Origin of the sequence: Candidatus Mycobacterium methanotrophicum (assembly GCF_023515995.1) — a bacterium.
Taxonomy (GTDB): domain Bacteria; phylum Actinomycetota; class Actinomycetes; order Mycobacteriales; family Mycobacteriaceae; genus Mycobacterium; species Mycobacterium methanotrophicum.
This window is the reverse complement of the sequence record NZ_CP097320.1, coordinates 2,272,098-2,329,768: the sequence shown is the minus strand read 5'-3', so window position 1 is coordinate 2,329,768 and position 57,671 is coordinate 2,272,098. Positions and strand designations below refer to the sequence as shown.

Below are 57,671 nucleotides of genomic sequence, written 5' to 3'. Positions count from 1 at the left end.
TCGACCTCACTGGACCACACCGGGAACCCAGCGGGGTCGGCCAGTATCTGCACATTGCCACCCTGAGTCTTGTGCTTGCCCGAATACCACCGGTGATGGCCGACCTCGGTGCGCTCGTTCACCCGGTCGATCTCGACCAGCGTCCCGTCCAGCATCACGTGCGACCAGCCTTCCCGTTTCGCCTGGTCGAGCACGTCGTGCAGGTCAGGAGCCTGGTCGGCGATCACGTCGATCGCCTCGTGCAGATACCGGTAGGAGGTGGAGATCGGCAGCCCGGCCTCCAACGCGAGCAGTCGGATCGGGGCATCGTCGCGGAACCAGCGCAACACCAGCTTGGCTTGCGTGCGTGCCGTGCCCGAGCGTCGCCCGACGCGGGTGCCGATCTCGCGCCGGTGCGCGTGCAGCGACGCGGTCACATACCGCAGGGTTTCCTCAGGGACGTCGCAGATGCAATCGGCCGATGCCCCTGGCCGGCGGCAGCGGCGCTCAGCGCCGCGCCGATGGTGCTGGCATCGTCGGCCCGACCCGGCACACACCAGGCCGGCAGCAGCACGTGCGTGCGCCCGCACGCCGGGTTCGTACAGCGCACCCGAGCCAGACGTAGGTGGCGACGCCCGCCGCCGCAGGTACGCACCCGCCGCGGCCGCGAGAATCCATGCTTGTAGGAACCGCCCACCACAGGCCGGGCACACCAGCCGGCCCTCGCGTAGCCCAGCCTGGGCCTCGTGGGGGTCGGCAACGATGATCACCGCGTTGGGCTCCTGGCATAGGGTCCACCGCCTCGCCGCCCATCGTCATCGGCAAGGGGCGATCGGTGTTGCACCCTTCCGCACCAGCCCCGGCCCCCGCAACTATCGGCACTCCGCTTGCCCCACAAGGCATCATCACTGCCCCGACCCACGACCGCGACACCTTGCACACCGCCGCAGCTCAACAACACTGACGCGCCGCCCCACCGTGGTCGTCATAGAAAGAGACGCTCAACACCGGGCAGACAGAAGGTCTACCTAGAGCTGCTCACCAGGCTCGACGGACCCCGCACTTGACACCGATCACCCGCATGAGCGTGCAGTTTTGCCTGGACAGCCACCACGGCGCGGGTCTTAGCCAACTGCTGCTCCAGTCGAGGCTTTTCGGCCTCTAAGCGGGCGATGCGCTCGGCTTGTGGGTTGCGCCGCTTGCGCCCGCGCGGGGCAGCCAGCCCCGCCAGCGCGCCGACGTCGCGGGATTTGCGCCACTAGGCGATGTGGCTGGAATACAGCCCCTCACGGCGCAGCACCGCACCCTTCTCACCATCGGGCGCCGCGTCGTATTCGGCCAGCACCTCCAGCTTGTACTTCGCAGTGAACGGTCGCCGCTGGGCCCGTTCAGGCAGCTCAGGATCGGGGCGTTGCGTTGCATCGTCAGCCAGCCGACCAGGATCTTCGATCCCGGTCGCTTGTACCAATGTCGTCACTTTGTTCGTCATACCGGTGAGTCTCTCCATCCCGCCCTCGGGTCACTAATTGTCAGGGGCGGGTGCCTCAACCCAGGTTGGCAGAGAGGGCTGCGCAAATCACGCAACAGGCGATCAGCGGCCTCTTCCAGGTTAAGCGCAAGCGGCGCGACCCTGACGACGCTCGTAGCAATCTGACAGAAGCCGACGGAAGCAAACTCAGGACCTTTGGCCCCACTACCGAAGGACTTACGCATATTGTTGGCGCCTCCCGTCCCACGCAGTCGACGATGAGAGCCACGCGTGGAAGCGCTCCGCTCGTCATCCTCAGCGACGGCCAACACACGGCTCCCGCAGCTACGCGGTGTCGGTCTGCGCCGGCGGCTCCGGGCGCTGATGCTGATGGCGCTGCTGTTGCCGGCGGTGACGATCCTGTTTGGACTGGCCCGGTCGCGGCTGAGCCTGCCGAGTGATCTGCTGGTGTATCTGCTCGTGATCGTCCTGATAGCCGTCGCGGGTGGGTGGTATTCCGCGCTGATAGCCGCGGTGGTTTCCGTGACGGCCGCGGATATCTTTTTGACCCGGCCGCTGTATTCGCTCCGGGTCGCGCTGTTCAACGATGCGCTGGCACTGGTCGTGTATGTCGCGGTGGCGCTGCTGGTGAGCTGGACAGTAGAAGTCAGCGCTCGGCGCCGGCGCTTGGCAACCCGTTCGATCGCGGAGGCCGCGGTGCTGACGTCGATGGCCGAGTCGCTATTGCGCGGCGAAGGCGGGCTCCCCCAATTGTTGGAGTTGGTGCGTGAGACGTTCGGGTTGAAGGGGTTGAGCGTGCTGCAACGTCGCACCGAAGGAACGCATGACGACACCTGGATCGTCAGCGCCAGCTGCGGGACTGATTTCCCGGAGCTGCCCGAGCAGGCCACCGTACAGGCTGAGTTGGATCCTTCGTCGATGCTGGGCGCGCGCGGTCCGGCCCTATCGGCGGCCGACCTGGAGATTTTCACCGCATGCGCGGCGCAGATCGCCGAGTACTTAAGCCAGCGCAAGCTCAGCGAGCGGGCCGCGGGCGCCGAACAGCAGGCCCAGAGTGAGCGTATGCGAACCGCAATGGCAGCCGCCGCCGGCCGTGCCCTTGTCGACGGCGTCGACTCTGCGAAGCGGGCCGTCGTGGCGCTACGTGCCACACCGGCTGCGGCGCGGGAGGGTGAGCCGATCGACACGCTGGAGCGCGCGGTGGACCGGATCGGCGTGCTAGCGAACCAACTGGAAGATGTGGCCAGGGCACGGGCTGGTGCGCTCGATGTGCGGATACGTCAGGTCGACGTGGCCGAAGTCGTGGCCGCGGCGCTCGACGAACTCGGGACCGGTCGGCATGCCGTGAATGTTGAAGTGCCGGAAGACATTCCCGACGTGATTTCCGATGCCGCGGTGCTGACCCGCGTCATAACAGCGCTGGCCGCCAACGCGATTCGGCTCAGCTCCTCAGATGGTACCCCGAAGATCACCGCGAGCCTGCGCGGCGACCGAGTCGAAATCCGATTCCAGATAACATGTCTCGAGCAAGTGCCGGCCAAGGGTCGTGGTGACTACTTTACTGTCGAGGCCGCGCGCGACCTGCTCGAGGCAATCGACGCGTCGCTGCGCACAGAAGGCCCGGACAGTGCACCGACGGTAATCATCAGCGTGGCTGCCGCTGATCTAGCGCAAGGTTTGAGTACGACGACGTTGACTACGGTCTCCCCCAGGAAGCCCAATGCGCGACCGGCGGTGTGGTCACGCACCAGTGCCGCAACCGTTTCGGGTGCCAGACGCCGAGCAGCGGCGATCCGCGCCGACTGCAGGGCGGCGTTGGCCACCGAGATGTCCGGATCGAGGCCCGACCCCGAGGCGGTAACCGCATCGATGGGCACCGCGGCGTTGCCGGGCGATGGCAGTGATGATTCGAACCCCAGTGCAGGTGCTGGCACGACCGCGGTGGCCGACGCGGCCGCAACTACTTCAAGAGCCATTACGGCCCGACGATCAACGCCTACCGCACCATCGGCAACAATTCGGTGCTCGCCGCCACGCTCGACGCCCAGCTCGTCGAACTCGCCGAGAGGCACCTCCGTGACGGCCTCGTGGGCTGGGAATACCTGCTCGTCACCGCGCGGAAGCGGTGAGCCGCGCCTCTGTGATGATCGGCGCGTGTTCGTCGATAATTCGGCAGTGCAGGGCGGGTGGTCCGGCTGGAGATTTATGACGCGCTGCGCCAGCTCCAAGTGAACCGTTACCGACGCGCGCTCCTAGCCGATGTGTAGCGGGTCGATCTGCACCCGGACCGGCTCGTCGGTTTGCCGGGCACTGGTGACGGCGACGCCGCGCCGCAGCTCGGCCGCCAGCGCCAGGCCCTGCTCACGACGGACCCGCACCAGCATCCGGATCACCGCAACGTCGGCCGGAGTCCCCGGCGGTCGGCGCGCGCCCGCCGGCAGCTCCACCGGGCCGAGCAGCTCGGCGCTATCGGGCAAGCCGATTTCGTCGAGCAGCGCCGCGACCGCATCGGCGGCGCCGTCGAGAGCGGCCATGTGCACACTCGGCGGCAGGGCGACCTCGGTGCGGGCCGCCAGCTCCGCCTCTGCGTGGCCGACCGGATCCCAGCGGATCAGCGATTGCACTGTGGGAACCGATGATTCGGCGATCACCGTCACCACCCCCCCGTCATTGCGAGATCGGACCAACGCCGCCGCGGCCATCCAGCGCCGCAACGTGTCCTCGGCCGCGCGTAGATCCTGACGGCCCAGCAGCGCCCAACTATCCAGCAGCAGCGCCGCCCCGTATCCGCCCGTCGCGCGCGGCTCCGCACCGGGCGTGGCCACCACCAGCGCCGGGTGACTGGCGACCTCGGACACCACCGCTTCGCCCGCCGAGGTGATCACCGCGACACCCGGGAACGCCCGGCCGAGCTCCTCGGCGGTGCGCCGCGCCCCGACCACGACAGCGCGCACCGCATCCGACCCGCATCGCGCACACCGCAGCGCGGCGTCTGAACGACCGCACCATCGGCACACCGGACCTGTCTCGTTGCGGCCGTCCAGTGACAGCGGGCCCGTGCAATGCCGACAGCGAGCGATCGCCCGGCAACGCCCGCAGGCCAGCGACGGAACGTAGCCGCGCCGCGGCACCTGCACCAGCACCGGCGCCCCCGCCTCCAGCGCCGAGCGAGCGGCGCGCAGCGCAACCGACGGCAGCCGCGCGGTGCGGGCGGCCGGATCCCGCGCCTCCGCGTAGCCACCGTCCTCGAGTGCGACCACCCGCGGGCTGCGAACGCGCACCACCGGGCGCGCAGCGACCACGTCATGCGCCCATCCACTGCGCACCAGCGCATGAGCTTCCGCGGTGCGGGCGTAGCCGCCGATGACCGCGGCGCACCGCAGCTGATGAGCGCGCAGCATCGCGACCTCGCGGGCGTGCGGATAGGGCGCCCGAGGCTCGACCAGGGTGTCGTCGCCGTCGTCCCACACCATGACCAGCCCGAGGTCGTTCACCGGCGCGAACACCGCACTGCGCGTGCCGATCACCAGCCGCGCGCTGCCCCGCAGCGCCGCCAGCCAGCGCCGGTAGCGCGCGGCGGGACCCAACCCCGCCGACAACGCCACCACGATGGATTCATCGAGCAGCGTGGTCGCCGCGCGCCACATCGCGTCCACGTCGCGCTGATCGGGCACGATCACCAGCGCCGCACGCCCGCTTTGCACCGTCAACGCGGCGGCCTCGGCGAATCGGCCCGCCCACTGCTCACCGGGCAACGCCTGCCATACCGCGCGGGCGGCGCGCGACTCGCTCAGCGCGGTCAGGAACTGTCCGCCGCGGCTATATGTCTCCCAAGCCGTCCGGTCGACGACGGCGACGACGGGAATCGCTGGCGGCGTCGGGTTTTCGCGTTCCACTTTGGCATGTCTCGGCGGTACTGCCAGCCGTAGCACGTCGGCACGGGTTCCCGCGTAGCGGGCCGTGACGGCGTCGACCAACCGACGGATCTCCGGAGTGAGCACCGTCTCGGCGGACACCACCCGGTCCAGCCAGGCCAGCTGGCCGACGTGATCGGTGTCGGTGAGGCGTTCCAGGACAAACCCGTCGACCAATCGGCCGTGGAATCGGATCCGCACCCGCACCCCGGGCTGGGCGTCGTCGGATTGATCGGCGGCCACCAGATAGTCGAACTCGCGGTCCAGGTGCGGTACCGACAACATCGGCAGCACCCGCGCGATCGGTTCGAAGGCGGCGGCCCGCCGGGTCCGCGTGGTCACCCCGCAGGTGTAGCAGAGCAGACCGACGCTGGATTGCTCTGCGTCGTCCGGCGGCCACCCAGCAACCGACCACCATCCGGGATGCGTACGGTGTGCCCATGCCCACCGTTGATCCCATCCTGCTGAAGGTACTGGACGCGGTCCCGTTCCGGTTATCCGCCGACGAGGGCGTCGAGGTGGTTCGGGCGAAACTGCGCCTGTGCAGATACCCGCGGAAATGCTGCCTGCCCTTCGCATCGAGAACCGCACTATCGCCAGCGAGGTCCCGAGAACGCCGACGCGCCTATCCTGGACCGCGACGTCATTGACGCGCTCCTGCTTTGGTACATCCCGGACGCCGACCTCAACGACCCGACCACGCTGCCGGTCACCTTGGCTGCCTGCAGTGACGCTGCCCTCGCCCAGATCGACGCCAGCGCGAAGATCGCCGAAGAATCTGGCTCCGGCGTCGATCTCGCCGTCGTACGTGTCGGGCGCGGCGCCGTCGGTAACGTGAGCGGCGCTCCTCCCGACTACCACACGCTGATCGTGGGCGCCGGTTTCTCGGGCATCGGCGCGGCGATCAAGTTCGACCAGGCCGGCTTCGGTGACTACCTGATCGTCGAGGCCGGCGACGACGTGGGCGGCACCTGGTACTGGAACACCTATCCCGGCGTCGCCGTGGACATTCCGTCGTTTTCCTACCAGTTCTCCTTCGAGCAGCGGCTGGACTGGTCGCGGACTTACGCGCCGGGCAAAGAGCTGAAGGCGTATGCCGAACACTGCGCCGACAAGTACGGGATCCGGCCGAAGATCCGGTTCAGCACCAAGGTTCTCGCCGTGGAGTTCGACGACGAGCGGTCGTTGTGGCGGGTGCACACCGATCCCGGCGGCGAGGTCACCGCCCGATTCCTGGTGAACGCCAGCGGTGTGCTCACGGTGCCCAAGCTGCCCGACATCCACGGCGTCGGCTCCTTCGGCGGTGCCGTCATGCACACCGCCCGCTGGGATCACAATCAGGACTTGGCCGGCAAGCGGGTCGCTGTCATCGGCACCGGCGCCTCGGCCGTGCAGGTGATCCCGGAGATCGCGCCAATCGTCTCGCGTCTCACGGTGTTTCAGCGCACACCGATCTGGTGTTTTCCGAAGTTCGACGTGCCGCTACCACGGCTGGCGCATGCGGCGATGCGCCTGCCCGGTGCCAAAGCGCTGCAGCGGCTGATCAGCCAGGCCTACGTCGAGGTGACGTTTCCCCTTCCCGCGCAGTACTTCACGGTATACCCGCTGGCCCGGTGGATGGAGTCGGTCGGCCGAGCGTATCTACGCCGCAAGGTCCGGGATCCGGTGGTGCGCAAGCAGCTCACCCCGCAATACGCGATCGGCTGCAAACGGCCCGGCTTCCACAACACCTACTTGTCGACGTTCAACCGCGACAACGTACGGCTGGTGACCGAGCCGATCGACAAGATCACGTCGTCCGCGGTGGCCACCACCGAGGGCGCCAGCCACGAGATCGACGTGCTCGTGCTGGCGACCGGGTTCCAGGTGCTGGACTCCGACAGCATGCCGACCTTTGCGGTCACCGGCAGCGGCGGCCTGTCGCTGACCAAGTTCTGGGACGAGCATCGGGTGCAGGCCTACGAGGGCGTCAGCGTTCCAGGCTTTCCCAACCTGTTCAGCGTGATGGGCCCGTATGGCTACGTCGGGTCGTCGTATTTCGCGCTGATCGAGGCGCAGACGCATCACATGCTGCGGTGCCTAGACCGGGCCCGTGAGCATGGCGCCAGTCGGGTCGAGGTCACCGAGGAGGCCAACGCCCGCTACTTCGCCGAGGTGATGCGCCGCCGGCACCGCCAGGTGTTCTGGCAGGAGAGCTGTCGACGCGCCAACAGCTACTACTTCGACAAGAACGGCGACGTGGCGCTGCGGCCCTCGACCACGTTCGAGGCCTACTGGCGCAGCCGGCGTTTCAACCTCGACGACTACCGGTTCAGTTAGCTGCGCGAGCAGACGCAGAATCGCACTCGGCGGTGCCCAATCGTGCGATTCTGCGTCTGCTCGGCCCAAATCAGATGGCGCGCTTGAGGTCGTCGACCTTGTCCAGCTGCTCCCACGGCAGGTCGATGTCGGTGCGGCCGAAGTGCCCGTACGCCGCGGTTTGGGCGTAGATGGGCCGCAGCAGGTCCAGGTCGCGGATGATCGCACCGGGCCGCAGGTCGAACACCTCGGGGATGACCTTCTCGATCTTGACCGGGTCGACGGCCTCGGTGCCAAACGTCTCGATGAACAGCCCGACCGGGGCCGCCTTGCCGATGGCGTAGGCCACCTGCACCTCGACCCGCTCGGCCAGGCCCGCGGCGACGACGTTCTTGGCCACCCAGCGCATCGCGTACGCCGCGGAACGGTCCACCTTGGACGGATCCTTGCCCGAGAACGCCCCGCCGCCGTGGCGGGCCCAGCCGCCGTAGGTGTCGACGATGATCTTGCGGCCGGTCAGGCCGGCGTCACCCATCGGGCCGCCGAGGACGAACTTCCCGGTCGGGTTGACCAGCACCCGCGTCGACGACGAGTCCAGCGTCTCGTGCGCCAGCTCCTCGAGCACGGTCTTGAGCACGTGCTGGCGGATGTCGGGATCCAGCGTCTTTTGCAGGTCGATCCCGTCGGCGTGCTGGGTGGAGATGACGACGGTGTCCAGCCGCACCGGAACGTTGTCCTCGTAGGCGATGGTGACCTGCGTCTTGCCGTCCGGCCGCAAGTAGGGCAGCGTGCCGTTCTTGCGGACTTCGGTCAGCCGCCGCGACAGCCGGTGCGCCAGCGCGATCGGCAGCGGCATCAGCTCGGGGGTGTCATTGATCGCGTAGCCGAACATCAGGCCCTGGTCGCCGGCGCCTTGCGAGTCCAGCGGGTCGGCCGCACCCTCGACCCGCGCCTCGTGGGCGGTGTTGACGCCCTGGGCGATGTCAGGCGATTGCGCGCCGATGCCGATGTTGACCCCGCACGTCAACCCGTCGAAGCCCTTGTCCGACGAGTCGTAGCCGATGTCGAGGATGCGCGCACGGACCGTGTTGGCGATGTCGGCGAAGGCCGCCGTGGCCGACGTCGTGACCTCGCCGACCACGTGCACCTGTCCGGTGGTCACCAACGTCTCAACCGCGACACGTGAGCGGGGATCCTCCGCCAGCAGTGCATCGAGGACGGAGTCGCTGATCGCGTCGCAGATCTTGTCGGGATGCCCTTCGGTCACCGACTCGCTGGTGAACAGCCGACCCTTTTCGCTCACACCCTCATCCTTCCGTAGTCACGGTGGAATTGTTAGCTAGACAAATTATATCGTCAAGCAGACCGCCGCTCTCGGCGGCCCTGGATGTTACGGGTGCTAGGTGGCGGAGCCGCCGTCACCGTGCAGGAACGCGACGATCGCATCCACGATACGGCTGGCCATCAGCGTCTTCGAAGCGTGCTGCAACGCCGACTCGGTGCCGTCGGAGGCCAGCAACCAGCCGTCGTTGTGATCCACCTCGAAAGCCTTGCCCTCACCAACGGCGTTGACCACCAATAGATCACAGCCCTTGCGCTGCAGCTTTGTCCGAGCATGAAACAGCACGTCGCCTTCTGCGTCACCGGTCTCGGCGGCGAAGCCGACGATCGCCCGCATGCTGGGCAGCTGCCCGGCGGCCCGGGCCTGGACCGCCGCGGCCAGCACGTCGCCGGTGCGGACCAAGTCGATGGTCGACGGCGCAGTGTCTTCTGTGGCGCCCTTTTTGATCTTGGCGGTTGCAACGTGCGCGGGCCGAAAGTCCGCGACGGCGGCCGCCATCACCAGCACATCGGAGTCGGGCGCGTGCTTGGAGACGGCGTCGGCGAGCTGCTGGGCGGAGCTGATCCGCACCACCTCCACACCGGCCGGGTCGATGAGCCCGGCGGTATGCCCGGCGATCAGCGTCACCTCGGCGCCGCGCTGAGCAGCGACCCGCGCCAGCGCATAGCCCTGCTTGCCGGAGCTGCGGTTGCCGATGAAACGGACCGGGTCGATCGGCTCGCGGGTGCCGCCCGCGGTAATCAGCAACTTGACCCCGGCCAGGTCGTAGGGCATCGCGTCGTGGCGTTCCAGCAGCAGCTGCGCGAACGTGGTGATCTCCTCGGCTTCGGGCAGCCGGCCGGCGCCGCTGTCCGCTCCGGTCAGCCGACCGGAGGCCGGCTCCAGCACCACGACGCCGCGCCGTCGCAGCGTGTCCACGTTTTCGACGGTGGCCGGATGCTGCCACATCTCGGTATGCATCGCCGGTGCGAACAGCACCGGGCAGCGCGCGGTCAGCAGCGTCGCGGTCAGCAGGTCGTCGGCGCGGCCGTGCGCAGCACGGGCCAGCAGGTCGGCGGTTGCCGGCGCCACCACGGCCAAGTCGGCGCCCTGGCCGAGGGCAACGTGCGGCACCTGCGCAACGTTGTCGAACACCCCGGTCTGTACCGGCTCCCCCGACAGCGCCTCGAAGGTGGCCGCGCCGACGAAGCGCAGGGCAGATTCGGTGGGGATGACGCGGACCTGGTGGCCTGCCCCGGCCAGCTGGCGAACGACGGCGCAGGCCTTGTATGCGGCGATGCCGCCCGAGACGCCGACGATGACCCGCTTGCGGTCCGTCCGGCTGTCGCCCGAGAGGCTCATCACAAGCCCGCCGCGGTCCGGCTACTCGCCTTCGGTGTGCTCGAGCAGGTCTGCGTGGATCTCCCGCAGGGCGATCGACAGCGGCTTCTCCTGAAGTCCCGGCTCGACCAGCGGGCCGACGTATTCGAGGATGCCCTCACCGAGCTGGTTGTAGTAGTCGTTGATCTGTCGAGCCCGCTTCGCCGCGTAGATCACCAGCGCGTACTTGCTGGAAACGCGCTCGAGCAGCTCGTCGATGGGCGGGTTGGTGATGCCCAACGGCGTGTCGTACGCGCCGATCCCACCCGCTGCCGGATCGAACTGATCGGGCAGGGCAGTTAATGGCGCGCCGGTCTGCGAGGTACTCACGTAAGACTTTCTCCTTGGTGGCATTGAACCTAGAAAGCAATGGGTGACTAAACGATGAATCGACTCTGATGACGGATCAGGCCCTACCCGGCGCTTTTTCCACCAGCAAGGATACCAATTCTGCGCATGCAGTCTCCAATTGACTGTTCACCACGACCTCGTCGAAGTCGTACTGAGCCGCAAGTTCGGTACGGGCGGTGGCGAGCCGGCGTTCGATCACCTCCGCTGTCTCGGTCCCCCGGCCGATCAGCCGGGACTCCAAGTCCTCCCAGCTCGGCGGGGCCAGAAACACGCTGATCGCCTCCGGCATCGCCCGCTTGATCGCCCGTGCGCCAGCCAAATCCACCTCGATCAGCACGAGGTGTCCGGCGGCAGTGGCGTCGCGGACCGGCTGGGCCAAGGTGCCGGACCGGTGTAGGCCACCGTGTATCTCGGCCCATTCCAGCAGGGCGCCTTCGTCGATCAGCTGCTGGAAGCGGGCCGGGGTCACGAAGTGATAGTCGACGCCGTCGACCTCACCTGGGCGCGGCGCGCGAGTAGTCGCGGAAACGCTGAAGACCAGATTTGGGATCCGCTCCCGCAAGCAGCGGACCAGCGTCGACTTTCCTACCGCGGACGGACCGGACAGCACCACCACGCGTCCTGCGACCTTAGCCCCAAGGCGTTCGTCGCAGCCACCGTCCGGTCCCCCGTCGGCGCTCACTGACTCTCCTAGCGGGCGATCAGGAAAAGTCGAACTTTTCCAGCAATGCCTTGCGCTGACGATCGCCGAGCCCGCGCAGGCGGCGAGTCGGGGCGATTTCGAGCTCGGTCATGATTTCCTGCGCCTTGACCTTGCCGACCTTCGGCAACGCCTCCAGCAGCGCGGAAACCTTCATCTTGCCCAAGACCTCGTTGGTCTCGGCGTCCTTCAGCACCTGCTTGAGATTGGTGCCGCCGCGCTTCAGCCGATCCTTGAGCTCAGCTCGCGCTCGACGTGCGGCGGCAGCCTTCTCCAACGCGGCCGCGCGCTGCTCGTCGGTCAACTGGGGAAGAGCCACGATTCCTCCGTCTCAATCACTCATCGACAGCTATTGATATTTGTTTTGTCTCAGCTGGGTAGTCCAGCCAGCGGAGACGACCGTACCCACGCTGCCAGACGAAATCTAATCCGCCCCTCTGCCGGAAGCCGCAAATCCCCAGCGTGCGGCACCGAGATTGCGACCTGCCAGCGCAGACCGTGTCGCACCCAATCGCTGCGCTTCCCACTGGGAAAGTACTCATGAGCTGGGCTTTTTTGAATCTACCCGGTCCGAGCCGGTGTCCGAGGAACGTTGCCCTGCCCTGTCTGGACGCCCACGCGAGCCGACATTCAACCAATTGCGCACCTCGCGGCGTGTCGCGCGCGTTGGACGGGACGTTCAGCGCAGCTCGCACGGTTCCTTGCGGATCTTCAGGCTGCCGGAAAAATCGCACCAGCCACACCAGCACCACCGACCGGGCACGCTGATTTGGAAAGAGCACCATATGCGATATCACCTCCGGTTAAGCAGGCGTCAGCGCTGATATCGCCCGCGCTTCAGTCCGAAACCGGGCATTACGCTCCAGCCAGCGACGGATGAGGCCCCTGAGAATACTGAGGTTCAAGCTAGATAGGCGACCGACTCACGCATCCGCTCAGCGGCCGCTCGCAGCGCCGCAGCGTCGGGCCCGGCCCGCAACACTTCGCGCGACACCGCCGGCAGGAGCTGGCCGGGCGCGGCCCCACCCAGGCCGCGCAGCGCATCGGCGTGCCCGCCCTGAACGCCGATACCGGGCACCAGCACCGGGCCCCCGAGACCGCTGACGTCGGGCGCCTCGGTGACCGTCGCCCCGACGACGACGCCGACCGAGCCGGGTCCGGCGCCCAGCGCGCGGTTGACCGCCGCCGCCTGGTCGACGATCGACTGGGCCACCGCGCGGCCGTTGAACTCGGCGCGCTGCACGCTCGCCCCCTCCGGGTTCGACGTCGCCGCCAGCACGAACACCCCTCGATCGTGCGCCGCAGCAGTGTCCAGCAGCGGCTGCAACGACCCGAAACCCAGATAGGGCGACGCGGTCACGGCGTCGGCGGCCAGCGGCGAGTCGCCGATCCAGGCGGCCGCGTAGGCCGCCATCGTCGATCCGATGTCGCCGCGCTTGGCATCAGCCAGGACCAGAACGCCGGCGGCGCGCAGCGCGGCGATGGTGTGCTCCAACACCGCGTAGCCCGCGGCGCCGTACGCCTCGAAAAACGCGACCTGAGGTTTGACGACGGCGAAGTCGCGGTAGGCGTCGACGCAGATGTCGCAGAACGCCGCCAGGCCGTCGGGGCTGATCGGCAGGCCCCACGCCCGCAGCAGTTCGGGATGCGGGTCGATGCCCAGGCATAGCGGCCCTCGACGCGATACCGCCTCGGCCAGCCGGGCGCCGAACCCGGGCATCGTCAGTGGCCGCCGTTGTTCAGCGTGCTGTGCAGTTCCTGCAGCGAGCGCACTCCGATGACGCCGCGGATCCCGGCCTCGATGCCCTGAACGGCCGCCGACGCGCCCTGCACCGTCGTCACGCAGGGGATGTTCATTTCCACTGCCGCCGAACGGATTTCGTAGCCGTCGATGCGGGGTCCGGAGTTGCCGTAGGGCGTGTTGATCACCATGTCGACCTCGCCGGCGCGAATGGCGTCGACCGCAGATATCGCTGGCCGGCCCGGCTGCGCGGGCTCGAAATGCTTACGGACCTCGTCGCACGGGATCCCGTTGCGCCGCAGCATTTCCGCGGTTCCCTCAGTGGCCAGAACCCGAAAGCCCAAGTCCGCCAGCCGTTTAACCGGGAACACCAGTGACCGCTTGTCCCGGTTGGCGACCGATACGAATATGGTGCCTTCGACCGGCAGCGATCCGTATGCGGCGGTCTGGCTCTTGGCGAAGGCGCTGCCGAAGTCGCGGTCGATTCCCATCACCTCGCCGGTGGATTTCATCTCCGGGCCGAGCAGTGAATCGATGGCGGCTCCGTCCGCGCGGCGGAAGCGGTGGAACGGCAACACCGCCTCCTTCACCGCGATCGGCGCGTCCTGGGCCGCGTTGCCGCCGTCACCCGACGCCGCCAGCATTCCCTCCGCACGTAGTTGAGAGATCTTGGCGCCCAACATGATACGGGCACAAGCCTTGGCCAGCGGTATCGCTGTGGCCTTGGAGACGAACGGCACGGTGCGGCTGGCGCGCGGGTTGGCCTCCAGCACGTAGAGCACGTCGTCCTTCAGCGCGTATTGCACGTTGAGCAAGCCCACCACTCCGATGCCGTGCGCGATCACCTCGGTTGCGCGGCGAACCTTCTCGATATCGCTGCGCCCCAGGGTTACCGGCGGCAGCGCACACGCCGAGTCGCCGGAGTGGATGCCGGCCTCTTCGATGTGCTCCATGATCCCGCCGACGTAGACCTCGTCGCCGTCGCAGAGCGCGTCGACGTCGATCTCGATCGCGTCCTCCAGGAAGCGGTCGACCAGCACCGGGTGTTCGGGTGAAAGTTCGGTCGCGCGGGCGATGTAGCCCTGCAGCGTGTCGTCGTCGTAGACGATTTCCATGCCCCGGCCACCCAACACGTACGACGGTCGCACCAGCACCGGGTAACCGATCTCGGCGGCGATCTGGCGGGCTTGCGCGAATGTCGTCGCCATGCCGTATCGCGGGGCCGGCAGCCCGGCGGCCGATAGCAGGTCGCCGAACGCGCCGCGGTCCTCGGCCAGATCGATGGCCTCCGGCGGGGTGCCGACGATCGGTACTCCCGCGTCGGCCAGCCGCTGCGCCAGCCCGAGCGGCGTCTGGCCACCGAGTTGCACGATCACACCGACCACCCCCGGGCCCCCGACGCCCGACAGCTGTTCGGCGTGGAACACCTCCAGCACGTCCTCGAAGGTCAACGGCTCGAAATACAGCCGGTCGGCGGTGTCGTAATCGGTGGACACCGTCTCCGGGTTGCAGTTGACCATCACGGTCTCAAAGCCCGCCTGCGACAACGTCGTTGCGGCATGTACACAGCTGTAGTCGAATTCGATGCCCTGGCCGATCCGGTTGGGTCCCGAGCCAAGGATCAGCACCTTGGGCCGCTCGTTCTGCGGCGCCACCTCGGTCTCGGCGGACGGGTCGAGCTCGTAGCTGCTGTAGTGATACGGCGTGTTGGCCTCGAACTCCGCGGCGCAGGTGTCCACGGTCTTGTACACCGGATGGATGCCGAGGCGTCCCCGCAACGACCGCACGCCATCCTCGCCGGCCAATTCCGGTCGCAGTGCCGCGATCTGACGATCCGATAAGCCGGCGTGCTTACATCGGCGCAGCAGATCACCGTCGAGCACGGCGGCATCGACCACCTCACGGCGCAACTCCACGAGTTCGGCGATCTGCGCGACGAACCACGGGTCGACGCCGGAGGCCTCGGCAGCCTCCTCCACCGAAGCGCCCAGTCGCACGGCCAGTTCAATGTCGTAGAGCCGGCCCTCGGCTGGAGTCCGCAGGCGTTCCAGCACCGTGTCAGCGTCGATTGCGGGGTCCGGCGCGGTCCAGAACCCGGCCCGACTGGTCTCCAGCGACCTCATCGCCTTGCCGAGCGCTTCGACGAAGTTGCGGCCCAACGACATTGCCTCGCCGACAGATTTCATCGTGGTGGTCAGCGTGGGGTCGGCGCCGGGGAACTTTTCGAAGGCGAACCGCGGCGCCTTGACCACCACGTAATCCAGGGTGGGCTCGAAACAGGCCGGGGTTTGCATCGTGATGTCGTTGAGGATCTCGTCGAGGGTGTAGCCGACAGCCAGTTTGGCGGCGATCTTGGCGATCGGGAAGCCGGTTGCCTTGGAGGCCAGGGCACTTGACCGTGACACCCGCGGGTTCATTTCGATGACGATCAGCCGGCCATCACTCGGGTCGACGGCGAACTGGATGTTGCACCCGCCGGTGTCGACGCCGACCTCGCGCAGGATCGCAATGCCCAAATCGCGCATCCGCTGGTATTCCCGATCGGTCAACGTCATCGCCGGCGCCACGGTCACCGAGTCGCCGGTGTGCACGCCCATCGGGTCGACGTTTTCTATCGAGCACACCACGACGACGTTGTCTTTACCGTCGCGCATCAGCTCGAGCTCGAATTCCTTCCAGCCGCCGACCGATTCCTCGATCAGCACGTTGGCGCTCGGCGACGCGGCCAACCCCGCGCCGGCCATCCGGTCGACCTCCTCGGCGCTGCGCGCCAGGCCCGAGCCCAGACCGCCCATGGTGAACGACGGGCGAACTACCACCGGAAGCCCGAGTTCGGCGACCGTCTCGTGAACTTCTTCCATGGCGAAACACACCCGGCTGCGTGCTGATTCGCCGCCTACCTTGGCGACGATGTCTTTGAACCGCTGGCGGTCTTCACCGCGCTGGATGGCGTCGAAGTCGGCGCCGATCAGCTCGACACCGTAGCGTTCCAGCACCCCGCTCTCGTACAGCGCGACGGCCGTGTTGAGCGCGGTCTGCCCGCCCAGGGTTGCCAGCAGCGCATCGATCTTGTTACCCCGCTCGGCCTGCTGCGCGATCACCCGTTCGACGAAACCCGGGGTGATCGGCTCGATGTAGGTGTGGTCGGCGTATTCGGGGTCGGTCATGATGGTGGCCGGGTTGGAGTTGACCAGGCTGACCTCTAGGCCCTCGGCCCGCAGCACGCGGCAGGCCTGGGTACCCGAGTAGTCGAATTCGCAGGCCTGCCCGATCACGATCGGCCCCGAGCCGATGACCAGGACATGGCGCAGGTCGGTACGACGCGGCACTAGAGGTCCTCCCCCGTTATGGCGCGAGCGTGCGCAGTTGTACACCCGTTACGGCGTGTCGGCGTACAAACACGCACGCTCGCGGGGGTGGCGCTGCTCGCCATCATTGGCCGCCCATCAGGTCGAGGAACCGGTCGAACAGGTATTCCGCGTCGTGCGGTCCGGCTGCGGCCTCCGGGTGATACTGCACCGAAAACGCTTTTCCATCCGCGAGTTTGACGCCTTCGACAACGCCGTCGTTGGCGCAGGTGTGGCTGACTACCGCCGTGCCGAACGGAGTGTCGAACCGCTGGCCGGCTTCGCCCTCTAAGGCGAAGCCGTGATTCTGCGCGGTCACCGCGACCCGCCCCGTGGCGCGGTCCATCACCGGAATGTTGATACCCCGGTGGCCGAACACCATCTTGTAGGTGGACAGGCCCAGCGCGCGGCCCAGGATCTGGTTGCCGAAACAGATGCCGAACAAGGGGATGCCGGCCCCAAGCACGTCACGGGTCACCTCGACGATATGGTCGGCGGTGGCCGGGTCGCCGGGACCGTTGGACAAAAACACCCCGTCCGGATGGATCTCGGCGATCTGCTCGAAGGCCACCGACGACGGCAGCACGAGGCTGCGGACTCCGCGCCTGGCGAAGTTGCGCGGGGTATTGGTCTTGATCCCGAGGTCGATGGCCGCGACCGTGAACCGGTGCGGCCCTTCGGCTTCGACGACGTACTGGCCCTCGGTGCTGACCTGGCCGGCAAGGTCTGCGCCCAGCATCGACTGCTGGCCGCGCACCCGGGCCAGCAGCTCGTCCGGATCGGCCAGCGCAGCACCGGAAAACAGGCCCGCCTTCATCGACCCGCGGCTGCGCAGATGGCGAACGACCGCGCGGGTGTCGATGCCGGAGATCCCGACAACGCGCTGGCGGACCAGCTCATCCTCCAGCGTTCCGGTGGCCCGCCAGTTCGACGCGCGCGGCGACGGGTCGCGCACCGCGTAGCCGGCGACCCAGATCCGCTCGCCGCGACTTTCGGAGTCCTCGCCGTTCCACCCGGTGTTGCCGATCTGCGGGGCGGTGGCCACCACGATCTGGCGGTGATAGCTCGGGTCGGTCAAGGTCTCCTGATAGCCGGACATGCCCGTGGAAAAGACCGCTTCGCCAAGCGTTTCGCCGACCGCACCGAACGGCGTCCCGGTGAACGTCCGGCCGTCTTCCAAGACCAGCACCGCTTTCATCGGGTGTGCTCCGCGAGCCAGCGGGTGTAGTCGCTGCGGTCGTTCCCGCGGAACCCGAGGTCGATCTCGGTGCCCGACGGCAGCTGCCAGCGAATGGCCAGAATGCCGTTGTTAGTCATGGCGTTGCCGAATTCATGCGGGGCTCTTCCCGTCGCGGGCGGTGATCTTGCCGCGCAGCAGCGTGGCGGTCACGGTGGCGGGCAGCGTCATCGCTTCGTAGGGCGTGTTGGCCGAGCGGCTGGCCAGCTGAAGACCGGCGACCGTCCAGGTGGCGTCGGGGTCCACCACGGTCAGGTTGGCCGGCTCGCCGATTTCCAGGGGTCGGCCGTGGTCGGGCAGCCGGGCGATACGTGCCGGGTTCTCGCTCATCACCCGCGCGACGTCACGCCAGCTCAGCAGATCTGGGATCACCATCGCCTGCACCACCGCGGACAGCGCGGTCTGCAACCCCAGCATGCCGGGCAACGCCGCCGCGAACTCGACGCATTTCTCGTGTTCGGCGTGCGGGGCGTGATCGGTGGCCACACAGTCGATTACCCGAGAGGCCAGCGCTTGACGCAACGCCTGCGCGTCGGCGGCTTCCCGTAGCGGCGGATTCACCCGGTTCACCCCGTCGTAGCTGGCCAGCCGGCTGTCGTCGAGCAGCAGGTGATGCGGCGTGACCTCGGCGGTGATCGAAATGCCTTGAGACTTAGCCCATCTGATGATCTCAACGGTGCCCGCCGTCGACGCGTGGCAGATGTGCACCCGGGCGCCGGCGTCGCGGGCCAGCAACGCGTCACGAGCAACGATCGACTCTTCGGCGGCCCGCGGCCAGCCCGAGAGCCCCAGCCTGGCGGCGTTGGGCCCTTCGTGCGCCACTGCCCCGGCCGTCAGCCTCGGCTCTTCGGCGTGCTGGGCGATCAGCACGCCCAAACCGGTCGCGTATTCCAGCGCTCGGCGCATCACCAGCGGGTCGTACACGCACTTGCCGTCGTCGGAGAACATCCGCACCTGCGCGGCACCGGCGGCCATCATGCCCATTTCGGTGAGCTCGGTACCGGCCAGCCCCACGGTGACCGCGCCGACCGGATGCACGTCGACCAGACCGACCTGCTGGCCGCGGTGCCAGACATGATCGGTCACCACCGGGCTATCGGCGACCGGGTTGGTGTTGGCCATCGCGAACACCGCGGTGTAGCCGCCGAGAGCCGCAGCGGCCGAACCGGTTTCGATGTCCTCGGCATATTCCCGGCCGGGCTCGCGCAAATGGGTGTGCAGATCGACGAAGCCGGGCAGCAGGATCTGTCCGGTCGCGTCGATGACGTCGGCGTCGTCCGGAATGGCAAGCGTGGCGCCGATCTCCGCGATCTGGCCGTCGTCGACCAGCACGTCGACCCGCTCGCCCTCGCCGTATCGGCGCACCCCGCGCAGCAGCACGCTCATGCCGCGCCTTCTTTTCCGCCGAGCCCGTGGTCGGCGGTCTCTGTCCCTACCAGCAGATGGAACAGCACCGCCATCCGCACGTGAACACCGTTGGAAACCTGTTGCAGCACCGCCGATTGCGTAGAGTCGGCGACCGAGGAGGAGATCTCCATGCCGCGCAGCATCGGACCGGGGTGCAGCACCACCGCGTGACCGGGAAGCATCGCCTGGCGCCGCTCGGATAGCCCGTAGCGCACCGAATACTCACGCGCGGACGGGAAGAAGCCGCCGTTCATCCGCTCGGCCTGTACCCGCAACATCAGCACCGCATCGGCGGCGGGCAGCTCGGCGTCCAGATCGTAGGAGACGGTGACCGGCCAGTCGCAAACCCCGACCGGCAGCAGGGTCGGCGGCGCCACCAGCACCACCTCGGCACCCAGCGTGGCCAGCAGATGGGTGTTGGAGCGGGCAACGCGGCTGTGCACGATGTCGCCGACGATGACCACGCGCCGGCCGTCGATGTCGCCGAGCCGTTGGCGGATGGTCAGCGCGTCCAGCAACGCCTGGGTCGGGTGTTCGTGGGTGCCGTCGCCGGCGTTGATCACCGACGGGCCTCCCTGAGCTGTAGCCGTCCAGTCGGCAAGCCGGTGCGCCGCACCCGAGGCTGGGTGCCGGATGATCAGCGCGTCGGCGCCGGCCGCCCGCAATGTCAGCGCGGTGTCGCGCAGCGATTCTCCTTTGCCCACCGATGATCCGGTCGAGCTGACGTTGATCACGTCGGCGCTCATCCACTTGCCGGCGACTTCGAACGACACCCGGGTGCGGGTGGAGTTCTCGTAGAACATCGTGATCACGGTCCGGCCCCGCAGCGTCGGCAGTTTACGGACCTCGCGGCCCATCAGGGCCTGCGCAAACCGGTCGGCGTCGTCGAGGATGGCGATGGCGTCGGCGCGGGACAGATCAGCGGCGGCCAGCAGGTGCCTGCTCATGACGCATCCTCCCGGGAGATGACCACACCGTCGCGGCCGTCGTGCTCGGCCAGCAGCACGTGCACGCTCTCCCGGCGCGAGGTGGGCACGTTCTTGCCGGCGTAGTCGGCGCGCAGCGGCAGCTCGCGGTGGCCGCGGTCGAGCAGGACGGCCAACTGGACGGCTCGCGGACGGCCCTGGTCGCGCAGCGCATCCAGCGCCGAGCGCACCGAGCGTCCGGAATAGAGCACGTCGTCGACGAGGATCACCAGGGCGTCGTCGATGCCGCCCGCCGGAATCGAAGTGGCCTCCAGCGGCCGGGGCGGCTTTTGCATCAAATCGTCGCGGTACAAGGTGATGTCGAGCGCACCGTGGCCGACCTCGACACCGCTGTATTCGCCGATGTTGGCGGCCAGGCGGTTGGCCAGGGTGACGCCGCGGGTCGGGATGCCCAGCAGCACGACGCGCGGCGCCCCGGCACTGTCCAGCGCGGTCTTTTCGATGATCTGATGTGCGATACGGGAAATGGTGCGACCGACGTCGGCCGCCGACATCAGCTCCCTGGCTTCGCGGCCTACTGCGGCGTCACCCGCGCCACCCATGCGAGATCTTGACCTCCTTCTCCGCCTCTCTGGACGGATCGTTAAAGGATGTCGACTGCCGCGCAGCGTAACACCTCGCGGCGCCACGGCGGAAACGACGGGCTTCTACCAATCCGTGCCGCGCGAGCAGTGGATCGCGCTGATCCCCACGCCCACCCTGCCGCCGTCAGCTGGGCAGCGGCCGAGCAAATCGTCGACCTTGACCGCCGTCAGATCCTGGTCGACCCAGTCGACGATCTGCGCGTGCTCGCCCTCCAACACCTCCCAGTCGAACTCAGGCGAGGACCGTTGCCTCGAATTCCGCGAAGACCGGACGACCTTTTGTTTACTGGGAAGGCCACCGGGTAGAGCCCGATGGACAGCCCGATAGATAAAGCGATAGAGAGGGAGATGAAGCGATGACAGTCACAATGGATTACGGGGCGCTGCCGCCGGAAGTCAACTCCGGGCGCATCTACGCCGGTCCCGGGTCGGGAGGGATCCTGGTCGCCGCGTCGGCTTGGGATGGGCTAGCCGCCGAGCTGGATTCGTCGGCGACTGCTTATCAGTCCGTAATCTCCAACCTGGCCGGCGAGGAGTGGGTGGGATCGGCGTCGGAATCGATGGCCGGCGCGGTCACACCCTACATCGAGTGGATGTACACGACGGCCGCACAGGCGCAACGGCTGGCCAATCAGGCCAAGTCTGCCGCGGCCGCCTACGAGGCCGCGTTCGCCGGGCACGTGCCGCCGCCGGTGATCGCGGCCAACCGCACTCAACTTGCGTCGCTGATCGCAACCAATGTTTTGGGCCAAAATACCCCGGCGATCGCGGCCACCGAAGCTCAGTACGGCGAAATGTGGGCCCAAGATGCGGCCGCGATGTACCAGTATGCCGGCTCATCGGCAGCAGCCTCCGAGCCGAAGCCGTTCAGCCAGCCGCCGCAAACCACCGACCCCGGCGGGCTTGCCGGACAGGGTGCCGCCACCTCTCAGGCGGCTGGCCATGCTGCTGGTGGCGCAGGTAACGCGCTATCCCGGGTGGGTGCGGCGCTGCGCCAACTCGCGTCACCGCTGGGGTCGTCGGCGCAGACGTCGTCGGGGTCATCGAGCATCTTCACGCCGGGATCCGACTCTGCCACCAAAGGGCTGTCCGGGCTGTTGAACGCGCTGGACGGGTCGACCCGTGACTCCTTCGGGACCGCATTGGTCGACGCCGGAGACACCGGATTCCCGGCCGCGGGCATGAGCGGGTTCGTGTCGGCCGGCGACGTGGGACTCGTCGGCCCGGTCGGCGCCGCTGCGGTTTCCGCGGCCGGCAAACCGCTAGGCCTCACCGGGGCCATCCCGGCCGGGGCCGTCCCGGGAGCGTCCTCCCTGGTGGGATCGACGGTGGCGCCCGCTCCAGCAGGCGGCCTCGGAGGGTCGGCGGTGTCGGCGGGGATGGGCCGAGCCAATTTGGTCGGGGCGTTGTCGACGCCGCAGAACTGGCCCGCGATCACCCCGGCGGATTCGGCGAGTCGGTTCGGCGCCGCGATGCCCGGCGCGGTTGCGGGTTCCGGCCCGGAAGTCCCCGGCGGGATGCCCGGCATGCCCGGCATGCCGGCGGTCAGTGCGGGCGAACGCAGCGCTGTCTTCAATTTCGCCATGCCCCGATACGGGTTCCGGCCCACCGTGATGCCGAAAACCGTCGTCGGGTAACGCCAGGCGCGCGGCGCCGGCTACAGCCCCAGTGCCCGTACGGCACGACATTGTTGTTTGGGTTGCCAGGAGCCCCGCTGGCAGCCCGATTGGGGCCGCCGTCAAGCGTGGAGCCGACCAAAAGACCCGGCCCAGCCGAGCAGGTGGCGACGAAGCGGGGAAGGGTACCGGCCACCCGGCCGGGGAACAACCCCGAGACGGGGTGCGAGGCGCGTGACCGCTGAAGATCACTCGCCCGCAGCGGATACCGGATCACCAGACTCGCCGTCGTCATCGTTGTCCGGCCAACCTCGGCACGACCGCCGGGGTTGGCCGGACTCGCATAGCCGCCGTAGCGTCACGCGCTACCCTGGCGGAAATGACAGCCCCGAATTCCTCTGCCCGATCTTCTGGCGGTGTCCCCTTCGACTTCGATGCGTTGTATCGAGGCGAAAGTCCGGCCGAAGGCATCCCCGCGGTGGCAACCCCGCCTTGGGACACGAGGGCGCCCAAGGAGAATGTCGTCGCTTGGCAGGAAGGCGGCTGGGTGCGCGGCGATGTTCTTGATATCGGCTGCGGGCTCGGCGACAACGCCGTCTACCTGGCCCAGCAAGGCTTCAACGTCACCGGCCTGGACATCTCGCCGACCGCGCTTTCCATTGCCGAGCGACGAGCCAACGACGCCGGCGTGCGAGTGACGTTCGCGGTGTCCGACTCCACCAAGCTGGAGGGCTACACCGAGACGTTCGACACCATCGTCGACAGCGGCATGTTCCATTGCCTGGACGACGCCGGCAAGCGCAGCTACGCGGCCGCGGCGCACCGGGCGACCAGACCGGGCGCCACCCTGCTGCTCAGCTGCTTCTCGGACGCCAATCCAGCCGACGAGGACTGGCCGCGGCCAGCGGTGTCCGAACAGACGCTGCGCGACGTCCTCGGCGGCGCGGGCTGGGATATCGAAGCGCTGGAGCCCGCCAGCTGGCGCCGCGAAATCGACGGCACGCAAGTCGAGATGGCGTTCTGGTACGTCCGCGCGCGACGGCGCGCATTACCCTGATCCGAGTGAACCTCGAAGGCAATCAGGCCTCCATCCGCGAGGCCTGCGACGCCGGTTTGCTCGCCGGGGCGGTGACCGTGGTCTGGCAGCACGGAAAACTGTTGCAGGTCAACGAGATCGGCTACCGCGACATCGACGCCGGACTGCCGATGCGGCGCGGCACGCTGTTTCGCGTCGCCTCGATGACCAAGCCGGTCACGGTCGCCGCGGCGATGAGCCTGGTCGACGAGGGCAAGCTGGCCCTGCGTGACCCGATCGTGCGCTGGCTGCCGGAGTTCGCCGACATGCGGGTGCTGGACGATCCGAGCGGGCCGCTGGATCGCACGCACCCGGTGCAGCGGGCGATCCTGGTCGAGGATCTGCTCACCCACACCAGCGGCCTGGCTTACGGGTTCTCGGTGGCCGGACCGATATCCCGGGCGTACGTCCGACTGCCGTTCGGCCGCGGTCCGGACGCCTGGCTCGCCGCCCTCGCCGAGCTGCCGCTGGTGCATCAGCCGGGCGAGCGGCTGACCTACAGCCACGCCATCGACGTCATCGGCGTGCTGGTGTCCCGCATCGAGGGCAAGCCGTTCCATGAGGTGCTCGACGAGCGGATCCTGCAGCCGCTGGGCATGGTTGACACCGGGTTCTTCGTCTCGGTCGAGGGCCGCCGCCGCGCGGCGACCATGTACCGGTTGGACGACACCGACCGGCTGCAACACGACGCGATGGGCCAACCGCATATCTCACCGCCGGCGTTCTGCAACGCCGGCGGAGGGCTGTGGTCGACCGCCGACGACTACCTGCGGTTTGCCGAAATGCTCTTGCGCGACGGGACTTTGGATGGTGTGCGGGTACTGTCACCGGAGTCGGCGCGGCTGATGCGCACCGATCGCCTCACCGACGAGCAAAAGCAGCACCCCTTTCTCGGTGCGCCGTTCTGGATCGGCCGCGGGTTCGGGCTGAACCTGTCGGTGGTGACCGATCCGGCGAAGTCGGCGCCGTTGTTCGGCCCGGGCGGCCTTGGCACGTTCAGCTGGCCCGGCGCATACGGGACGTGGTGGCAGGCCGATCCGGCTGCGGATCTGATCCTGCTGTATCTGATTCAGAACTTGCCGACACTGTCGGGCGACGCCGCCGCCGCGGTCGCGGGCAACACGTCACGGGCGAAGCTGCAGGCGGTGCAACCGAAATTCGTGCACCGCACCTATCGCGCCTTGGGACTGTAACGGCGGATTCACCTGATGGCCGATCACCCACCTGAGCGCATCGCAGGCTCCCGGCTGCTGCTGCGTCGGCCGGCACTCGAAGACACCGGCCCGCTTTTCCAGCCGGTTGCCCGCGACCCTCGCGGTGATTCAATCGCGCGGGGACTTCCGTACTACGCGGAATGCCGGCGCGTGCATCGCCATGGTTTCACGTTCGGCGCGAGGGTGCCGCTGCGGCAATCCGTTTCAGCGCCCCCTCGGTGAACACCGACAACCCGAGATCACGGTTGTATCCGTGGATTTCCTTGACGTCGAGTTGAGCGAGGAAATAAACGATTTCCTTGGAGACGACCTGCCCGGGAACAAGAACCGGGAAGCCGGGCGGATAGGGCACGACGAAGGTGGTCGACACCAGCACCTTACCCTCGGCAAGCCGTCGGCCGGCCTCGCCAATCAGGACATGCTCGCGGTCGGATTCCTCGTATCCGGCGTAGAACGCAGAGCGCATATCGCCGAACGAGCTGACCCCATCGGGGCGGAACGCGGCGTCGAATTCACTGAAGTCCGGCAGCGGCGGCAGATCCTCGGTGATCTCTTCCACCCGGCGTCGGTGCAGAGCACGATCGTCGCGGCTGGCCGCGGCCTGGCCGCGATCGAAATCAGTGGCCACTCGGCGCAGCACGTCGAGCAGATAGTGCACGCTTGACCAGGTGACGCCGATGGTGAAGATCAACAGCACGCTGTTGATCGAGGTCTTGTTGATCTGGATGCCGAACCGGTCCATCAGGATTTTCTCGCGGAAGTCGTATCCGTTCATGCCGGTCTGACCCAAGTACAGCGTGACCCGCGTCGGGTCGAGCACGAATTGGTCGGAGCGCCAGGCCTCGTTCCATTCGGCCAGTGCGCCTTGGCGCACCTGGCGGTAGGAGCTGACGGCCGATAGCCGGAACTCGTCGGGCACCAGTTCGGACTCGTCGAGGATGCGGAACCACTTGCTGATCAACCGGTCTTTGCGGACGCGGTGACGGAAGACCAGCGCCATGTCGTAGACGCTTCGGACCAGCTGGAATCCTTCGATATCGACTTGCCGGCGAGCCAAGTCCAGCGACGCCAACAGCTGCTGGTTCGGGGACGTCGAGGTATGAGTCAAAAACGCCTCACCGAACGCATCCCGGGTGAGCGCCTTGAAATCCTGGTCGCGGATATGAATCATCGACGCCTGCCGCAGCGCCGACAGCGACTTGTGGGTGGAGTGGGTGGCGTAAACTCGCACGCGTGCCCGGCTCGGGTCGGGCAGCAACCGGCGCTCGATCCACTCCGCGCGGGCCTCACCTGGTTCAAACCCGGCCATCTCCTTGCGCCACGTTTGGTACTCCCGCGCATAGGCCGGAGACGACAACATCGACTCGAGTTGCTCGGCGGCGATCATCGCCGTGCGCTGCCGCGCCCATGGCACCGCGGTGGCGAACGCATACCACGCCTCGTCCCATAGGAAGCAGATGTCCGGCTTGATCGCCAGCACCTCTTCCATCACCCGCCGTGGGTTGTAGACCACACCGTCGAACGTGCAGTTGGTGAGCAGCAGCATGCGCACTCGGCCAAGCTGGCCGGCGGCCTCCAGGTCGAGCAGCGCCTTTTTGATGATCTGCAGCGGTACCGCACCGTAGATCGCGTACGGCTGCAGCTCGTAGGCATCCAGATACAGCGGATATGCGCCGGCCAGCACCAGGCCGTAGTGGTGCGACTTGTGGCAATTGCGGTCGATCAGCACGATGTCGCCAGGTCGGGTGAGCGCCTGCACGACGATCTTGTTTGCCGTCGACGTCCCGTTGGTGACGAAATAAGTCTCGTCGCTGTTCCAGGTTTTTGCGGCTTTGTCCATCGCCGCCCTGATGGTGCCGTGCGGGTCCAGCAGGGAGTCCAGCCCGCCCGACGTCGACGACGTCTCGGCCATGAAGATGTTGCGACCGTAGAACTCGCCCATGTCATGCAGCGATTTGGAGTTGAAGATACTGGCCCCACGTGCGACCGGAAGGGCGTGGAATTGGCCGGCCGGCCGCGCCGCGTAGGCCCGCAGCGCGTCGAAAAACGGTGTGGCGTAACGGTTCCTGATACCGGCGATGACCGTGCTGTACAGGTCGGTGACATCGTTGAGTCGGTAGAAGGTGCGGTCGTAGACGTCGGGCTCATCCTCGGTCTCGGCAGCAATCGATTCGTCGGTGAGCAGGTACAGGTCGATACTTGGCCGCAGTTCGCGGATCCACTCGCCGCATTCGACCCAGTCGTAGGTCCGGTCGGTGGCTACCACGCCGTCGTTGACCCCGACCAACGAATTCATCAGCGGGACCCGGTCGCGCGCGCGCAGCGGAATGTCGTGCCGGATGATCGCCGCCTGAATCTCCCCGTTCAACGCGACGGCGGTGATCGCGTCTTCGACGCTGTTGACGATCAAGAGCTCGAACTGCACGTCGTCGCTGGGATCGCGAAGCGCCCGCAAGCTTTCCGCCAGGCCCTCGTGCGCCGTGGGGGGCGAATCATCGGCGAGCAGAACCGTGTAGAACTGCTGTTCTTTGGCCCGGGCCACCAGCTCCTGGTCGGCCAGCGACGTCGAGGTGTCGAACAGCGCTGCGCGATCGCCGTATTCGGACAGTAGCCGCACCGCGAGCGACACCTTCTCCTCGACGCTCACCGTGGCAAGGTTGTCGAGATACTCCCGGAAGATCGCCAAATTCTCCGCGCCGGGATAAATCCAGTAGCGCTCGTAAGCACTCAAACGGTTGATCAGGCGCTTGGCCCGGGCCGCTTCGTGGCTGGTGCCCATTCCGGTTCGGTCGACCACCGCCAGCTGATGGCACGCGTCGTCGAGCAGGTTCCACGTGTCGATGCGCGAGTACGAGGGGTTCGCGACCGCCGCCAACGCGAAAACGTGAAGCCGCCTCGGGTGTCTGCCGTCTCGGTCCATATCGCCAGTGTGTCCCTCGATCAGGCCACATGAAAACATTTTGTGTCGATGCCGCATCTGCCACCGCAGACTCGGCGCTGAGGCAACAGACGATGTGACTGACCGATCTGCTAACTCAGTCGTCGAGGTCGTCGAGGTCGTCGTTGCCATCTTTGACCCGGCGATCGCCGCGGGTGATCTCCATCCACCGCCGAACCGGAAGATCCCACCGGCGCGGCGCCGCGTCGGTGACGTCGGAGAGCGATCTCACCACAGCCTGCGTCAAGCCCATGATCGCGGCCATCAACGGAAGCAACGGCCGGAGTGGCTGCGCCGCCGACCGAACCGTGTCAATACGCCGGGCCAGCACGTAGCGCTCGATCGAGTGATAGAGCCACGCCCCGACGCCCAACGCATAGATCGCCAGCGCCGCCGCGATCGCCGCCTGCCCGTAGGCCGCGCAGAAAACCGCGCCCAGCACGACCGTCGCCGCCAGCACGACGGCGATGACGACACGCAGCTCAAGCCGAGTCATGACCTGTGTTCGCGAACCGCCTCAGCGGCCGCCCGGATCTGCGGCGTCACCAGCATCACTTGGCCGAGCACGCCGTTGACGAAGCCCGGCGAATCGTCGGTGGACAGCTCCTTGGCCAGCTGAACCGCCTCGTCGACGGCGACCGGAGCGGGGACGTCGTCGGCGTGCAGCAACTCCCAGACCGCGACCCGCAGGATGGCCCGGTCCACGGCGGGCAGCCGTTCTAGCGTCCAGCCCTGTAGATGCGAGGCGATCAAATCGTCGATGTGTGCCGCGTGCTCGGTGACACCACGGGCCGCCGTCGCCGTGTACGGGTGCAGCGGCGCAACGTCAGGCTTCGCCTGCGCCAGCGCGGTGCGGGCGTCGGCCGCCTCGGCCGGTGTCAGCCCGCGGGCTTCGGCTTCGAACAACAAGTCGACCGCGCGTTTGCGGGCCTGATGTCGCCCCTTGACGGCCCTCGCCGGCTTGGCCTGATCAGGCACGGCCCAGATAGCTACCGTCGCGGGAATCGACCTTGAGCTTGTCGCCGGTGTTGACGAACAACGGCACATTGATCTGCGCTCCGGTTTCCAGCGTGGCCGGCTTGGTGCCGGCGCTGGACCGATCGCCCTGCAGACCCGGCTCGGTGTGCGTGACTTCCAGTTCGACGGTCACCGGCAGCTCGAGGTACAGCGGCGCGCCGTTGTGGAAGGCAATCTGCACCGGCATCCCCTCCAGCAAAAACCGGGACGCGTTGCCAACCAGGGACTCCGGCAGCGGGTGCTGCTCGTAATCCTGGCTGTCCATGAACACGAAATCGGACCCGTCGCGGTAGAGGTAGGTGGTGTCGCGCCGGTCCACGGTGGCGGTCTCCACCTTCACGCCCGCGTTGTAGGTCTTGTCGACCACCTTGCCCGAGACCACGTTCTTGAGCTTGGTCCGCACGAACGCCGGTCCTTTGCCGGGTTTGACGTGCTGGAATTCGACGATTTGCCATAGCTGGCCGTCGATCGCCAGCACCAGTCCGTTCTTGAAATCGGCAGTGCTTGCCACAGTCGCGCAATCTCCTACAGGATGGCCAATTCCTTGGGGAACTGGGTCAGTAATTCTGGGGTCTGCCCGTTCGCTACGACGAGCGTGTCCTCGATGCGGACACCGCCGCGGTCGGGTAAGTAGACACCGGGCTCCACGGTGACCACGGAGCCCGCCAGTAGTGTACCGGCGGCCGTCGCGTTGATCCCTGGCGCTTCGTGGATCTGCAGCCCCACCCCGTGGCCCAGGCCGTGGCCGAAGAGCTCGCCGTACCCGGCGTCGGTGATCACGCGGCGCGATGCTGCATCGATGTCGGCCAGGTTCGCGCCGGCCTGCAACGCATCACGACCGGCTCGCTGCGCGGCGCTGACCAGCTCGTAGATCTCCCGCTGCCAATCGGCGGGCTTATCCAGCACAAACGTGCGGGTCATATCCGAGTGGTAGCCGCCGACCAGGGCACCGAAGTCGATCTTGACGAAGTCGCCGGCGGCCAGCACCGCATCGGTGGGCCGGTGATGAGGGATCGCCGAATTCGCCCCGCTGGCCACGATCGTCTCGAATGAGACGCCGTCGGCGCCGTGATCGAGCAGCAACGCCTCCAGCTCGCGTGCCACCTCGCGTTCGGTCCGGCCGGGCCGCAGCCCGCCGCCGGCCACCAGGTCGGTGAGCGCCGCGTCGGCGGCTTCGCAGGCCAACCGCAGCAGCGCCACTTCCCCGGCGTCCTTGACTTCGCGCAGCGCTTCCACCGTCCGCGAGGCGCGGACCAGCTCAGTTCCGGCCTGCGCCAATTCGCCGGCCAGCGCGTCGAACCCGTCCACGGTGACCACATGGCTCTCGAAGCCCAGCCGCCGCACGCCGGCGGACGCGGCCCGCCCGGCCAGGTGACGCCCGCAGGCCCGCTCGATGGCCACCTCCACGTCGGGTGCCTGCTGGGCGGCCTGGGTGCGGTAGCGGCCGTCGGTGGCCAGCACCGGCGGCCGATCGTCGGCGAACACCAGGAAAGCCGCGTTGGACCCGGTGAAACCGCACAGGTAGCGCACGTTGATCAGGTCGCTGACCAGCATTGCGTCCAATTCGGCCGCACGAAGCCGCGCCCCGAGCGCGGCTCGCCGCTGGGAACGTGTCACGCACGACAACGGTACTCGCTACGCTGTGGCCCCATGACCAACTGGATGCTGCGCGGCTTGATCTTCGGCGGTGCGATGGTCGTCGTCCGCCTGATTCAGGGATCGCTCATCCAGGTGTGGCAGACGCAAGCCGGGCTGATCAGCATTGTGCTGCTGATTCTGTTCCTGGCCGGAGTGGTCTTCTTGGGGCTGGTCGACGGGCGTGCCGACGCCGCCGCCAACCCGGACCCGGACCGCCGCTCCGACCTGGCGATGACGTGGCTGCTCGCCGGTTTGGCGGCCGGGGCGCTCAGCGGCGCCGTGACGTGGCTGATCGCGGTGTTCTATAAGGCGCTATACGTCGGTGGGCTGATCAACGAGCTCACCGTGTTCGCCGCCTTCACCGCGCTGCTGGTGTTTCTGGGTGGGATCAGCGGGGTGACAGCTGGCCGCTACCTGATCGACCGCGCCGGCGCCTACGCGCCCAAAGGCGGCGGCGGTGAGGAAGGTCGAGCCGACACCGACGTTTTTGCCGCGGTCCGCGCGGAGCAGGCCGCCGCGGCGATCCCTACCGAGGACGAAGACTAGCGCCAGACGCTGGCCAGGTAACGCAGCGCCAGCAGGTAGCCCTGCACGCCGAGTCCGGCGATCACCCCCGTCGCGATGGCGCTCAAATACGAGTGGCGCCGAAACTCTTCGCGCGCATACACGTTGGAGATGTGCACCTCGATCAGCGGCGCGCTCAGCTCGGTGCAGGCATCTCGCAGCGCCACCGATGTGTGCGTCAGCCCGCCGGCGTTGAGGATCACGGGTTCTCCTCCGTCGGCGGCCAGATGAATCCAGTCCAACAGCGCAGCCTCGCTGTCGCTTTGCCGCACAACGACTTTCAGCCCTAGCTCGGCCGCTTCGCGTTCGATCATCGCGACCAGGTCGGCGTGGGTGGTGTCGCCGTAGACCTCGGGTTCCCGCCGTCCCAGTCGGCCGAGGTTGGGCCCGTTGATGACATTGACCTGCGTCATGCGCCGCTCCTGCGCATCGCTTCGCTCTGCATCGTCGCCGGCGTCATTGGATGGCGACCTCCGCGTAGGCCGCCGCCAGCAGCGCCGGGTCCGGTCCCTCCAACCGGCCCGGCTTGGCCAGCCCGTCGAGCACCACGAAACGCAGCACCCCGGACCGGGTTTTCTTGTCGCCGGACATGTGCTCCAAAAGTTCCGGTAAGGCGTCCGCGTCGTAGCCGACCGGCAAACCCAGCGAAGCCAGGATGCTGCGGTGGCGGTCGGCGGTGGCGTCGTCGAGCCGCCCGGCCAGCCGGCCCAGTTCGGCGGCGAACACCAAGCCCACCGAAACCGCTGCACCGTGGCGCCATTGGTAGCGTTCCCGGCGTTCGATCGCGTGGGCCAAGGTGTGGCCGTAGTTGAGGATTTCGCGTAGCTGCGATTCCTTCTCGTCGGCGGCGACGACCTCGGCCTTGACGGTGACTGCCCGCCGGATCAGCTCCGGCAGCACGTCACCCGCCGAGTCCAAAGCCGCCTGCGGATCGGCCTCGATCCGATCGAGGATCACCGGGTCGGCGATGAAACCGGCCTTGACGACTTCGGCCATGCCAGCCGCAATTTCGTTGCGCGGCAACGACTGCAGGGCAGCCAGGTCGGCCAGCACCCCGATCGGCTGGTGAAACGCGCCGACCAGGTTTTTACCGGCCTCGGTGTTGATGCCGGTCTTGCCGCCGACAGCCGCGTCGACCATCGCGAGCAGGGTGGTGGGCAGGTGCACGATCGACACCCCCCGCAGCCAGGTAGCCGCCGCGAATCCGGCGACGTCGGTGGCGGCCCCGCCGCCGATGCTGACCAGCGCGTCCTTGCGGCCAACGCCGATGCGGCCCAGCACTGCCCAGACGAACCCGACGACGGGCAGATCCTTGCCGGCTTCGGCGTCGGGGATTTCGATGCGATGCGCGTCGATACCGTTGTCCGCCAAGCGGGTTCGGATGTCTTCGGCGGTCTGTGCCAGCACCGGCTGATGCAGGATCGCGACGCGGTTGCGCCCGGCCAGCAGCCGGTCGAGTTCACCTAGCAGGCCGGTGCCGATGACCACCGGGTAGGGCGGGTCGACGGCCACCTGCACGGTGACCGGTGTATCGGGGTGGATCATTCGCCTGCCTCGGCGCGACGGCGGGCTGCGGCCAGCGCCGCCGGCGTGGCGGGAGTAGGCGGCGGCCCGGCTGGGCACTCGGGTGCGGTTGGGGTCAGCGACCTCGGCGTGCGGCGCCACGGCGGCCGGCGGCGGCCACGCCCGGGACCGCAGCCTTGCGGATCTTGCAGGCGCGACACGATGTAACGCACGACGGCGCCGGGATTGCGACGGTTGGTGTTGACCCGGATGGTGGCGACTTGGCTGTACAGCGGGACGCGCTGCGACATCAACGCTTTAAATTTCGAGTACTTCTCGGCCTCGTCTTTCGCCGCCAGCAGCGGCCGCACGGTGTTGCCGCCGGTGCGCCGCACCCCTTCGGCGGCGCTGATCTCCAAGAACACCACGGTGTGACCGCCCAGCGCGGCGCGTACCCCGGGGCTGGTGACCGCGCCGCCGCCCAGCGAGAGCACACCGTCATGCTCGGCCAGCGCTGCGCGCACCACCTCTTCCTCGATGCGACGGAATTCCTTCTCGCCGTCGGCGGCGAAGATGTCGGGGATGCGGCGTCCGGTCTGCTGTTCGATCGCCGCGTCGGTGTCGAGCATTGCGACGTCGAGCGCCTTGGCCAGCCGTCGGCCGACCGTGGACTTACCCGATCCGGGGAGTCCGACCAGTACGGCCTTGGGCGCCATCGCTTTACCCTGGCACCCGGATTTCAGCGGCCGGTTCGCGCGCGCCCACCGAAAGCAGATAGGCCTCGAGGTTGCGGCGGGTCTCGGCCAGCGAGTCGCCGCCGAATTTCTCCAGCGCCGCGCGGGCCAACACCAGCGCAACCATCGTTTCGACCACCACGCCGGCGGCCGGTACCGCACACACGTCGGAGCGCTGGTTGATCGCGACAGCCTCGTCACCGGTCGCCATGTCGACGGTGGCCAGCGCGCGCGGCACGGTCGAGATCGGCTTCATCGCCGCGCGTACCCGCAGCGGCTCGCCGTTGGTCATGCCGCCTTCCAGGCCGCCGGCCCGGTTGGTCGAGCGGACGACGCCGTCGGGTCCGGGATACATCTCGTCGTGGGCGCGGCTGCCGCGCCGGCGCGCGGTGGTGAACCCGTCGCCGATCTCGACGCCCTTGATCGCCTGGATGCCCATCACCGCGGCGGCGAGCTGGCTGTCGAGCCGGTTGTCGCCGCTGGTGAAGGATCCGAGTCCGACGGGTAGGCCCATCGCGACGGCCTCCACCACACCACCGAGGGTGTCGCCGTCGCGCTTGGCGGCTTCGATCTCGGTGATCATGGCTTTCTCGGCCGACTTGTCGAAGGCGCGCACCGGGCTGTCGTCGATCGCGTCGAGGTCGCCGGCCTGCGGCGGCGGACCGTCGTAGGGCTCCGATTCGCCGATCGAGATGACGTGGGACAGCACTTCGACACCCAGGGCTTGCCGCAGGAACTGCCGGGCGACGGTCCCGGCGGCCACCCGCGCGGCGGTCTCGCGGGCGCTGGCCCGCTCGAGCACCGGGCGGGCGTCGTCGAAGCCGTACTTGAGCATGCCGGCGTAGTCGGCGTGGCCGGGCCGCGGCCGGGTCAGCGGGGCGTTGCGCGCCCCGCCTTCCTCGTCTAGTTGCCCTTGGTCCACGGGATCCGGGGCCATCACCGTTTCCCACTTCGGCCATTCGGTGTTGCCGATCTCGATGGCGATCGGACCACCCAAGGTCATGCCGTGCCGGACGCCGGCCAGCATGGTGACCTGGTCGCGTTCGAATTTCATCCGGGCGCCGCGGCCGTAGCCGAGCCGGCGGCGGGCCAGCTGGTCGGCGATGTCTTCCGACGTCAGGCTGACCCCGGCGACCATGCCCTCCAGCACGGCCACCAACGCGCGGCCGTGGGATTCCCCAGCAGTGGTCCATCGCAACACGAGTCCCATCTTCCCACGTGGGCTCTGTCGTCGCCTAAGCCTGCCCCCTGCGCCCAACGTGAACCTACTGCGAAAAAGTGCGCGGGAATTGCCGTGACCTCGGGTCGCCCCGTAAACCCCGTGTCGGCATTGCCGTGGTGGGATACTCGCGGTGGTTATGACCAGACCAGCAACCGGGCGCATCACCCGAAAAGTGCTTGCCGGTGTCTTGTCCAGCGGGCTGGTGGCGGCATGCGCAACCGCTGCGCATGTCGACGGCTCCCCGCAGGTCGACCGCGCCCCGTCGTCGGGGTCTAGCGCCTACGTCACCGTTTCGGTGGCCACGGTGTGGAGCACGCCGCAGAGCCCGCGTCCGGTCGATCATCCCGCCCTGACAAATCCCGTCGATATTCGCGGCTGGCTATCGGATATGACCCCGGAGCAGCAGGAAACGCTCAGCTCGGACAATCTCACCCAGACGCAGGCCCTCTTCGGCGACCGCGTCTCCGTGGTCCGGGAGCAGGGCGACTGGGACCAGGTAGTGGTCCCCGGCCAGCCCGCACCGGCCAATGCCCTGGGTTATCCCGGCTGGATTCCCAAGGCCCAGTTGACGACCGACCCGGCCTTTGGCGAATTGAAGAAGTCCGCGCCCCTCGCGCTCGCCGACCGCGGTGTCACCACGTGGTTGTATCGCGATTCCGGACTCTCCGATCGCGACCTCGAGATCAGTACGAACAGCAGGCTTCCGGTCCTGAGCCGCGCCGACAAGGCGGTTTTGGTGGCCACTCCTGGTCGCGGCCAGAGGTGGCTGGATGCCCGAACGGTGGCGGTCTACGAAAAACCCACGGACATACCGCATCCCACGGGCGCCGAGCTGGCCCGATTCGCCGCCGTGTTCGTGGGCGTCCCCTACCTATGGGGCGGCCGTGCCGGGTTCGGGTTCGACTGCTCCGGTTTCACCTCCACCGTCTATCAGGTTTACGGCATCACCCTCCCCCGCGATGCCGGCCCGCAGGCCGCCGACAGCAAGGGCAGCCGCGTCGACGAATCCGAGTTCCAGCCCGGCGATCTGCTTTTCTATTCGCACGGCAGCAGGGACGACAATCCCGGGGCGATCTACCACGTGGCCATGTATTCCGGGAATGGCGAGATGATCGAGGCATTCAACGCGGGGACAGCAGTGCGCGTCACCCCGGTTCGGCTGGACGAAAACTACTGGGGCGCGCGCCGCTACCTCGACCAACCGCGGTGACAGACCGACGCCTCCCACTCCCGCCGCACGGTCCAGCAATACGACGGAGTATGCAGGGCTACCGGTAGAAGTCGCCGTTTTCCAGATCATGACCGCGGATCGCACCGGTGACATAGCCTGGGCCGTAGGTGTCTGAAAGATGAAGCTGGCGTCGAACCCGGAGCGGTCCAATGTTCGGTAGGCCATCTGCGCGAAAGGCCCTGGCTGCTGGAACTGCCTTGCTTGTACTGGCTGCAGCTTGCTCACGTGGCTATGCAGCGCACACAGCGGTAAGCGAAAGCGCGCGGGCCGCGCAGGGGCCGGCTGCGGCTCCCCCACACGCGCAGGTCGCGCAGGGGCCGGCTGCGGCTCCCCCACACGCGCAGGTCACGCAGGCGCCGGCTGCGGCTCCCACAGCTGACTTCGCGACGGTCTCCAAGCTGATGAACGATGCGATTGCGGCACAGCGGTTGCCCGGTGGTGTGGTTGTGATCGGGCACGCCGGCCAGATCGTCTTCCACCAGGCTTTTGGCTCACGCAAGCTTGCCGGCGAACCGGGGCTAGATGGATCGCCCGGACCCGCGGAGCCCATGACCGAGGACACGATCTTCGACCTGGCGTCGTTGACGAAGCCTCTGGCAACGGCGACTGCCGTCATGCAGCTTTACGAACAAGGCAAGGTTGCGTTCGACGATCCCGTGCAGAAATATTTGCCTGACTTCAACACGGCGAACGATCCACAGCGTGCACAAGTGACGGTTCGCATGGTGCTTACGCACACTTCAGGCGAAACGGAAGACCTAAACCTGCAAGATCCGTGGGGACTTGATGGCGCCGATAAAACAGGGGGCATTCATCGTGCGCTTACCACGCCGCTGCAATCGGGTCCCGGTGAAGTTTTCCGCTACTCCGACATCAACTTCATTCTGCTTGGCGCGCTGATCGAGGAAGTCACCGGCGAGGCAGAAGACGTTTATGTTCAGCAGAATGTCTTTGCGCCGCTTGGCATGACGGAAACCCGCTACCTTCCGCCGGTCAAAGCATGTGGCCCACACACGATCAGAGGAGCTGCGATCGCCTGGTCTCCCCAGCCAAGCGAGCTGGTCGCCTGTCCTGCAGACACCTGGAGCACCAGCCTGTTGCCGCGCATCGCACCGACCGCAATTGACGACCAAACCAACGCCGGTCCGAGCAGGAATCCCGACTACGATTACCTGCTTCGGGGCACTGTGCATGATCCGACGGCGCGCCGCATGGGTGGGGTGGCCGGGCATGCCGGTGTGTTCTCGACGGCGGGCGACGTCAGAATCTATGCGCAGGCCCTGCTCGATCGGCTTGCCGGACGCCCGAGCAAGTTTCCGCTCAAGCAAGCGACGCTTGAGTTGATGACAACTCCTGAACAGCCCGGACATTCGGCTGGGCAAGTCGAGGCAGCCAACGATGCCGCCCGAGAAGCTATCGCGAAGACACCCAACACAACTGATCCGCTGCTCGCTCCGCGCTATCCGGCGATCAACGGACAAAACCTGTTCGGCTTTGGCTGGGATATCGATACTGTCTTTTCCGTGCGGGGCATGGTCTTTCCCATCGGCAGCTTCGGCGCCACCGGCTTTACCGGGACGTCGCTTTGGCTGGACCCAGCCTCAGATACCTACGTAATTCTGCTCGCGAACTCAATCCATCTGCGAGGTAGTCCACCGATCACGGATCTGCGAGGCGAAGTGGCCACCGCGACGGCCCGGGCACTCCGCCTTTAGCAGGCGTCATCGGCCATGACTTCCGGTGGGCGCGGACGGTATCGAACCGCCGACCGCTGGTGTGTAAAACCAGAGCTCTACCACTGAGCTACGCGCCCGTGCGGCGCAAAGATACCGCCCCGACCACTCGGCGCCCAAAACGCCCACAAGCCCCGCAGCGAGCGTGCGTCGTTGTACGCGCCAGTCGGCGTGTCGGCGTACAGACGCGCACGCTCGCGCAAAATCAGTCCTTCAGCGCCGCCAGCGCGTCTGTCCAAAGTCGCTGATCGCGGACTTCGCCGGGCTGCTTCACCTCGGCGAACCGAATCGTCCCCGACCGGTCGACGACGAAGGTACCGCGGTTGGCGTAGCCGGCGTCGTCGTTGAACACACCGTAGGCCTGGCTGACCGCGCCGTGCGGCCAGAAGTCCGAGAGCACCGGGAACAGGAAACCGCTCTCTGCGGCCCACACCTTGTGAGTGGGCGGCGGCCCCACCGAAATGGTCAGCGCCACACTGTCGTCGTTCTGGAAGTCCGGCAGGTGATCACGCAGCTGACCGAGCTCGCCCTCGCAGATTCCGGTGAAGGCAAGCGGGAAGAACACCAGCAGCACGTTTTTCGCGCCGCGGTATTCGCTGAGGGTGACCAACTGCCGGTTCTGATCGCGCAGCGTGAAGTCGGGTGCCCTAGAACCGACTGTCAGCATCAACGGCGCCCGGCACGCGACTTCGGCTGCATCAACCGGCTCGCGCTCCAGTCCCCCAGGTTGACCGACGACGTCGGCATCAGCCCGGCTGTAGGGGCGGCCTCTGCGATCTCGGCAGGTAGCACGTGACCAGGCCGGCCGGTCTTGGGCGTAAGCACCCAGATCACGCCGTCGTCGGCCAGCGGCGCGATCGCGTCCATCAAGGTGTCGACCAGGTCGCCGTCGCCGTCACGCCACCACAGCAGTACGACGTCGATGACTTCGTCGGTGTCTTCGTCGAGCAACTCGCCACCGCAGGCGTCCTCCACGTCGCCGCGGATATCGTCGTCGGTGTCCTCGTCCCAACCCCACTCCTGGACAACTTGCCCCTTTTGAATGCCCAGTTTGCGGGCATAGCTCGGGGCGTCATCCGCCGCGACCACCGTGCGATCCTCCCTTTCAGCCTCAAGCCGGTCTGTTCCAAGCCTGTCGAGCGCCAACGCGCCGCGCGACGGCATTCATCGTTGCACAGCACGTAGCCTTGCACATCCAGCAACTCATATGGCCGCTCGGCACTGCTTGACGGCTTCGGTTTTGGTGTCGTTGAACTGATTGACGCGCTGATTGAACGCGTCCATCCCGCCATGCGACCGGATGGTGTTCGCCAGGTCGCGTGCCGCATCGGCATAGGCGTTCAGCGCATGCTGCAGGTCGGCGGACAGCGGACCACCGCTGTTGCCTGTGACCAGATCGGCGCTGTGGTTGAGGGTGTCGATGGCCGGACCTTCGGCGGGTGTGGTGTCGCGGCCCTGGTTGTACGCCTCGACGAAGTCGTTCACCTTGTCGACGGCGTCTTTGCTGCTGGCGGCAAACGACTCACACCCGCGGATCACGGCCTGCGTGGTCAGCGACTGCTGACGCCGCGACTCCCGGATGCTCGACGCCGAGACCGACACGGATACCGACTCCCGATACGCCGGAGCCATCACGGTGTCGGCGATCGGGGTGCCGTCGGTGACGCTGGTACAGCCGACGATCGCCATCAAGATCGTCGCGACGCCGCCGGTCGCCCGCGCCCAGGTGTGCGGTCGCCGCCATCCGATCAGCACACCGTGTGAGGTTACCGGGTCGCGGCATGGGAAAGCTTCGACGGGGACTACGCGGCGCGGTCGACGGTGCGGCACGATAGGAGGGACCCGACTGGGGCCCGGACACCGATCGACGGCGAGGTCAGCCAAAAGCAGACCAGCCGTCACACAAGGAGTACTGAGTTGACTACCGAGTTCGTAGGCCACGATCTGGCGAAAAACCCAACCGGCGCAAGCAAACCCGATCGGGTGCGGGTAATCCGCGAGGGTGTGGCGTCCTACCTGCCGGACATCGACCCGGAGGAGACCGCCGAGTGGCTGGAGTCCTTCGACGCGCTGCTAGAGCGCTCGGGGCCGTCGCGGGCGCGCTATCTGATGTTGCGCCTGCTCGAGCGCGCCGGTGAACAGCGGGTCGCGATCCCGGCGCTGACGTCCACCGACTACGTCAACACCATCCCGACCGAACTGGAGCCGTGGTTCCCCGGCGACGAGGACGTCGAGCGGCGCTACCGGGCGTGGATCAGATGGAACGCCGCGATCATGGTGCACCGGGCGCAGCGTCCGGGAGTCGGCGTGGGTGGCCATATTTCGACCTACGCCTCATCCGCGGCGCTCTACGAAGTCGGCTTCAACCACTTCTTCCGCGGGAAATCACACCCGGGTGGCGGCGACCAGGTGTTCATCCAGGGCCACGCCTCTCCCGGCATTTACGCCCGCGCCTTCCTGGAAGGCCGCCTGTCCGCCGACCAGCTCGACGGCTTCCGTCAGGAGCACAGCCACCCGGGCGGCGGCCTGCCGTCCTACCCGCACCCGCGGCTGATGCCCGGGTTCTGGGAGTTCCCGACGGTGTCGATGGGCCTCGGTCCGATGAACGCGATCTATCAGGCCCGGTTCAACCACTATCTGCATGACCGCGGTATCAAGGACACCTCCGACCAGCACGTGTGGGCATTCCTCGGCGACGGCGAAATGGACGAGCCGGAAAGCCGGGGATTGCTGCACGTCGGTGCGTTGGAGGGTTTGGACAACTTGACCTTCGTGATCAACTGCAACTTGCAGCGCCTCGACGGCCCGGTACGCGGCAACGGCAAGATCATCCAGGAGCTGGAGTCGTTCTTCCGCGGGGCTGGCTGGAACGTCATCAAAGTGGTCTGGGGACGCGAGTGGGACGCGCTGCTGCACGCCGACCGCGACGGCGCACTGGTGAACCTGATGAACATTACCCCTGACGGCGACTACCAGACCTACAAGTCCAGGGACGGCGGCTACGTCCGGGAGCATTTCTTCGGACGCGACCCGCGCACCAAGGCGCTCGTCGAGCACATGACCGATTCGGAGATCTGGAACCTCAAGCGCGGCGGCCACGATTACCGCAAGGTCTACGCCGCCTACCGCGCCGCCGCCGACCACAAAGGACAGCCGACGGTGATCCTGGCCAAGACCATCAAGGGGTACGCGCTGGGCGCGCACTTCCAGGGGCGCAACGCCACCCACCAGATGAAAAAGCTTGCGCTGCAGGATCTCAAAGATTTTCGCGACGCCATCCGGATCCCCATCAGCGACGCCCAGCTAGAGGAGGATCCCTACCTACCCCCGTACTACCACCCGGGGCCGGAAGCTCCGGAGATCCGCTATCTGCTCGATCGCCGCCGCGCGCTGGGTGGCTTCGTCCCGGAGCGACGCACCACGGCCAAGACCCTGACGCTTCCGGGCCGTGATGCCTACACGGCGTTGAAGAAGGGTTCGGGCCAGCAGGAGGTGGCCACCACCATGGCAATCGTGCGCACCTTCAAGGAAGTGTTGCGCGACAAGGAAGTTGGGCCGCGAATCGTGCCGATCATCCCCGACGAGGCACGCACTTTCGGCATGGACTCGTGGTTCCCGTCGTTGAAGATCTACAACCGCGACGGCCAGCTCTACACCGCCGTCGACGCCGAGCTGATGCTGGCGTACAAGGAAAGCGACATCGGCCAGATCTTGCATGAGGGCATCAACGAGGCCGGATCCGTCGCGTCATTCACTGCGGCCGGCACGTCGTACTCGACGCACAACGAACCGATGATCCCGGTCTACATCTTCTATTCGATGTTCGGCTTCCAGCGCACCGGCGATGGCCTGTGGGCTGGAGGCGACCAGATGGCGCGCGGCTTCCTGCTCGGGGCCACCGCGGGGCGCACCACCCTGACGGGCGAAGGCCTGCAGCACGCCGACGGCCATTCGCCGCTGCTGGCGAGCACCAATCCGGCGGTGATCGCGTACGACCCGGCGTTCGCCTTCGAGATCGCCTACATCATCGAAAGCGGGCTGGCCCGGATGTTCGGCGGGGAGAACGCCGAAAATGTCATGTTCTACATCACCATCTACAACGAGCCGTATGTGCAGCCGCCGGAACCGGAAAACTTCGACCCCGAAGGCCTGCTGCGGGGTATCTACCGTTATCAGGCGGCCAAGGAAAGCCGCGCCAACGCGGCTCACATCTTGGCTTCCGGAGTGGCAATGCCCTCGGCGCTGCACGCCGCCGAGTTGCTGGCCGCCGAATGGGACGTCGCCGCGGATGTGTGGTCGGTGACCAGCTGGAGCGAGCTGAACCGCGACGGCATTGCCGTCGAGAAGGAGAAGCTGCGCCACTCGGACCGCCCGGCGGGTCAGGCCTACGTCACCCGGGTTTTGTCCGAGGCCCGCTCGGGACCGAAAATCGCCGTGTCGGACTGGATGCGCGCCGTACCCGAACAGATCCGGCCGTGGGTCCCGGGTACCTATGTCACGCTGGGCACTGACGGGTTCGGCTTCTCCGACACCCGGCCGGCCGCCCGCCGCTACTTCAATACCGACGCCGAATCTCAGGTCGTCGCGGTGCTGGAGGCGCTGGCTCGCGATGGCCACATCGACCCGTCGGTACCGGTCGCGGCTGCCCGGCAATATCGGATCGACGATGTGCAGGCCGCGCCGACGCAGACCTCCGACCCTGGTCCGGGCGCCTAGCCGTCTGCTAAGTGTGCGGCCGGCCGCACGCTCACACATCGGCACGCGCGTCTTTGGCGCAATCATACAGAAAACTGCTGTAGCTTTTAGGGATGCCTGACAAGCAGTTTGCGACGTCGCGGTCAACGCTGGAGCTACTGGACAGCGTCCCGGAGTCGCTGCTGCGGCGGTTGAAGCAGTATTCCGGCCGGTTTTCCACCGAGGCGGTCTCGGTCATGCAGGACCGGTTGCCGTTCTTCGCCGAGCTGGAAGCGTCCCAGCGGGCCAGCCTCGCGCTGGTGGTGCAGACCGCCGTGGTGAACTTCGTGGAGTGGATGACCGACCCGCACAGCGACGTCAACTACACCGCCCGCGCTTTCGAGCTGATGCCACAGGATCTGACTCGGCGGATCGCACTGCGTCACTCCGTCGACATGCTGCGGGTCACCATGGAGTTCTTCGAAGAGGTCGGCCCGTTACTGACCCGCTCCGACGAACAGCTGGCCGCGCTGACGGTGGGCATCCTCAAGTACAGCCGCGACTTGGCCTTCAGCGCCGCAACGGTCTACGCCGATGCGGCCGAGGCCCGCGGCAGCTGGGACAGCCGGATGGAGGCCAGCGTGGTGGACGCGGTGGTGCGCGGCGACACCGGGCCCGAGTTGCTGTCCCGCGCGTCCGCGCTGAACTGGGACACCACCGCGCCGGCGACGGTGGTGGTGGGAACGCCTGCGCCGGGCCGGGAAAACCATGCCAGCCAAGACGTTCGGGATATCGCGATCCACCACGGTCGCGCCGCCCTCACCGACGTGCACGGCACTTGGCTGGTGGCGATCGTGTCCGGCCAGTTGACACCGACCGAGAAGGTCTTCGACGCACTGCTGGACGCGTTCTCCGATGGTCCGGTGGTGGTCGGCCCGACGGCGCCGATGCTGACCGCGGCCTACCACAGCGCCAGCGAGGCCATCGCTGGGATGAACGCCGTGGCCGGCTGGCGGGGGGCGCCGCGGCCCGTGCTGGCCCGCGAGCTGCTGCCCGAACGGGCTCTGATGGGCGACGCATCGGCCATCGCGGCATTGCACACCGACGTGATGCGGCCGCTGGCCGACGCTGGCCCGACGCTGACCGAAACCCTCGACGCCTACCTCGACTGCGGCGGCGCGATCGAAGCCTGCGCCCGCAAGTTGTTCGTTCATCCAAACACCGTGCGCTACCGACTCCGGCGTATCGCGGACTTCACCGGCCGTGATCCCACCCAGCCACGCGACGCGTACGTCCTTCGGGTGGCCGCCACCGTGGGCCACCTTGCTTACCAGGCGCAGCAGTCCAGCCTCGCCAGCCACATCGTGACGCCGGTCATGCCGCCGACGCAAAGGAACCTGGTCACCCCGTCTAAGAGCGGTGCAAGCGGCCGACAGGTCGCGGGATGATCTCGAATACGTCGCATCGCGTGCCTTTTTGTGGAATGTCCACAAAAACCTAAGACAAGGTTCATAATGTGTTACACGGCGCAAAACCGTCTTCACAGTGTTCTCTTAGAGACGTGATTGCATTGCTCGCCCCCGGCCAGGGATCGCAGACCCCCGGCATGCTGTCGCCCTGGCTGGAACTGCCTGGTGCAGCAGAGCGCTTGTCGTCGTGGTCGACGGCCAGCGGCCTGGATCTGGCGCGACTGGGCACCACTGCGTCGACCGAGGAAATCACCAACACCGCGATCGCCCAGCCGCTGATCGTCGCCGCCACACTGCTCGCGCACGAAGAGCTGACGAGGCGAGGCCTACTGGCCGGCGAAGAGGCCGGCAAAGAGGCCCACAAAGATGCCATCGTGGCCGGACACTCGGTCGGTGAAATCGCCGCCTACGCGATCGCCGGGGTGTTCTCGGCCGACGACGCTGTCGCCCTGGCCGCCACCCGCGGTGCCGAAATGGCCAAAGCCTGCGCCGACGAGCCGACGGGCATGTCCGCAGTGCTCGGCGGTGACGAGGCAGATGTGCTGGCCCACCTGGAGCAACTCGACCTGGTTCCGGCGAACCGCAACGCCGCCGGCCAGATCGTGGCCGCCGGTCGCCTCAGCGGGCTGGACAAACTTGCCGAAGACCCGCCAACCAAGGCCCGGGTGCGTGCATTGGGCGTCGCCGGAGCGTTCCACACCCAGTTCATGGCGTCCGCGCTCGACGGCTACGCCTCGGCGGTGCAAAACGTCGCGACCGCGGAACCGACCGCCGTTCTGTTATCCAACCGCGACGGCCAGCCGGTATGCTCAGCCAACGACGCGATAGAGAAGCTTGTCGCACAGTTGGTTCACCCGGTGCGCTGGGATTTGTGCAGCAAGACGCTGCGCCAGCGAAATGTCAGGGCGATTGTCGAGTTCCCCCCTTCGGGTGCTCTGAGTGGCATCGCCAAGCGTGAACTTCGCGGGGTACCGACGCGTGCCGTCAAGACTCCCGCAGACCTGGATGGTTTGACCGAGCTGTAAAACCCTCGCCGCAGAGCCGGATCAGGAAAACCTGTCCGCCTACAAGCGCACACGCACGTCAAATTAGCAGTAACACAACATATTACGAAGGGAACTGAACGTGGCTGTCAGTCAGGAAGAAATCATCGCCGGTATCGCCGAGATCATCGAAGAGGTCACCGGTATCGAGCCCTCGGAGATCACCCCGGAGAAGTCGTTCGTCGACGACCTCGACATCGACTCGCTGTCGATGGTTGAGATCGCGGTGCAGACCGAGGACAAGTACGGCGTCAAGATCCCCGACGAGGACCTGGCCGGCCTGCGCACCGTCGGTGACGTCGTCACCTACATCCAGAAGCTCGAGGAAGAAAACCCCGAGGCCGCCCAGGCGCTGCGCGCCAAGCTCGAGACCGAGAACCCGGAGGCGGCTGAGTCGGTTCGCGCCAGGCTGGAAGCCGACCACCAGTGACCAAACCTTCCACTACCAACGGCGGTTTCCCCAGCGTCGTGGTAACCGCCGTCACGGCGACGACATCGATCGCGCCGGACATCGAGGGCACGTGGAAGGGCTTGCTGGCCGGCGAAAGCGGCATCCGCGTCCTCGAAGACGAGTTCGTGACGAAGTGGGATCTGCCCGTCAAGATCGGCGGCCACCTCAAGGAGTCGATCGACGATCACATGAGCCGGCTGGACCTGCGCCGGATGTCTTACGTCCAGCGGCTGGCCAAGCTGCTCTCCGGTCAACTCTGGGAGAACGCAGGCAGCCCGGAGGTCGACCCCGACCGGTTCGCCGTCGTGATCGGCACCGGTCTGGGCGGCGCCGAGCGGATCGTCGAAAGCTACGACCTGATGAACGAAGGCGGCCCCCGCAAGGTGTCGCCGCTGGCCGTGCAGATGATCATGCCCAACGGCGCCGCGGCGACCGTGGGTCTGCAGCTTGGAGCCCGCGCCGGGGTGATGACGCCGGTGTCGGCCTGTTCGTCTGGCTCGGAGGCCATCGCGCACGCGTGGCGGCACATCGTCATGGGTGACGCCGACATCGCCGTGTGCGGCGGTGTGGAGGGTCCGATTGAGGCCCTGCCGATCGCGGCGTTCTCGATGATGCGCGCCATGTCGACCCGCAACGATGACCCCGAAGGGGCATCGCGTCCCTTCGATAAGGACCGCGACGGCTTCGTGTTCGGTGAGGCCGGTGCACTGATGATCATCGAGACCGAGGAGCACGCCCAAGCCCGGGCGGCCAAGCCGCTGGCCCGATTGATGGGCGCCGGCATCACCTCCGACGCGTTCCACATGGTGGCGCCTGCACCGGACGGCGTGCGCGCCGGGCGGGCGATGACCCGGTCGCTGGAGTTGGCGGGCTTGTCACCCAAGGACATCGACCACGTCAACGCTCACGCGACTGCTACGCCGATCGGTGACACGGCAGAAGCCAATGCGCTGCGAGAGGCGGGTTGCCAGCACGCTCCGGTTTATGCGCCGAAGTCGGCGCTGGGCCACTCCATCGGTGCAGTGGGTTCCCTGGAATCGGTGCTGACGGTGCTCACACTGCGAGACGGCGTCATTCCGCCCACGCTCAACTATCACACCCCCGATCCCGAGATCGACCTCGACGTCGTCGCGGGCGAGCCGCGTTATGGCGACTACCAGTACGCCATCAACAACTCGTTCGGCTTCGGCGGACACAACGTCGCGCTGGTGTTCGGACGGTACTGAGCAAGCAGAACGTCCGGCAACGATGCGGGCCGCAAACAGCCCGAGGATGAGCCGGACAAGCGGGAAAGGAACGTCCGAAATAACAATGGCAAGGTTGGCCACGGGGAAGGGCTTCCCCAACATCGTTGTCACCGGGATCGCCATGACGACCGCCGTGGCAACTGATGCGGAGACCACATGGAAGTTGTTGCTGGATGGGCAAAGTGGAATCCGTCTCCTCGACGACCCCTTTGTGGAGGAGTATGACCTGCCGGTTCGCATCGGTGGGCATCTCCTCGAGGAGTTCGACAGCCAGTTGAACCGCGTCGAGAACCGCCGGATGGGTTACCTGCAGAAGATGGCCGCGGTGCTGAACCGGCGGGTGTGGGAAAACGCCGGTTCGCCACAGGTGGACACCAACCGGTTGACGGTGTCGATCGGCACCGGCCTGGGCTCCAGCGAGGAGCTGATCTTCGCCTACGACGGCATGCGCGCTCGTGGCATGAAGGCGGTCTCCCCGTTGGCCGTGCAGATGTACATGCCCAACGGCGCTGCCGCGACGGTGGGACTGCAACAGCAGGCCAAGGCCGGGGTGATGACCTCGGTGTCGGCGTGCGCGTCCGGCTCGGAGGGCATCGCCCGCGCCTGGCAGCAGATCGCGCTGGGCGAGGCCGACATCGCGATCTGCGGCGGTGTTGAGACCAAGATAGAGGCGGTGCCGATCGCCGGTTTCGCCCAGATGCGCATCGTGATGTCGAGGAACAACGACGACCCGGCCGGCGCCTGCCGCCCGTTCGACAAGGACCGCGACGGCTTCGTGTTCGGAGAGGCCGGCGCGTTGATGGTCATCGAGACCGAGGAGCACGCCAAGGCCCGCGGAGCCAACATCCTGGCCCGGATCATGGGGGCCAGCGTCACGTCGGACGGGTTCCACATGGTGGCGCCCGATCCCAACGGAGAGCGGGCCGGGCACGCGATGACGCGGGCGATTCAGCTCGCAGACCTCACCCCGGCCGACATCGACCACGTCAACGCCCACGCCACCGGCACGTCTGTCGGTGACTTGGCCGAGGGCAAGGCCATCAACAACGCGCTGGGCCCGCACGGCGGAAACGCGGCGGTGTACGCGCCCAAGGGCGCGCTGGGCCACTCGGTCGGTGCGGTCGGCGCGGTGGAATCGATCTTGACCGTGCTGGCACTGCGCGACCAGGTTGTTCCACCCACCCTGAACCTGGTCAACCTGGACCCGGAGATAGACCTCGACGTGGTGGCGGGCGAGCCGCGGCCAGGCGACTACAAGTACGCCGTCAACAATTCGTTCGGCTTCGGCGGGCACAACGTGGCAATCGCGTTTGGCCGCTACTAGATCGAACCATCACTGAAACAGGAGATCTGCGATGACGACCCTGGCCCCGGATACGGTTGACGAGTCGCTCGACCCGCGTGATCCGCTGCTGCGGCTGCGTAGGTTCTTCGACGCGGGCAGCGTAGAGCTGTTGCACGAGCGGGACCGCTCCGGTGTGCTGGCCGCCGCCGGAACCGTAAACGGCCTGCGCACCATCGCTTTCTGCACCGACGGCACCGTGATGGGCGGTGCGATGGGCCTCGAAGGCTGCACGCACATCGTCAACGCCTACGACACGGCCATCGAGGAGCAGAGCCCGATCGTGGGCATCTGGCACTCTGGAGGCGCCCGGCTGGCCGAAGGCGTGCGCGCACTGCACGCCGTCGGGCTGGTATTCGAGGCGATGATCCGGGCGTCCGGATACGTCCCGCAGATTTCCGTGGTGGTCGGTTTCGCCGCCGGGGGCGCCGCCTACGGGCCGGCACTGACCGACGTCGTCGTGATGGCACCGGACAGCCGGGTGTTTGTCACCGGGCCCGACGTGGTGCGCAGCGTGACCGGCGAGGAGGTCGACATGGCGTCGCTGGGCGGCCCGGAAACTCACCACAAGAAGTCCGGGGTTTGCCACATCGTCGCCGACGACGAGGCCGACGCATACGAGCGTGGCCGCCGGTTGGTCGGATTGTTCTGCCAGCAAGGGCATTTCGACCGCCGCAAAGCCGAGGCGCATGACACCGACCTGCATGCGTTGTTGCCGGAGTCGCCGCGACGCGCCTACGACGTGCACCCGCTTGTCATCGCGTTGCTCGATGACGACGCGCCGTTCGAAGAGTTCCAGGCCAAGTGGGCGCCGTCGATGGTGGTCGGCCTGGGCCGCTTGTCGGGCCGCACGGTCGGCGTGCTGGCCAACAACCCGCTGCGGCTCGGCGGTTGCCTCAACTCCGAAAGCGCCGAGAAGGCAGCGCGTTTCGTGCGTCTTTGCGATGCATTCGGCATCCCGCTGGTCGTGGTCGTCGACGTTCCGGGCTACCTACCTGGTGTCGACCAGGAATGGGGCGGCGTGGTGCGCCGCGGCGCGAAACTACTGCACGCGTTCGGTGAGGCCACAGTCCCGCGAGCCACCCTGGTTACCCGAAAGATCTACGGCGGCGCCTATATTGCGATGAACTCGCGTTCTTTGAACGCCACCAAGGTGTTCGCATGGCCCGACGCCGAGGTCGCCGTGATGGGCGCCAAGGCAGCCGTCGGAATTCTGCACAAGAAGAAGCTGGCGGCCGCGCCGGATGACGAGCGCGAGGCGTTGCACGACGAGCTTGCCGCCGAGCATGAGCGGATCGCCGGCGGCGTTGACAACGCGATCGACATCGGTGTGGTCGACGAGAAGATCGACCCGGCCCACACCCGCAGCAAGCTCACCGAGGCGTTGGCCCAGGCACCACCACGACGCGGGCGCCACAAGAACATTCCGCTGTAGTTTCATCGCGCGGGCTAGCGGGTGGTGTAGCCGCCGTTGGCGAAGATGGTCTGCCCGGTCACCCAGTGGCCCTCGTCGGCCAGGAAAAGCACCAGCGGCGCGATGTCCTCGACGCGGGTCAGCCGATTGTCCATCGCCTGCGACTTGTGGAACTCTACCCGCTCCGGTGTCTCTTGCGGATAGAAGAACGGGGTGTCCATCGGCCCCGGCGCCACATTGTTCACCGAAATGCCACGTGTACCAAACTCTTTGGCAGCAGCGCGGGTGAAGTGTTCAACCGGGCTCTTGGCGCCGGCATAGGTAGAGTAGCCGTCGGTGAACGCGGCCAGCAGCGCGGTCACGATGGTGATCACCGAGCCGCCGTCGTTCAGGCGCACCGCTCCTTATCCTCGGGCGAAAGATCGCACCGTTCCAGGAATTCCATCGCAGCGAAGTTGTCCTGGAGCGGATTTCCCCGCGGCAGCAACTTTGCCGCTGTCAGCAACAGCGCGCCGCGTCCGCAGCCGAGGTCGAGCATCCGTTCATCGCCCCGCAAACCGATTCCAGTGAGCAGGCGTGCCCATACTTCGAACTTCGCTCGTCGGCTCAACCGCCAGATGCTGAGCCCGGCGGCGATCAATGAGACGCCCAGCGCGGCGGCGGCGAGTCGCGGCAGGGCACGTCCGGTCGTCAGCCGTAGGCCGGCGACAACCGCTGCGGCAACGCACAACAACACATAGCCGACGAACACGACCGGCGCCGGAATAGATCGGTAGTCCCCGTCCACCCGTACCGCCCTCGTGGCGGATGAAATCCGTTGCCACCTCAGTCATCCTGATCGCCGCCGTAGGTCGCCGCCCGGTGGTCTCGGGCGAGTCGTTCGAGGATCGGAAGAGCCTTCGCCGCAGCACGTTTCACCGCGACGCCGCTCGGCGCATCACTTGGCTCGAAAGCCCGCAGCACAGTGTCGGCGAGCTGGTCGGCCTTCTGCTCCAAGGTCAGCGTGATCGTCTGCGGGTGAAACGGTTCTGCCGCAAAGAAACCGAAGACGATCGCGGGCAGGGCGTAGTCGAGATCCTGCACATGCAGGTCGGGCCGCGGCATGGACTCCGCGGCGAGCACACCCAGATAGTCGCGGTTGACACCGAGCTTTGTTTCCTGCAGCCGCTGATGATGCGCCGCGGCGAGAAAAGTACCGAGGGTATCGGCGTCGCGGGTGTACGGCGCTCGCAGCACCGGACAGTTCATCGCCTCGACGAACAGCCGCCGCAGGTAGCGGTGCAGCGCGACCTCGGCCGGGTCGTTGCGGACCGCGTCAACGACCGCGTCGGTTATCGCCGCCGCTTCGCGGGCGCTGACCGCGTGGAACACCTCCTCGCGAGAGCGCCAGTGTTCTCGCCGGTCGCCGCGGAAGCGTTCCACCACCATGACAGCCGTTTGGCGCCGAGATCGACACCAGCGCCAAGAATCCGAAGAAAATGCGCGCTAACGTCGACCTCGGCGCCGGCAACGCCTGGACTCAGGACGAGCATGGCCAGCAGCGCCGAAGTGGCCAGGCCGCCTGCGCCTGCGCCGACGATCAACACCGGGACATGCGTGACACTCATCGCCACCTCCCTTCCATACGGAACTGATTAGTTCCGTCTAGACCAATGTGGCGCCGTCGGCTGCAACGCGCAACTGCTAACGCGTCGGTGCGCCGGCGAGCGGCAAGATCACGTCTTCGAGCACCCTCCGAGCGTAGACCCGGTCGATCGGACGCCCGGTCATCACCCGCAGCACGTTGAGGCCCAACGCGACGTCGGGTATCAGACTCAGATCGCGGTCGGCCGGTATCTCCTTGCGAGCCACCGCCTGGTCTAGCACCACGCGGACCACATGTCGCGGGGCCGACAGCACAAGGTCATCCAAGGCCGCGGCCAGGACGGGATTGTGCATCGCCGCCGTCGCCACCCCGATAACCACCTGAATTGTGTGCAGCTCAGCGTCATTCAGGTCAGGTACAGCTGCGACCAGCGCCTCGATGTCGCCGCGAAGGCTGCCGGTGTTCGGCGGCTCGACGGGCCCCAGGCGCCGTCTCCAGAGGGCGATCGCATCCGCCACCACCACGGCCTTCGACGGCCAGCGACGATATATCGCGGCCTTACCCACGCCGGCGCGGGACGCGACGTCGTCCATGCTCAACCGGTCATAGCCCCGTTCGGCCACACCTGCCAGTGCAGCATCGAGGATGGCTGTGTCCAGCGACCGGTCCAGGCGTCCGTGGCTTCGTGCCGGGCGCCGGGTCGTCTCCGGCTGGCCGCTCTCCATCGTGTCCCCTAGCCGATACGGATTAGTTCCGTTCCATGGTATCCGTCCGCCTCAGCCGAAGCACCTCACAAACTCCGCAGCCGCGTCGACGACCCGTTCGCGGTCGGCGGCGACCAAACCGATCCGGGTGCGACGATCCACGATGTCGTCGGTGGTCAGCGCGCCCTCATGGGTGATGGCGTATTCGAACTCCGCCCTGATCACGTCGATCCCGTCGGCCACGGGGTCGGCCGGGCGCCCGCATTTGGCAGCGGCGATGACGTTGGCCGCCTCAGCCCCGTAACGCAGCACCAGCGACTCCGGCAAGCCAGCCATCGGCGCCACGCTTGACCCCGGATTTGCCGACGCGCCGACCAATGGCAGGTTGCGGGTCCGGCACTCGCCGGCGTCCAGAGCACGCAGTTCGATTGCCCGGTCCAGGACGTCCTGGGCCATGTGCCGGTACTCGGTCAGCTTGCCGCCGACCACGCTGATCACCCCGGAGGGTGACTCGAGGACGGCATGGCTGCGTGAGACGTCCGCGGCGCGGCCGGCTCCGGTGTCGATCAGCGGCCGCAGCCCGGCATAGGCACCGATCACGTCGGCACCCTCCAGCGTGATAGCCAGCGCGGTGTTGACGACGTCGAGCAAGAACTGCACCTCGGCCGACGTCGGCTGTGGCACCTCAGGAATCGGCCCGGGCGCTTCTTCGTCGGTCAGGCCAAGGTAGACCCGCCCCAGCTGCTCGGGCATTGCGAACACGAAACGGTTGAGCTCGCCGGGTATCGGAATCGTCAGCGCCGCTGTGGGATTGCCGAGGACTGCGGCATCGAAGACCAGGTGGGTGCCGCGGCTGGGACGTAGCTTCAGCGACGGGTCGATCTCGCCTGCCCACACCCCGGTGGCGTTGATGACGGCGCGGGCCGACATGTCGGACGATTCGCCGCTGCGCTGGTCGGTCAGTCGCAGCGAGGTGCCGGTTACCTCGGATGCGGCCGCGTAGGTCAGTATTCGGGCCCCGTGCTGGGCGGCGGTACGCGCGACGGCGGCGACCAGCCGGGCGTCGTCGATCAGTTGCCCGTCGTAGGCGAGTAGCCCACCGTCGAGTCCGTCGCGCCTCACGGCCGGTGCCATCTCGGCGACACGCGCTGCCGAAATGCGGCTAGAGCCCGGCAAAATGGACGCCGGTGTGCCCGCCGTCTTACGCAACACGTCGCCGGCCACAAAGCCGGCTCGCACCAACGCCCGCTCCATCCGTCCCATCGACTGCAATAACGGGACTAGTTGGGGCATAGCCCGAACCAGATGCGGAGCGTTGCGCGTCATCAGGATTCCGCGTTCGGTGGCGCTGCGCCGGGCGATGCCGACGTTGCCGCTTGCCAGATAACGCAAGCCGCCGTGTACCAGCTTGGAGCTCCACCGGCTGGTGCCGAATGCGAGGTCGCGCTTTTCCACCAATGCCACACGCAGTCCTCGGGATGCCGCGTCCAACGCGATGCCGGTGCCGGTGATGCCGCCGCCGATGACGACGACGTCAGTCGGTTCGCCGTCGGCCAGCGCGGTCAGCTCGCCAGTGCGGCGGGCCCCGTTGAGGGCAGTCGAGTTCACGACAAGTATCCGTTCAGCGAGTAGGCGAGTTCACCGGCCAGCGCACCGGCGTCCAGGATCGGGCGGACGATCTCGGCGGACTGAATCGTCGATTGGGTGATCAGCAGCACCATCGCGGCGAGCTGGTTGCGGGTCGCCCGGTCGCACACTGCCGTCGCGTTGGGCCGCACGCAGATTGTCGGCGAGCGCGTCGATCAGCATCTGCTGACTGCGGCCGAGCCGCTGGGCGATGTAGACCAGCGCCGACTCCGAGCGCAGCACCGCCATCACCAGCTCGTCGTGGCGCAGGCGTTCGGCCACCGCGACCACCCGTTCGACCAGTGCCGCGCGACCGCTTCCCCGCACCGGCTGATTCGCCTGTTCCCCACCGTCTACAAAGGCAGCCATATCGATCTTGACGCGGTGACAACGGCGCGCGCTACATCCGTCGACGTGGACTCACAGGGCATCAACGCCTACGCCGACGGCGACTTGCCTGCGCTCTGCCCGCTGAGATCTCGGCGGTCTCCAGCGCGCTGCAGATCTTGCGGCCGGCCCACAGCGGGGAGACCTAGCCGACGCCGCGGCTGAGCCAAGACACCTCGGCGGCGTCACCGCCGTCGCGATAGACCTCCAACGCCTCATCCCACGCGGTGCCCAGCGCCTCATCCAGCTCGGCGGCCAGCACGTCGGCGCCGTCGGCCATCATCGCCCGCAGCCTCATCTCGCCGATCATCACGTCGCCGTTGGCGCTCATCGCCCCGCTCCACAGTCCCAGCTGAGGTGTGTGGCTGAACCGCTGCCCGTCGACGCCCGGACTGGGATCCTCGGTGACTTCGAACCGCAGCACCGACCAGGAACGCAAGGCATTGGCCAACCTGGCGCCGGTGCCCACTGGGCCGACCCAATTGGTCACCGCGCGCAACTGCCCGGGCATCGCCGGTTGTGGGGTCCACTTCAGATTGGGACTGACGCCCAGGGTCGACGACAACGCCCACTCGACATGCGGACACACCGCGGCGGGCGAGGCGTGGATGTACACCACGCCGGTTGTCACGTCGGCAAACTGGTTCGACGCACGCATCTGCTGCTCCTTCGGCTCCACAAGGGACGTCTTCCCCAACGACCTGTGAACCCGACGAGCAAAATGGTCTCGACAATGCAGATAATATTGTGTCTTGCGTGTCTATTGTGCCTCGTGAGACCCCTGTTGCGCTAGTCCGCTAGCCACTCGGATATCACGGCGTCAGCCAAGGCCGGCCACAGCGGCAGCGCCCACGCACCGAAATCGCGGTTGGTGAGCACCACCAGCGCCAGCTTGGCATCCGGATCTGCCCAGATCAACGAGCCCGATTGGCCGAAATGGCCGAATGTTCGCGCCGAGTTTTTACCGCCGGTCCAATGCGGTGTCTTGGAGTCCTTGATCTCGAAGCCCAGCCCCCAGTCATTCGGCCGCTGCTGGCCGTATCCGGGCAATACCCCGTTCAGGCCGGGGAACTGCACGGCGATCGCCTGGGCATGCATCTGCGTCGACACCATCGTCGGATTCAGCAGGTCAGCGGTGAACGCCGCCAAGTCCGCCACCGTCGAGGTCACCCCGAAACCGGCGGCCTGCGCGCCGCCGTCCAGCCGGCTGTTGGTCATTCCCAGCGGATCGAACACCGCCTCGGTGAGGTAGCGACCGAACTCGATCCCGGCTGCCTTTTGCACCGTCTGCGCCAACACCGCGAAGCCGTAGTTGGAGTAGATACGACGGGCACCAGGCTTGGCCAGCGTCTCGTTGGAGTGCATCGCCAACCCCGAGGCGTGGGCCAGCAGATGCCGCACGGTCGATCCGGGCGGCCCGGCGGCGGTGTCCAAGTCGACGGCGCCTTCTTCGATCGCGATCTGCGCCGCTCGCCCGACCAGAAGCTTGGTCACCGACGCCAGCGCGAACCGCCGGCCGGTGTCCCCATGGCTCGCCAGCAGCCCCGATGGTCCGACCACCGCGGCGGCCACCGCCGGAACCGGCCAGTCGTGGAGGATGTCGAGTGGAGCCATCGCGCAAGCAGCCTAGCCCGTAGAGTAGGTTATAGCGCATGGATCAGACGGTGCGCGGCGTGATTTCACGGGAAAAGGGCAAACCAGTCCAAACGGTGGACATCGTGATCCCCGCCCCCGGCCCAGCCGAGGTCGTCGTCGACATCACCGCGTGCGGGGTATGCCACACCGACCTGACCTACCACGACGGCGGCATCACCGACAACTATCCATTTCTGCTCGGCCACGAGGCCGCGGGCACCGTCGAAAAGGTAGGCCCCGGCGTCACTAGCGTCGAACCCGGCGACTTCGTCATCCTGAATTGGCGGGCGGTGTGTGGTCAGTGCCGCGCATGCAAACGTGGCCGCCCACAGTACTGCTTCGACTCGTTGCACGCCGAGCAGAAGATGACGCTCAGCGACGGCACCGAGCTGACGCCGGCGCTGGGAATCGGGGCGTTCGCCGACAAGACGCTGGTGCACGCCGGCCAGTGCACCAAGGTCGACGCCGCGGCCGACCCGGCAGTGGCCGGCCTGCTGGGCTGCGGAGTGATGGCAGGGCTGGGCGCAGCCGTCAACACCGGCGCGGTCAGCCGCGGCGACACGGTTGCGGTGATCGGCTGCGGCGGCGTCGGCGATGCCGCGATCGCCGGGGCAGCGCTGGTCGGCGCGAGAAGGATCATCGCCATCGACACCGACAACACCAAACTGGATTGGGCCCGCAAGTTCGGCGCCACCCACACCGTCAACGCCCGTGACCTCGATGTGGTCAAGGCAGTCCAGGATCTCACAGACGGGTTCGGTGCCGATGTCATGATCGACACGGTTGGCCGACCAGAAACGTGGAAGCAGGCCTTCTATGCCCGTGACCTTGCGGGAACCGTTGTGCTGGTGGGTGTTCCGACACCAGACATGCGCATCGACATGCCGCTGCTCGACTTCTTCTCGCACGGCGGCGCATTGAAGTCGTCGTGGTATGGCGACTGTCTGCCCGAACGGGACTTCCCCACCCTGATCGAGCTGTATCTGCAGGGCCGGTTGCCGCTGGAGAAGTTCGTGTCTGAACGCATCGGCCTCGGTGATGTCGAGAAGGCATTCCGCAAAATGCACGACGGCGACGTGCTGCGCTCGGTGGTGATACTGTAATGCCGGCCATCGAGCGCGTGGTCACTCATGGCACTTTCGAACTCGATGGCGGCAGTTGGGAAGTCGACAACAACGTCTGGGTCGTCGGTGATGACAGCGATATAGTGGTCTTCGACGCCGCGCACACGGCAGCGCCGATCGTGGCCGCTGTCGGCGGGCGCAATGTGGTGGCGGTGGTGTGCACCCACGGGCACAACGACCATGTGACCGTCGCCCCCGAGCTCGGCAAGACGTTCGACGCGCCGGTGCTGCTGCATCCCGCCGATGACATGCTATGGCGGATGACCCACCCGGACGACGACTTTCGGACGGTATCCGCCGGCGACACGCTGCGGGTCGCCGGCATTGAGCTGCGAGCACTGCACACCCCGGGGCACTCCCCCGGCTCGGTGTGCTGGTACGCGCCCGACCTGGGCGCGGTGTTCAGCGGAGACACGTTGTTTTCCGGCGGCCCCGGGGCCACCGGACGCTCGTTTTCCGACTTCCCGACGATCCTGGAGTCGATCTCGGGGCGCCTCGGCACGCTTCCCGGAGACACCGTCGTCTACACCGGCCACGGCGATACCACCAGCATCGGCGACGAGATCGTTCACTACGACGAATGGGTAGCCCGAGGCCACTAAGTCCCTTTGTGGCGAGCGTGCGCAGAATGCCAGCCCCGCCCGGCGTGTCGTGGATAAACACGCACGCTGAGCGGCGGAAAACTACCGGTCGTCGACGCCGATTGCCGCCGGCTGTGGGACATCTCCGAGCAACTTCGGGCTAGCCGCGCCGTTTGGGCCGATCGCATAGGCGGGTAGTCGTCCGCTCGGATAGTGCCATCGGCAGGCCTACGGTCCCGTTAGGACGGATGGGTTCATGAGCAGCGAAGACACCGACAAAGAAAAGAAGACTTCCTCCGACACGCCCGAACTGAGCGAGGAAGGGAAGGAAGCGGTCCACCGGATGGCGGAAGCTTACCAGGACCGCGAAACAGCCGTATTGCCCGGCACCGGCAGGACAATCACGGGCACCGCGATCAACGACTGGATCGACGACGAGGGCAACCCCAAGTTCGGCAAGGACAAGCAACAGGAAGGCGAACAAGGAAACGCCTGATCCCGGTTATCCGGAGCCAGGTTGCGGTTGCGGGAAGAAGCGCGGACCGCGGGGGAATTCTCCAAACGGCGGCTGCACCGGCACCTGTGTGGTTGTGGGCGCTGAGCTAGTCGTGGCCGTAGGCGCTCGCGTGGTCGTCGTCGGCGCTTGGGTGGTTGTGCTTGTCGGCGGCGGTGTCCCGGTGTCCGACTCCGTCGACGACGGCGCACCGGTCGCCGGGGCCTGAGTGTCGGTGGCGTCCGAGGAAATGGGTGCCTGTGGTGGCCCGGATCGAGGCGTCGGTTGCGTGAGCACTTACTCCCGCGCGGCCGACGAAGCCCGCGCCCTGCTGCGTGAAGCGATGCGGCTGCCCGGCGACATCCGCATCACCGGCGACACCTTGAACCTGCGGCTCGACCCCGCGACCGCGGCCCGCCGCAGCCGCGCCATCGCCGGCCCTTGCAATGAACTCACCGCCACCGAGACCCGCTACCCCGGCGCCGACCTCAAGATCAAATACAGCGTCAAAGGTCACGACACCGCATAAACGATCCCACTATATCGGGAGTCCTGGGGCCCGGATGCCCGAAGACGTAAGTCACGCTGACGAATTGCAACTGGCCCGCTGCCGCGGTTCTCAGGCCGCTCTCGAAACCCTGCCGGTAGTCGCCGGTGAGGTTGGCCTCCGATGATCT

General features: G+C 67.0%; 48 protein-coding genes, 1 tRNA gene and 12 pseudogenes (1 of these 61 only partly in view). 23 read left to right on the top strand and 38 right to left on the bottom strand.

The features are described 5' to 3' along the window. Together M5I08_RS12260 and M5I08_RS12255 are read right to left on the bottom strand one after the other, a co-directional pair. Positions 1-449: pseudogene (locus tag M5I08_RS12260) on the bottom strand (transposase family protein) (its annotated part extends 322 nt beyond the left edge of the window); the annotation flags it as partial. Positions 450-1,237: 788 nt separating this feature from the next. Further along, positions 1,238-1,468, bottom strand: coding sequence for a hypothetical protein (locus M5I08_RS12255; protein WP_370328611.1), 231 nt, complete (start codon positions 1,466-1,468; stop codon positions 1,238-1,240). 363 nt (positions 1,469-1,831) lie between these two features. On the opposite strand from M5I08_RS12255, the pseudogene M5I08_RS12250 reads away from it, so the two are divergent. Next, a pseudogene (locus M5I08_RS12250) lies at positions 1,832-2,086 on the top strand (DUF4118 domain-containing protein); the annotation flags it as partial. A gap of 1,027 nt (positions 2,087-3,113) precedes the next feature. Here M5I08_RS12250 and M5I08_RS12245 read toward each other — a convergent pair. Next, positions 3,114-3,348: pseudogene (locus tag M5I08_RS12245) on the bottom strand (potassium-transporting ATPase subunit C); the annotation flags it as partial. A gap of 81 nt (positions 3,349-3,429) precedes the next feature. Here M5I08_RS12245 and M5I08_RS12240 point away from each other — a divergent pair. Further along, positions 3,430-3,597, top strand: a pseudogene (locus M5I08_RS12240) (SAM-dependent methyltransferase); the annotation flags it as partial. Between the two features lie 123 nt (positions 3,598-3,720). Here M5I08_RS12240 and M5I08_RS12235 read toward each other — a convergent pair. Next, complete coding sequence (locus tag M5I08_RS12235) at positions 3,721-5,667, bottom strand: primosomal protein N' (RefSeq protein ID WP_219065934.1); 1,947 nt, start codon at positions 5,665-5,667, stop codon at positions 3,721-3,723. 155 nt (positions 5,668-5,822) lie between these two features. Between M5I08_RS12235 and M5I08_RS26800 the strand changes: the two are divergent. Then, positions 5,823-5,921: pseudogene (locus M5I08_RS26800) on the top strand (alpha/beta hydrolase); the annotation flags it as partial. Positions 5,922-6,216: 295 nt separating this feature from the next. Then, the gene (locus M5I08_RS12230) at positions 6,217-7,701 is read left to right on the top strand and encodes a flavin-containing monooxygenase (RefSeq protein ID WP_219065933.1); all 1,485 of its coding nucleotides are present in this window, start codon (positions 6,217-6,219) and stop codon (positions 7,699-7,701) included. A gap of 70 nt (positions 7,702-7,771) precedes the next feature. Here the strand turns inward: M5I08_RS12230 and metK are convergent, their stop codons facing one another. From metK to M5I08_RS12165, 13 genes and pseudogenes are all read right to left on the bottom strand, one after another. After that, positions 7,772-8,983 carry a methionine adenosyltransferase gene (metK, locus tag M5I08_RS12225; RefSeq protein ID WP_219065902.1) on the bottom strand — a complete coding sequence of 404 codons (1,212 nt, stop codon included), beginning with the start codon at positions 8,981-8,983 and terminating at the stop codon, positions 7,772-7,774. A 96-nt stretch (positions 8,984-9,079) separates the two neighbouring features. Further along, complete coding sequence (coaBC, locus tag M5I08_RS12220) at positions 9,080-10,363, bottom strand: bifunctional phosphopantothenoylcysteine decarboxylase/phosphopantothenate--cysteine ligase CoaBC (protein WP_219065900.1); 1,284 nt, start codon at positions 10,361-10,363, stop codon at positions 9,080-9,082. 21 nt (positions 10,364-10,384) lie between these two features. Next, entirely contained in the window at positions 10,385-10,711 is a 327-nt protein-coding gene (gene rpoZ / locus M5I08_RS12215) for a DNA-directed RNA polymerase subunit omega (protein WP_219065899.1), read from the bottom strand. Between the two features lie 76 nt (positions 10,712-10,787). Continuing rightward, positions 10,788-11,414, bottom strand: coding sequence for a guanylate kinase (gmk, locus tag M5I08_RS12210; RefSeq protein WP_219065897.1), 627 nt, complete (start codon positions 11,412-11,414; stop codon positions 10,788-10,790). Positions 11,415-11,433: 19 nt separating this feature from the next. After that, entirely contained in the window at positions 11,434-11,751 is a 318-nt protein-coding gene (gene mihF / locus M5I08_RS12205; RefSeq protein WP_067333923.1) for an integration host factor, actinobacterial type, read from the bottom strand. A gap of 582 nt (positions 11,752-12,333) precedes the next feature. After that, on the bottom strand, positions 12,334-13,152 hold the full coding sequence (gene pyrF, locus M5I08_RS12200) for an orotidine-5'-phosphate decarboxylase (protein ID WP_219065896.1): 819 nt from the start codon (positions 13,150-13,152) through the stop codon (positions 12,334-12,336). Between the two features lie 2 nt (positions 13,153-13,154). Further along, on the bottom strand, positions 13,155-16,502 hold the full coding sequence (carB, locus tag M5I08_RS12195; protein WP_219065894.1) for a carbamoyl-phosphate synthase large subunit: 3,348 nt from the start codon (positions 16,500-16,502) through the stop codon (positions 13,155-13,157). 103 nt (positions 16,503-16,605) lie between these two features. Next, positions 16,606-17,718 carry a glutamine-hydrolyzing carbamoyl-phosphate synthase small subunit gene (gene carA / locus M5I08_RS12190; protein ID WP_219065893.1) on the bottom strand — a complete coding sequence of 371 codons (1,113 nt, stop codon included), beginning with the start codon at positions 17,716-17,718 and terminating at the stop codon, positions 16,606-16,608. After that, positions 17,715-17,846 (bottom strand): annotated as a pseudogene (locus M5I08_RS12185) (PH-like domain-containing protein); the annotation flags it as partial. The gene carA and the pseudogene M5I08_RS12185, both read right to left, overlap by 4 nt. 4 nt (positions 17,847-17,850) lie before the next feature. After that, positions 17,851-19,143 carry a dihydroorotase gene (locus tag M5I08_RS12180; RefSeq protein WP_219065892.1) on the bottom strand — a complete coding sequence of 431 codons (1,293 nt, stop codon included), beginning with the start codon at positions 19,141-19,143 and terminating at the stop codon, positions 17,851-17,853. Further along, a complete protein-coding gene (locus M5I08_RS12175) occupies positions 19,140-20,111 on the bottom strand; it encodes an aspartate carbamoyltransferase catalytic subunit (protein ID WP_219065890.1) in 972 nt (323 codons plus the stop codon). The genes M5I08_RS12180 and M5I08_RS12175 overlap by 4 nt, the downstream gene beginning before the upstream one ends. Beyond that, positions 20,108-20,692 carry a bifunctional pyr operon transcriptional regulator/uracil phosphoribosyltransferase PyrR gene (pyrR, locus tag M5I08_RS12170; protein ID WP_219065889.1) on the bottom strand — a complete coding sequence of 195 codons (585 nt, stop codon included), beginning with the start codon at positions 20,690-20,692 and terminating at the stop codon, positions 20,108-20,110. Before pyrR ends, M5I08_RS12175 begins: the two co-directional genes overlap by 4 nt. Positions 20,693-20,797: 105 nt before the next feature. Beyond that, complete coding sequence (locus tag M5I08_RS12165) at positions 20,798-20,950, bottom strand: hypothetical protein (RefSeq protein WP_249763271.1); 153 nt, start codon at positions 20,948-20,950, stop codon at positions 20,798-20,800. A gap of 140 nt (positions 20,951-21,090) precedes the next feature. On the opposite strand from M5I08_RS12165, the gene M5I08_RS12160 reads away from it, so the two are divergent. The 4 genes and pseudogenes from M5I08_RS12160 to M5I08_RS12150 all read left to right on the top strand — a co-directional run bounded on the left by M5I08_RS12160 (position 21,091) and on the right by M5I08_RS12150 (position 24,618). After that, a complete protein-coding gene (locus tag M5I08_RS12160; RefSeq protein ID WP_304502936.1) occupies positions 21,091-22,371 on the top strand; it encodes a PPE family protein in 1,281 nt (426 codons plus the stop codon). 85 nt (positions 22,372-22,456) lie between these two features. After that, positions 22,457-22,588, top strand: a pseudogene (locus M5I08_RS26795) (transposase); the annotation flags it as partial. Positions 22,589-22,729: 141 nt separating this feature from the next. Further along, entirely contained in the window at positions 22,730-23,407 is a 678-nt protein-coding gene (locus M5I08_RS12155; RefSeq protein WP_219065886.1) for a class I SAM-dependent methyltransferase, read from the top strand. A 5-nt stretch (positions 23,408-23,412) separates the two neighbouring features. Continuing rightward, positions 23,413-24,618 (top strand): serine hydrolase domain-containing protein, encoded by a 1,206-nt coding sequence (locus M5I08_RS12150; protein ID WP_219065885.1) that lies wholly within the window; start codon positions 23,413-23,415, stop codon positions 24,616-24,618. A 208-nt stretch (positions 24,619-24,826) separates the two neighbouring features. Here the strand turns inward: M5I08_RS12150 and M5I08_RS12145 are convergent. The 5 genes and pseudogenes from M5I08_RS12145 to M5I08_RS12125 form a co-directional block, all read right to left on the bottom strand. Continuing rightward, positions 24,827-27,559, bottom strand: a pseudogene (locus tag M5I08_RS12145) (aminotransferase class I/II-fold pyridoxal phosphate-dependent enzyme); the annotation flags it as partial. Positions 27,560-27,674: 115 nt separating this feature from the next. Next, the gene (locus M5I08_RS12140; RefSeq protein ID WP_219065883.1) at positions 27,675-28,073 is read right to left on the bottom strand and encodes an antitermination protein NusB; all 399 of its coding nucleotides are present in this window, start codon (positions 28,071-28,073) and stop codon (positions 27,675-27,677) included. Next, on the bottom strand, positions 28,070-28,555 hold the full coding sequence (nusB, locus tag M5I08_RS12135) for a transcription antitermination factor NusB (protein WP_249763270.1): 486 nt from the start codon (positions 28,553-28,555) through the stop codon (positions 28,070-28,072). The genes M5I08_RS12140 and nusB overlap by 4 nt, the downstream gene beginning before the upstream one ends. Then, positions 28,548-29,105, bottom strand: a complete 558-nt coding sequence (gene efp / locus M5I08_RS12130) for an elongation factor P (protein ID WP_219065881.1) — start codon at positions 29,103-29,105, stop codon at positions 28,548-28,550. Before efp ends, nusB begins: the two co-directional genes overlap by 8 nt. 14 nt (positions 29,106-29,119) lie before the next feature. Beyond that, the gene (locus tag M5I08_RS12125) at positions 29,120-30,211 is read right to left on the bottom strand and encodes an aminopeptidase P family protein (RefSeq protein ID WP_219065880.1); all 1,092 of its coding nucleotides are present in this window, start codon (positions 30,209-30,211) and stop codon (positions 29,120-29,122) included. A 33-nt stretch (positions 30,212-30,244) separates the two neighbouring features. Here M5I08_RS12125 and M5I08_RS12120 point away from each other — a divergent pair. Further along, positions 30,245-30,745: pseudogene (locus M5I08_RS12120) on the top strand (B-4DMT family transporter); the annotation flags it as partial. Positions 30,746-30,774: 29 nt separating this feature from the next. Here M5I08_RS12120 and aroQ read toward each other — a convergent pair. From aroQ to aroC, 4 genes are read right to left on the bottom strand one after another with little or no spacing between them, the layout of a single operon-like run. After that, a complete protein-coding gene (gene aroQ / locus M5I08_RS12115) occupies positions 30,775-31,209 on the bottom strand; it encodes a type II 3-dehydroquinate dehydratase (protein WP_219065878.1) in 435 nt (144 codons plus the stop codon). Positions 31,210-31,252: 43 nt separating this feature from the next. Further along, complete coding sequence (gene aroB / locus M5I08_RS12110) at positions 31,253-32,341, bottom strand: 3-dehydroquinate synthase (protein WP_219065876.1); 1,089 nt, start codon at positions 32,339-32,341, stop codon at positions 31,253-31,255. Beyond that, a complete protein-coding gene (locus M5I08_RS12105; RefSeq protein WP_219065875.1) occupies positions 32,338-33,015 on the bottom strand; it encodes a shikimate kinase in 678 nt (225 codons plus the stop codon). The genes aroB and M5I08_RS12105 overlap by 4 nt, the downstream gene beginning before the upstream one ends. 4 nt (positions 33,016-33,019) lie before the next feature. Continuing rightward, a complete protein-coding gene (aroC, locus tag M5I08_RS12100) occupies positions 33,020-34,234 on the bottom strand; it encodes a chorismate synthase (RefSeq protein WP_219065874.1) in 1,215 nt (404 codons plus the stop codon). Positions 34,235-34,391: 157 nt separating this feature from the next. Between aroC and M5I08_RS12095 the strand changes: the two genes are divergently transcribed. After that, complete coding sequence (locus M5I08_RS12095) at positions 34,392-35,465, top strand: C40 family peptidase (RefSeq protein WP_219065872.1); 1,074 nt, start codon at positions 34,392-34,394, stop codon at positions 35,463-35,465. Between the two features lie 170 nt (positions 35,466-35,635). Further along, the gene (locus M5I08_RS12090; protein ID WP_219065871.1) at positions 35,636-37,201 is read left to right on the top strand and encodes a serine hydrolase domain-containing protein; all 1,566 of its coding nucleotides are present in this window, start codon (positions 35,636-35,638) and stop codon (positions 37,199-37,201) included. Between the two features lie 26 nt (positions 37,202-37,227). Here M5I08_RS12090 and M5I08_RS12085 read toward each other — a convergent pair. From M5I08_RS12085 to M5I08_RS12070, 4 genes are all read right to left on the bottom strand, one after another. After that, positions 37,228-37,299: transfer RNA gene (locus tag M5I08_RS12085), tRNA-Val, on the bottom strand. Positions 37,300-37,424: 125 nt separating this feature from the next. Continuing rightward, positions 37,425-37,886, bottom strand: a complete 462-nt coding sequence (locus M5I08_RS12080) for a peroxiredoxin (RefSeq protein ID WP_219065929.1) — start codon at positions 37,884-37,886, stop codon at positions 37,425-37,427. Further along, positions 37,886-38,308, bottom strand: coding sequence for a DUF3052 domain-containing protein (locus M5I08_RS12075; RefSeq protein WP_219065870.1), 423 nt, complete (start codon positions 38,306-38,308; stop codon positions 37,886-37,888). The genes M5I08_RS12080 and M5I08_RS12075 overlap by 1 nt, the downstream gene beginning before the upstream one ends. 114 nt (positions 38,309-38,422) lie before the next feature. Beyond that, positions 38,423-38,974: an Rv2240c family protein gene (locus M5I08_RS12070; RefSeq protein WP_219065868.1), complete on the bottom strand. Its 552-nt coding sequence runs from the start codon at positions 38,972-38,974 to the stop codon at positions 38,423-38,425. A 162-nt stretch (positions 38,975-39,136) separates the two neighbouring features. Between M5I08_RS12070 and aceE the strand changes: the two genes are divergently transcribed. The 7 genes from aceE (at position 39,137) to M5I08_RS12035 (ending at position 48,880) form a co-directional block, all read left to right on the top strand. Beyond that, positions 39,137-41,935 (top strand): pyruvate dehydrogenase (acetyl-transferring), homodimeric type, encoded by a 2,799-nt coding sequence (gene aceE, locus M5I08_RS12065; RefSeq protein ID WP_219065866.1) that lies wholly within the window; start codon positions 39,137-39,139, stop codon positions 41,933-41,935. A gap of 92 nt (positions 41,936-42,027) precedes the next feature. Further along, positions 42,028-43,341: a PucR family transcriptional regulator gene (locus M5I08_RS12060; RefSeq protein ID WP_219065865.1), complete on the top strand. Its 1,314-nt coding sequence runs from the start codon at positions 42,028-42,030 to the stop codon at positions 43,339-43,341. Positions 43,342-43,454: 113 nt separating this feature from the next. Continuing rightward, positions 43,455-44,387 carry an ACP S-malonyltransferase gene (locus tag M5I08_RS12055; protein ID WP_219065864.1) on the top strand — a complete coding sequence of 311 codons (933 nt, stop codon included), beginning with the start codon at positions 43,455-43,457 and terminating at the stop codon, positions 44,385-44,387. A 100-nt stretch (positions 44,388-44,487) separates the two neighbouring features. Beyond that, on the top strand, positions 44,488-44,835 hold the full coding sequence (gene acpM / locus M5I08_RS12050) for a meromycolate extension acyl carrier protein AcpM (RefSeq protein WP_219065863.1): 348 nt from the start codon (positions 44,488-44,490) through the stop codon (positions 44,833-44,835). Further along, positions 44,832-46,082: a 3-oxoacyl-ACP synthase KasA gene (gene kasA / locus M5I08_RS12045; protein ID WP_219065862.1), complete on the top strand. Its 1,251-nt coding sequence runs from the start codon at positions 44,832-44,834 to the stop codon at positions 46,080-46,082. Before acpM ends, kasA begins: the two co-directional genes overlap by 4 nt. 85 nt (positions 46,083-46,167) lie before the next feature. Further along, positions 46,168-47,427: a 3-oxoacyl-ACP synthase KasB gene (gene kasB, locus M5I08_RS12040; RefSeq protein ID WP_219065861.1), complete on the top strand. Its 1,260-nt coding sequence runs from the start codon at positions 46,168-46,170 to the stop codon at positions 47,425-47,427. 31 nt (positions 47,428-47,458) lie between these two features. Beyond that, complete coding sequence (locus M5I08_RS12035) at positions 47,459-48,880, top strand: acyl-CoA carboxylase subunit beta (RefSeq protein ID WP_219065859.1); 1,422 nt, start codon at positions 47,459-47,461, stop codon at positions 48,878-48,880. Positions 48,881-48,894: 14 nt separating this feature from the next. Here the strand turns inward: M5I08_RS12035 and M5I08_RS12030 are convergent. The 6 genes and pseudogenes from M5I08_RS12030 to M5I08_RS12005 form a co-directional block, all read right to left on the bottom strand. Then, a pseudogene (locus M5I08_RS12030) lies at positions 48,895-49,254 on the bottom strand (SDR family oxidoreductase); the annotation flags it as partial. Next, positions 49,248-49,646, bottom strand: coding sequence for a hypothetical protein (locus M5I08_RS12025; protein ID WP_219065858.1), 399 nt, complete (start codon positions 49,644-49,646; stop codon positions 49,248-49,250). The gene M5I08_RS12025 and the pseudogene M5I08_RS12030, both read right to left, overlap by 7 nt. Positions 49,647-49,684: 38 nt before the next feature. Then, complete coding sequence (locus tag M5I08_RS12020) at positions 49,685-50,287, bottom strand: TetR/AcrR family transcriptional regulator (RefSeq protein ID WP_249763269.1); 603 nt, start codon at positions 50,285-50,287, stop codon at positions 49,685-49,687. A gap of 255 nt (positions 50,288-50,542) precedes the next feature. Continuing rightward, positions 50,543-51,169 carry a TetR/AcrR family transcriptional regulator gene (locus M5I08_RS12015; RefSeq protein ID WP_219065854.1) on the bottom strand — a complete coding sequence of 209 codons (627 nt, stop codon included), beginning with the start codon at positions 51,167-51,169 and terminating at the stop codon, positions 50,543-50,545. A gap of 51 nt (positions 51,170-51,220) precedes the next feature. After that, complete coding sequence (locus tag M5I08_RS12010) at positions 51,221-52,765, bottom strand: glycerol-3-phosphate dehydrogenase/oxidase (RefSeq protein WP_219065928.1); 1,545 nt, start codon at positions 52,763-52,765, stop codon at positions 51,221-51,223. Beyond that, a pseudogene (locus tag M5I08_RS12005) lies at positions 52,753-53,104 on the bottom strand (TetR/AcrR family transcriptional regulator); the annotation flags it as partial. The pseudogene M5I08_RS12005 and the gene M5I08_RS12010, both read right to left, overlap by 13 nt. Here M5I08_RS12005 and M5I08_RS12000 point away from each other — a divergent pair. Beyond that, positions 53,102-53,310: pseudogene (locus M5I08_RS12000) on the top strand (diacylglycerol kinase); the annotation flags it as partial. The pseudogenes M5I08_RS12005 and M5I08_RS12000 overlap by 3 nt on opposite strands. On the opposite strand, the gene M5I08_RS11995 reads toward M5I08_RS12000, so the two are convergent. Next, positions 53,307-53,819 carry a DUF3145 domain-containing protein gene (locus tag M5I08_RS11995; RefSeq protein ID WP_219065853.1) on the bottom strand — a complete coding sequence of 171 codons (513 nt, stop codon included), beginning with the start codon at positions 53,817-53,819 and terminating at the stop codon, positions 53,307-53,309. The pseudogene M5I08_RS12000 and the gene M5I08_RS11995 sit on opposite strands and share 4 nt — an antisense overlap. Positions 53,820-53,950: 131 nt before the next feature. Further along, positions 53,951-54,775, bottom strand: coding sequence for a serine hydrolase domain-containing protein (locus tag M5I08_RS11990; RefSeq protein WP_219065852.1), 825 nt, complete (start codon positions 54,773-54,775; stop codon positions 53,951-53,953). 38 nt (positions 54,776-54,813) lie between these two features. Between M5I08_RS11990 and M5I08_RS11985 the strand changes: the two genes are divergently transcribed. The 4 genes from M5I08_RS11985 to M5I08_RS11970 all read left to right on the top strand — a co-directional run bounded on the left by M5I08_RS11985 (position 54,814) and on the right by M5I08_RS11970 (position 57,523). Next, positions 54,814-55,899: an S-(hydroxymethyl)mycothiol dehydrogenase gene (locus M5I08_RS11985; RefSeq protein WP_219065850.1), complete on the top strand. Its 1,086-nt coding sequence runs from the start codon at positions 54,814-54,816 to the stop codon at positions 55,897-55,899. Next, the gene (locus M5I08_RS11980; protein ID WP_219065849.1) at positions 55,899-56,522 is read left to right on the top strand and encodes an MBL fold metallo-hydrolase; all 624 of its coding nucleotides are present in this window, start codon (positions 55,899-55,901) and stop codon (positions 56,520-56,522) included. Before M5I08_RS11985 ends, M5I08_RS11980 begins: the two co-directional genes overlap by 1 nt. Positions 56,523-56,757: 235 nt before the next feature. Continuing rightward, complete coding sequence (locus M5I08_RS11975) at positions 56,758-56,997, top strand: hypothetical protein (protein WP_219065848.1); 240 nt, start codon at positions 56,758-56,760, stop codon at positions 56,995-56,997. A 286-nt stretch (positions 56,998-57,283) separates the two neighbouring features. After that, on the top strand, positions 57,284-57,523 hold the full coding sequence (locus M5I08_RS11970) for a hypothetical protein (RefSeq protein WP_219065847.1): 240 nt from the start codon (positions 57,284-57,286) through the stop codon (positions 57,521-57,523). Positions 57,524-57,671 lie beyond the last annotated feature (148 nt).

Bases quoted from the DNA above. Each gene is read 5' to 3' on its own strand.
- M5I08_RS12255 (WP_370328611.1), bottom strand. From the start codon at position 1,468: ATGACGAACAAAGTGACGACATTGGTACAAGCGACCGGGATCGAAGAT.
- M5I08_RS12235 (WP_219065934.1), bottom strand. From the start codon at position 5,667: ATGTTGTCGGTACCGCACCTGGACCGCGAGTTCGACTATCTGGTGGCC.
- coaBC (WP_219065900.1), bottom strand. From the start codon at position 10,363: ATGAGCCTCTCGGGCGACAGCCGGACGGACCGCAAGCGGGTCATCGTC.
- pyrF (WP_219065896.1), bottom strand. From the start codon at position 13,152: ATGCCCGGGTTCGGCGCCCGGCTGGCCGAGGCGGTATCGCGTCGAGGG.
- carA (WP_219065893.1), bottom strand. From the start codon at position 17,718: ATGAAAGCGGTGCTGGTCTTGGAAGACGGCCGGACGTTCACCGGGACG.
- M5I08_RS12180 (WP_219065892.1), bottom strand. From the start codon at position 19,143: ATGAGCGTGCTGCTGCGCGGGGTGCGCCGATACGGCGAGGGCGAGCGG.
- M5I08_RS12175 (WP_219065890.1), bottom strand. From the start codon at position 20,111: ATGAGCAGGCACCTGCTGGCCGCCGCTGATCTGTCCCGCGCCGACGCC.
- pyrR (WP_219065889.1), bottom strand. From the start codon at position 20,692: ATGGGTGGCGCGGGTGACGCCGCAGTAGGCCGCGAAGCCAGGGAGCTG.
- M5I08_RS12160 (WP_304502936.1), top strand. From the start codon at position 21,091: ATGACAGTCACAATGGATTACGGGGCGCTGCCGCCGGAAGTCAACTCC.
- M5I08_RS12155 (WP_219065886.1), top strand. From the start codon at position 22,730: ATGACAGCCCCGAATTCCTCTGCCCGATCTTCTGGCGGTGTCCCCTTC.
- M5I08_RS12140 (WP_219065883.1), bottom strand. From the start codon at position 28,073: ATGACTCGGCTTGAGCTGCGTGTCGTCATCGCCGTCGTGCTGGCGGCG.
- aroQ (WP_219065878.1), bottom strand. From the start codon at position 31,209: ATGACGCAGGTCAATGTCATCAACGGGCCCAACCTCGGCCGACTGGGA.
- aroB (WP_219065876.1), bottom strand. From the start codon at position 32,341: ATGATCCACCCCGATACACCGGTCACCGTGCAGGTGGCCGTCGACCCG.
- M5I08_RS12105 (WP_219065875.1), bottom strand. From the start codon at position 33,015: ATGGCGCCCAAGGCCGTACTGGTCGGACTCCCCGGATCGGGTAAGTCC.
- M5I08_RS12095 (WP_219065872.1), top strand. From the start codon at position 34,392: ATGACCAGACCAGCAACCGGGCGCATCACCCGAAAAGTGCTTGCCGGT.
- M5I08_RS12090 (WP_219065871.1), top strand. From the start codon at position 35,636: ATGTTCGGTAGGCCATCTGCGCGAAAGGCCCTGGCTGCTGGAACTGCC.
- M5I08_RS12080 (WP_219065929.1), bottom strand. From the start codon at position 37,886: ATGCTGACAGTCGGTTCTAGGGCACCCGACTTCACGCTGCGCGATCAG.
- M5I08_RS12060 (WP_219065865.1), top strand. From the start codon at position 42,028: ATGCCTGACAAGCAGTTTGCGACGTCGCGGTCAACGCTGGAGCTACTG.
- kasB (WP_219065861.1), top strand. From the start codon at position 46,168: ATGGCAAGGTTGGCCACGGGGAAGGGCTTCCCCAACATCGTTGTCACC.
- M5I08_RS12035 (WP_219065859.1), top strand. From the start codon at position 47,459: ATGACGACCCTGGCCCCGGATACGGTTGACGAGTCGCTCGACCCGCGT.
- M5I08_RS12020 (WP_249763269.1), bottom strand. From the start codon at position 50,287: ATGGTGGTGGAACGCTTCCGCGGCGACCGGCGAGAACACTGGCGCTCT.
- M5I08_RS12015 (WP_219065854.1), bottom strand. From the start codon at position 51,169: ATGGAGAGCGGCCAGCCGGAGACGACCCGGCGCCCGGCACGAAGCCAC.
- M5I08_RS11995 (WP_219065853.1), bottom strand. From the start codon at position 53,819: ATGCGTGCGTCGAACCAGTTTGCCGACGTGACAACCGGCGTGGTGTAC.
- M5I08_RS11990 (WP_219065852.1), bottom strand. From the start codon at position 54,775: ATGGCTCCACTCGACATCCTCCACGACTGGCCGGTTCCGGCGGTGGCC.
- M5I08_RS11985 (WP_219065850.1), top strand. From the start codon at position 54,814: ATGGATCAGACGGTGCGCGGCGTGATTTCACGGGAAAAGGGCAAACCA.
- M5I08_RS11980 (WP_219065849.1), top strand. From the start codon at position 55,899: ATGCCGGCCATCGAGCGCGTGGTCACTCATGGCACTTTCGAACTCGAT.
- M5I08_RS11975 (WP_219065848.1), top strand. From the start codon at position 56,758: ATGAGCAGCGAAGACACCGACAAAGAAAAGAAGACTTCCTCCGACACG.